The organism is Klebsiella sp. 28 (assembly GCF_018223905.1).
Lineage (GTDB): Bacteria > Pseudomonadota > Gammaproteobacteria > Enterobacterales > Enterobacteriaceae > Klebsiella > Klebsiella pneumoniae.
Genome location: NZ_JAGRQY010000105.1, coordinates 1 through 57671, shown reverse-complemented (window position 1 = coordinate 57671; position 57671 = coordinate 1). Strand labels below are relative to the sequence as shown.

At 56.6% G+C, this 57671-nt stretch carries 51 protein-coding genes (1 of these 51 running past the window's edge); 21 read left to right on the top strand and 30 right to left on the bottom strand.

Annotated features, from left to right (window positions below; genetic code table 11):
• A protein-coding gene (pdhR, locus tag KHQ28_RS18260) for a pyruvate dehydrogenase complex transcriptional repressor PdhR (RefSeq protein WP_002888699.1) crosses the window boundary here: on the bottom strand, positions 1-73 show its beginning. It extends 707 nt beyond the left edge of the window; only the first 73 of its 780 coding nucleotides appear in the window; the start codon lies at positions 71-73; its stop codon lies beyond the left edge, outside the window.
• A gap of 643 nt (positions 74-716) precedes the next feature.
• Here pdhR and aroP point away from each other — a divergent pair.
• From aroP to KHQ28_RS18245, 3 genes are all read left to right on the top strand, one after another.
• A complete protein-coding gene (gene aroP / locus KHQ28_RS18255; RefSeq protein ID WP_004147090.1) occupies positions 717-2087 on the top strand; it encodes an aromatic amino acid transporter AroP in 1371 nt (456 codons plus the stop codon).
• Positions 2088-2271: 184 nt separating this feature from the next.
• A complete protein-coding gene (locus tag KHQ28_RS18250) occupies positions 2272-3678 on the top strand; it encodes a glycoside-pentoside-hexuronide (GPH):cation symporter (protein WP_004145929.1) in 1407 nt (468 codons plus the stop codon).
• Complete coding sequence (locus tag KHQ28_RS18245) at positions 3678-4628, top strand: family 43 glycosylhydrolase (RefSeq protein WP_004183017.1); 951 nt, start codon at positions 3678-3680, stop codon at positions 4626-4628. The genes KHQ28_RS18250 and KHQ28_RS18245 overlap by 1 nt, the downstream gene beginning before the upstream one ends.
• 235 nt (positions 4629-4863) lie before the next feature.
• Here KHQ28_RS18245 and ampE read toward each other — a convergent pair whose 3' ends face one another.
• Complete coding sequence (ampE, locus tag KHQ28_RS18240) at positions 4864-5718, bottom strand: beta-lactamase regulator AmpE (protein ID WP_004177406.1); 855 nt, start codon at positions 5716-5718, stop codon at positions 4864-4866.
• Positions 5715-6278 (bottom strand): 1,6-anhydro-N-acetylmuramyl-L-alanine amidase AmpD, encoded by a 564-nt coding sequence (gene ampD / locus KHQ28_RS18235; protein WP_002888692.1) that lies wholly within the window; start codon positions 6276-6278, stop codon positions 5715-5717. Before ampD ends, ampE begins: the two co-directional genes overlap by 4 nt.
• A gap of 133 nt (positions 6279-6411) precedes the next feature.
• Here ampD and nadC point away from each other — a divergent pair, with 133 nt between their 5' ends.
• The 4 genes from nadC to hofC all read left to right on the top strand — a co-directional run bounded on the left by nadC (position 6412) and on the right by hofC (position 10509).
• Positions 6412-7305, top strand: a complete 894-nt coding sequence (gene nadC, locus KHQ28_RS18230) for a carboxylating nicotinate-nucleotide diphosphorylase (protein ID WP_002888684.1) — start codon at positions 6412-6414, stop codon at positions 7303-7305.
• 181 nt (positions 7306-7486) lie between these two features.
• A complete protein-coding gene (gene ppdD, locus KHQ28_RS18225) occupies positions 7487-7918 on the top strand; it encodes a prepilin peptidase-dependent pilin (RefSeq protein ID WP_002888683.1) in 432 nt (143 codons plus the stop codon).
• A gap of 10 nt (positions 7919-7928) precedes the next feature.
• Complete coding sequence (gspE, locus tag KHQ28_RS18220) at positions 7929-9314, top strand: type II secretion system protein GspE (protein ID WP_211777644.1); 1386 nt, start codon at positions 7929-7931, stop codon at positions 9312-9314.
• Positions 9304-10509, top strand: a complete 1206-nt coding sequence (hofC, locus tag KHQ28_RS18215) for a protein transport protein HofC (protein ID WP_023312663.1) — start codon at positions 9304-9306, stop codon at positions 10507-10509. Before gspE ends, hofC begins: the two co-directional genes overlap by 11 nt.
• A gap of 36 nt (positions 10510-10545) precedes the next feature.
• Here hofC and KHQ28_RS18210 read toward each other — a convergent pair whose 3' ends face one another.
• Positions 10546-11589 (bottom strand): GMP reductase, encoded by a 1044-nt coding sequence (locus KHQ28_RS18210; RefSeq protein WP_004145938.1) that lies wholly within the window; start codon positions 11587-11589, stop codon positions 10546-10548.
• A gap of 343 nt (positions 11590-11932) precedes the next feature.
• Between KHQ28_RS18210 and coaE the strand changes: the two genes are divergently transcribed.
• From coaE to yacG, 3 genes are read left to right on the top strand one after another with little or no spacing between them, the layout of a single operon-like run.
• Positions 11933-12553, top strand: coding sequence for a dephospho-CoA kinase (gene coaE, locus KHQ28_RS18205; protein WP_004145940.1), 621 nt, complete (start codon positions 11933-11935; stop codon positions 12551-12553).
• Entirely contained in the window at positions 12553-13296 is a 744-nt protein-coding gene (gene zapD, locus KHQ28_RS18200; RefSeq protein ID WP_002888645.1) for a cell division protein ZapD, read from the top strand. Before coaE ends, zapD begins: the two co-directional genes overlap by 1 nt.
• Before the next feature lie 9 nt (positions 13297-13305).
• Positions 13306-13500 (top strand): DNA gyrase inhibitor YacG, encoded by a 195-nt coding sequence (gene yacG, locus KHQ28_RS18195; RefSeq protein WP_002888644.1) that lies wholly within the window; start codon positions 13306-13308, stop codon positions 13498-13500.
• 52 nt (positions 13501-13552) lie between these two features.
• Here the strand turns inward: yacG and mutT are convergent, their stop codons facing one another.
• The 23 genes from mutT to leuO form a co-directional block, all read right to left on the bottom strand.
• Complete coding sequence (mutT, locus tag KHQ28_RS18190; RefSeq protein ID WP_004145942.1) at positions 13553-13945, bottom strand: 8-oxo-dGTP diphosphatase MutT; 393 nt, start codon at positions 13943-13945, stop codon at positions 13553-13555.
• Between the two features lie 58 nt (positions 13946-14003).
• Positions 14004-16709 carry a preprotein translocase subunit SecA gene (gene secA / locus KHQ28_RS18185; RefSeq protein ID WP_002888638.1) on the bottom strand — a complete coding sequence of 902 codons (2706 nt, stop codon included), beginning with the start codon at positions 16707-16709 and terminating at the stop codon, positions 14004-14006.
• 62 nt (positions 16710-16771) lie between these two features.
• Entirely contained in the window at positions 16772-17269 is a 498-nt protein-coding gene (gene secM, locus KHQ28_RS18180) for a secA translation cis-regulator SecM (protein WP_002888635.1), read from the bottom strand.
• A gap of 322 nt (positions 17270-17591) precedes the next feature.
• On the bottom strand, positions 17592-18509 hold the full coding sequence (lpxC, locus tag KHQ28_RS18175; RefSeq protein ID WP_002888632.1) for a UDP-3-O-acyl-N-acetylglucosamine deacetylase: 918 nt from the start codon (positions 18507-18509) through the stop codon (positions 17592-17594).
• 100 nt (positions 18510-18609) lie between these two features.
• Positions 18610-19761, bottom strand: coding sequence for a cell division protein FtsZ (ftsZ, locus tag KHQ28_RS18170; protein WP_002888628.1), 1152 nt, complete (start codon positions 19759-19761; stop codon positions 18610-18612).
• A gap of 62 nt (positions 19762-19823) precedes the next feature.
• Positions 19824-21086: a cell division protein FtsA gene (ftsA, locus tag KHQ28_RS18165; RefSeq protein ID WP_002888625.1), complete on the bottom strand. Its 1263-nt coding sequence runs from the start codon at positions 21084-21086 to the stop codon at positions 19824-19826.
• Positions 21083-21913: a cell division protein FtsQ gene (ftsQ, locus tag KHQ28_RS18160; protein WP_032419396.1), complete on the bottom strand. Its 831-nt coding sequence runs from the start codon at positions 21911-21913 to the stop codon at positions 21083-21085. Before ftsQ ends, ftsA begins: the two co-directional genes overlap by 4 nt.
• Before the next feature lies 1 nt (position 21914).
• Complete coding sequence (locus tag KHQ28_RS18155) at positions 21915-22835, bottom strand: D-alanine--D-alanine ligase (protein WP_002888623.1); 921 nt, start codon at positions 22833-22835, stop codon at positions 21915-21917.
• Positions 22828-24303, bottom strand: a complete 1476-nt coding sequence (gene murC, locus KHQ28_RS18150; protein WP_004145947.1) for a UDP-N-acetylmuramate--L-alanine ligase — start codon at positions 24301-24303, stop codon at positions 22828-22830. The genes KHQ28_RS18155 and murC overlap by 8 nt, the downstream gene beginning before the upstream one ends.
• Positions 24304-24350: 47 nt before the next feature.
• Positions 24351-25421, bottom strand: a complete 1071-nt coding sequence (gene murG, locus KHQ28_RS18145; RefSeq protein WP_002888566.1) for an undecaprenyldiphospho-muramoylpentapeptide beta-N-acetylglucosaminyltransferase — start codon at positions 25419-25421, stop codon at positions 24351-24353.
• Positions 25418-26692, bottom strand: coding sequence for a cell division protein FtsW (ftsW, locus tag KHQ28_RS18140; protein WP_002888565.1), 1275 nt, complete (start codon positions 26690-26692; stop codon positions 25418-25420). The genes murG and ftsW overlap by 4 nt, the downstream gene beginning before the upstream one ends.
• Positions 26692-28008, bottom strand: coding sequence for a UDP-N-acetylmuramoyl-L-alanine--D-glutamate ligase (gene murD, locus KHQ28_RS18135; RefSeq protein WP_032419397.1), 1317 nt, complete (start codon positions 28006-28008; stop codon positions 26692-26694). Before murD ends, ftsW begins: the two co-directional genes overlap by 1 nt.
• Positions 28009-28010: 2 nt before the next feature.
• Positions 28011-29093, bottom strand: a complete 1083-nt coding sequence (gene mraY / locus KHQ28_RS18130) for a phospho-N-acetylmuramoyl-pentapeptide-transferase (RefSeq protein WP_002888562.1) — start codon at positions 29091-29093, stop codon at positions 28011-28013.
• On the bottom strand, positions 29087-30445 hold the full coding sequence (gene murF / locus KHQ28_RS18125) for a UDP-N-acetylmuramoyl-tripeptide--D-alanyl-D-alanine ligase (protein ID WP_032419398.1): 1359 nt from the start codon (positions 30443-30445) through the stop codon (positions 29087-29089). The genes mraY and murF overlap by 7 nt, the downstream gene beginning before the upstream one ends.
• The gene (gene murE / locus KHQ28_RS18120) at positions 30442-31929 is read right to left on the bottom strand and encodes a UDP-N-acetylmuramoyl-L-alanyl-D-glutamate--2,6-diaminopimelate ligase (RefSeq protein ID WP_004182923.1); all 1488 of its coding nucleotides are present in this window, start codon (positions 31927-31929) and stop codon (positions 30442-30444) included. Before murE ends, murF begins: the two co-directional genes overlap by 4 nt.
• Positions 31916-33682, bottom strand: a complete 1767-nt coding sequence (locus KHQ28_RS18115) for a peptidoglycan glycosyltransferase FtsI (protein WP_002888559.1) — start codon at positions 33680-33682, stop codon at positions 31916-31918. The genes murE and KHQ28_RS18115 overlap by 14 nt, the downstream gene beginning before the upstream one ends.
• 15 nt (positions 33683-33697) lie before the next feature.
• Positions 33698-34063: a cell division protein FtsL gene (gene ftsL, locus KHQ28_RS18110; protein ID WP_002888550.1), complete on the bottom strand. Its 366-nt coding sequence runs from the start codon at positions 34061-34063 to the stop codon at positions 33698-33700.
• Positions 34060-35001 carry a 16S rRNA (cytosine(1402)-N(4))-methyltransferase RsmH gene (rsmH, locus tag KHQ28_RS18105; protein ID WP_002888547.1) on the bottom strand — a complete coding sequence of 314 codons (942 nt, stop codon included), beginning with the start codon at positions 34999-35001 and terminating at the stop codon, positions 34060-34062. The genes ftsL and rsmH overlap by 4 nt, the downstream gene beginning before the upstream one ends.
• A gap of 2 nt (positions 35002-35003) precedes the next feature.
• A complete protein-coding gene (mraZ, locus tag KHQ28_RS18100) occupies positions 35004-35462 on the bottom strand; it encodes a division/cell wall cluster transcriptional repressor MraZ (protein ID WP_002888541.1) in 459 nt (152 codons plus the stop codon).
• Positions 35463-36102: 640 nt separating this feature from the next.
• Positions 36103-37107: a catabolite repressor/activator gene (gene cra, locus KHQ28_RS18095; RefSeq protein ID WP_004145952.1), complete on the bottom strand. Its 1005-nt coding sequence runs from the start codon at positions 37105-37107 to the stop codon at positions 36103-36105.
• A 180-nt stretch (positions 37108-37287) separates the two neighbouring features.
• Positions 37288-37779: an acetolactate synthase small subunit gene (gene ilvN, locus KHQ28_RS18090; protein WP_002888536.1), complete on the bottom strand. Its 492-nt coding sequence runs from the start codon at positions 37777-37779 to the stop codon at positions 37288-37290.
• A gap of 2 nt (positions 37780-37781) precedes the next feature.
• Positions 37782-39506, bottom strand: a complete 1725-nt coding sequence (gene ilvI, locus KHQ28_RS18085) for an acetolactate synthase 3 large subunit (RefSeq protein WP_002888534.1) — start codon at positions 39504-39506, stop codon at positions 37782-37784.
• A 394-nt stretch (positions 39507-39900) separates the two neighbouring features.
• Positions 39901-40869, bottom strand: a complete 969-nt coding sequence (gene leuO / locus KHQ28_RS18080) for a transcriptional regulator LeuO (RefSeq protein ID WP_004192013.1) — start codon at positions 40867-40869, stop codon at positions 39901-39903.
• Between the two features lie 613 nt (positions 40870-41482).
• On the opposite strand from leuO, the gene leuL reads away from it, so the two are divergent.
• The 9 genes from leuL to aroD all read left to right on the top strand — a co-directional run bounded on the left by leuL (position 41483) and on the right by aroD (position 51670).
• Positions 41483-41569: a leu operon leader peptide gene (gene leuL, locus KHQ28_RS18075; protein ID WP_004222662.1), complete on the top strand. Its 87-nt coding sequence runs from the start codon at positions 41483-41485 to the stop codon at positions 41567-41569.
• Between the two features lie 95 nt (positions 41570-41664).
• A complete protein-coding gene (gene leuA / locus KHQ28_RS18070; protein ID WP_004178594.1) occupies positions 41665-43236 on the top strand; it encodes a 2-isopropylmalate synthase in 1572 nt (523 codons plus the stop codon).
• Positions 43236-44327, top strand: coding sequence for a 3-isopropylmalate dehydrogenase (gene leuB, locus KHQ28_RS18065; RefSeq protein ID WP_032419400.1), 1092 nt, complete (start codon positions 43236-43238; stop codon positions 44325-44327). The genes leuA and leuB overlap by 1 nt, the downstream gene beginning before the upstream one ends.
• A gap of 2 nt (positions 44328-44329) precedes the next feature.
• Complete coding sequence (gene leuC / locus KHQ28_RS18060) at positions 44330-45730, top strand: 3-isopropylmalate dehydratase large subunit (RefSeq protein ID WP_032419401.1); 1401 nt, start codon at positions 44330-44332, stop codon at positions 45728-45730.
• Positions 45731-45740: 10 nt separating this feature from the next.
• Positions 45741-46346 (top strand): 3-isopropylmalate dehydratase small subunit, encoded by a 606-nt coding sequence (gene leuD, locus KHQ28_RS18055; RefSeq protein WP_002888481.1) that lies wholly within the window; start codon positions 45741-45743, stop codon positions 46344-46346.
• 395 nt (positions 46347-46741) lie between these two features.
• Entirely contained in the window at positions 46742-48784 is a 2043-nt protein-coding gene (locus KHQ28_RS18050) for an FAD-dependent oxidoreductase (protein ID WP_211777643.1), read from the top strand.
• 11 nt (positions 48785-48795) lie between these two features.
• The gene (locus KHQ28_RS18045) at positions 48796-49659 is read left to right on the top strand and encodes a shikimate dehydrogenase (protein ID WP_032419402.1); all 864 of its coding nucleotides are present in this window, start codon (positions 48796-48798) and stop codon (positions 49657-49659) included.
• A 10-nt stretch (positions 49660-49669) separates the two neighbouring features.
• Positions 49670-50884 (top strand): MFS transporter, encoded by a 1215-nt coding sequence (locus KHQ28_RS18040; RefSeq protein ID WP_160904646.1) that lies wholly within the window; start codon positions 49670-49672, stop codon positions 50882-50884.
• A gap of 30 nt (positions 50885-50914) precedes the next feature.
• Complete coding sequence (gene aroD, locus KHQ28_RS18035; protein ID WP_032419403.1) at positions 50915-51670, top strand: type I 3-dehydroquinate dehydratase; 756 nt, start codon at positions 50915-50917, stop codon at positions 51668-51670.
• Positions 51671-51707: 37 nt separating this feature from the next.
• Here the strand turns inward: aroD and KHQ28_RS18030 are convergent, their stop codons facing one another.
• Positions 51708-52604, bottom strand: coding sequence for a LysR family transcriptional regulator (locus KHQ28_RS18030; protein WP_002888455.1), 897 nt, complete (start codon positions 52602-52604; stop codon positions 51708-51710).
• A 231-nt stretch (positions 52605-52835) separates the two neighbouring features.
• On the opposite strand from KHQ28_RS18030, the gene KHQ28_RS18025 reads away from it, so the two are divergent.
• Positions 52836-54146, top strand: coding sequence for an MFS transporter (locus tag KHQ28_RS18025; RefSeq protein WP_032419404.1), 1311 nt, complete (start codon positions 52836-52838; stop codon positions 54144-54146).
• 33 nt (positions 54147-54179) lie between these two features.
• Here KHQ28_RS18025 and KHQ28_RS18020 read toward each other — a convergent pair whose 3' ends face one another.
• Positions 54180-55364, bottom strand: coding sequence for a sugar efflux transporter (locus KHQ28_RS18020; protein WP_032419406.1), 1185 nt, complete (start codon positions 55362-55364; stop codon positions 54180-54182).
• A 267-nt stretch (positions 55365-55631) separates the two neighbouring features.
• Positions 55632-55784 carry a glucose uptake inhibitor SgrT gene (gene sgrT / locus KHQ28_RS18015; protein WP_002888448.1) on the bottom strand — a complete coding sequence of 51 codons (153 nt, stop codon included), beginning with the start codon at positions 55782-55784 and terminating at the stop codon, positions 55632-55634.
• Positions 55785-55871: 87 nt separating this feature from the next.
• On the opposite strand from sgrT, the gene sgrR reads away from it, so the two are divergent.
• Complete coding sequence (gene sgrR / locus KHQ28_RS18010; RefSeq protein WP_021441194.1) at positions 55872-57527, top strand: HTH-type transcriptional regulator SgrR; 1656 nt, start codon at positions 55872-55874, stop codon at positions 57525-57527.
• Positions 57528-57671: the final 144 nt, after the last annotated feature.

Below are 57671 nucleotides of genomic sequence, written 5' to 3'. Positions count from 1 at the left end.
CAAGAATCAGAAACTCCAGCTGCTGCTCTATCACATCGGATAATTTTGGTTGGCGGATTTTGCTGTAGGCCATATTCCCTGTCTCTGCCATTAGCCCGGAGTCAATTGGTCTTACCAATTTAAAGTTCGTAGCGCTAAAGTAACAAAGTATTCACCTTCTGTCCATATAGGTTTTGATTGAAATCAGTAAACCCGGGACATTTTAACAACCTTACAGAAATAACATTTCAGAAATGTAACCTTGCACAAATGTTACGTTTACTCACAAAGAGGTAGCCTTAACTTTATAGAAACGAAAAATTACGCTTTCTGAACCGATTCAACGCTGCAATAAATGAATACAGAGTCACTTAAAGTGAATAAATAATGACAAAGCAGCATGCATCAAAATACGACAGATTGTGACTATTGATGTCTTTTTAGACACATCGTCATCATCCCTTCATAAAGCAGGTGCATTCAAACGCGCTTACCACTATTCTGCCGGAGACGAAAGGCCTTTTTCGGAATTACCACACAGCCTTCCGTAAACAAAACAATACAGAAACGGAAGTTCCAAAATACACAAACACAACAATATGTGCGCGCCATCACTCAGGTAAAAAGTGGGCCACTTCGCCCAAATTTTCGCTGGCTATGCTTTCAGGCAGGGACAGCAGTGAAGCAGCAACCTGACGGATGACGTACACAAAAAATAACCACACACGAGGTTTCATATGGAAGGTCAACAGCACGGCGATCGGCTGAAGCGCGGCCTGAAAAACCGTCACATTCAGCTCATCGCGCTGGGCGGGGCTATCGGCACCGGCCTGTTTCTGGGGAGCGCGTCCGTCATTCAGTCCGCCGGCCCGGGTATCATTCTTGGTTACGCTATCGCCGGTTTTATCGCTTTCCTGATCATGCGTCAGCTGGGCGAAATGGTGGTGGAAGAGCCGGTGGCCGGCTCATTTAGCCACTTTGCTTACAAATACTGGGGCGGTTTTGCCGGCTTCGCCTCCGGCTGGAACTACTGGGTACTGTATGTCCTGGTGGCCATGGCGGAACTGACCGCCGTTGGCAAATATATCCAGTTCTGGTGGCCGGAAATCCCTACCTGGGCCTCGGCGGCGGTCTTCTTCATCGCCATCAACGCCATTAACCTGACCAATGTCAAAGTGTTCGGTGAAATGGAATTCTGGTTCGCGATTATCAAAGTGGTCGCCGTAGTGGCGATGATTTTGTTCGGCGGCTGGCTGCTGTTCAGCGGCAACGGCGGCCCGCAGGCGACGGTACGTAACCTGTGGGACCAGGGGGGCTTCCTGCCGCACGGCTTTTACGGGCTGGTGATGATGATGGCGATCATCATGTTCTCCTTTGGCGGCCTGGAGCTGGTGGGCATCACCGCCGCGGAAGCGGATAATCCGGAGCAAAGCATTCCTAAAGCCACCAATCAGGTTATTTACCGTATTCTGATCTTCTATGTTGGTTCGCTGGCGGTGCTGCTCTCCCTGCTGCCGTGGACCCGCGTCACCGCGGACACCAGTCCGTTCGTCCTGATCTTCCATGAACTTGGCGATACGCTGGTGGCAAACGCTCTGAACGTGGTGGTGCTGACGGCAGCACTGTCGGTTTATAACAGCTGCGTGTACTGCAACAGCCGTATGCTGTTCGGCCTTGCTCAGCAGGGCAACGCGCCAAAAGCGCTGCTCAGCGTCGACAAACGCGGCGTGCCGGTGAATACCATTCTCGTCTCGGCCCTGGTCACTGCGCTGTGCGTGCTGATCAACTACCTGGCGCCTGAATCTGCTTTCGGTCTGCTGATGGCGCTGGTGGTCTCAGCCCTGGTCATCAACTGGGCGATGATCAGCCTCGCGCATATGAAATTCCGTCGCGCCAAAAAGCAGCAGGGCGTGGTCACGCGTTTCCCGGCCCTCTTCTATCCGCTGGGCAACTGGCTGTGCCTGCTGTTTATGGCGGCGGTGCTGGTGATTATGCTGATGACCCCGGGGATGGCGATTTCCGTCTGGCTGATCCCGGTATGGATTGCGGTGCTGGGCGTGGGCTACCTGTTTAAAGAGAAAGCCGCCGCCACCATAAAAGCACAATAATACATCTCATCAATACTTCACTTTGCTCTGCGCCCTCCCCTGAATAATGGGTGCAGAGCATTGTTATCTGCTTCACACTTTCCCCTCCATAGCTTATTTATCCATATCGTCAACGAGTTCCTGCAACGTATTTCTGCCAACCGCAGCCAATAATTCTCTCCATACTGCAACGGAGAGACCGCACATGGCAGAGAACACGCTTTCAATAAGAGAAAAGATTGGTTACGGGATGGGTGATGCCGGATGCAATATTATCTTTGGCGCCATCATGCTGTTTGTGAACTATTTTTACACTGATATATTCGGGCTGGCGCCGGCGCTGGTCGGCGTACTTCTGCTCTCGGTGCGAGTCATCGATGCGGTAACCGACCCTATCATGGGCGCTCTTGCCGACCGCACCCGTAGTAAATATGGTCGCTTTCGTCCATGGCTGCTGTGGATCGCCTTCCCCTACGCCCTGTTCAGCGTCCTGATGTTCACCACTCCTGAGTGGACCTACAATAGCAAAGTCATCTATGCGTTTGTGACCTACTTTCTGCTGTCGATTACCTATACCGCGATTAATATTCCCTACTGCTCGCTGGGAACGGTGATGACCGCCGATCCGAAAGAGCGTGTTGCCTGCCAGTCTTATCGTTTCGTCATGGTGGGTATCGCCACGCTCCTGCTGTCATTGACGCTGCTGCCAATGGCCGACTGGTTCGGCGGCGCCGATAAAGCGAAGGGCTACCAGATGGCGATGACCGTGCTGGCCTTTATCGGTATGTGTATGTTCCTGTTCTGCTTCGCCACCGTGCGCGAACGTATCCGCCCGGCGGTGCAGACGAATGACGAACTGAAAAAAGATCTGAAAGACGTCTGGAAAAATGACCAGTGGGTGCGCATCCTGCTGCTCACGCTGTGCAACGTCTGTCCGGGCTTTATCCGCATGGCCGCCACCATGTACTACGTCACCTGGGTGATGGGACAAAGCACCCATTTTGCCACCCTGTTTATCAGCCTCGGCGTAGTTGGGATGATGATTGGCAGCATGCTGGCGAAAGTCCTGACCGACCGCTGGTGCAAACTGCAGGTTTTCTTCTGGACCAATATCGTGCTGGCCGTGTTCTCCTGCGCCTTCTATTTCTTTAATCCACACGCCACCACGCTGATTATGGTGCTCTACTTCCTGCTCAACATTCTGCATCAAATCCCTTCCCCGCTACACTGGTCGCTAATGTCCGACGTTGATGACTACGGCGAATGGAAAACCGGCAAGCGCATCACCGGTATCAGCTTCTCCGGTAATCTGTTCTTCCTGAAGGTCGGCCTGGCGGTCGCCGGGGCAATGGTCGGTTTCCTGCTGTCATGGTACGGCTACGACGCCGGCGCGAAAGCGCAAAGCGCCTCCGCGCTGAACGGTATCGTGCTGCTATTCTCAGTCATTCCCGGCGTCGGCTATCTGATCACCGCCGGCGTGGTGCGCCTGCTGAAGGTTGACCGTACCCTGATGCGCCAGATTCAGAGCGATCTGGAGAAGCGCCGCAGCAACTACAGCGAGCTGAACGAATACCAGGAACTGAAAACCAGTGAACACGTAAGGAAAGCCTGATGAACAACTGGCCAAACCCCTTTATTGAACAGCGTGCAGACCCCTTTATCCTGCGCCATCTTAGCCACTACTACTTTATTGCCTCGGTGCCGGAATACGACCGGCTGGAGATCCGGCGCGCGGTAACCCTTGAAGGATTACGCGATGCTGAGCCGGTCGTGGTTTGGCGCGCGCCGCAAAGCGGGCCGATGAGCCAGCTGATTTGGGCGCCGGAGCTGCATGAAATAGACGGTAAGTGGTATATCTATTTTGCCGCCACCCATACCCACAATCTGGATGCGCTGGGGATGTTCCAGCATCGCATGTTCGTTCTCGAGTGCGCTGACAGCGATCCGCTGACCGGCCGCTGGCAGGAAAAAGGCCAGGTGGTCACGCCTTTCGATACCTTCGCCCTCGATGCCACCACTTTTACCCATCAGGGGAAACGCTGGTATCTATGGGCGCAAAAATCCCCGCATATCGAAGGCAACTCAAACCTGTATCTCGCCGAAATGGCTAACCCGTGGACGTTAAAAGGCGAGCCGGTCATGCTGAGCAAGCCGGAGTTCGACTGGGAGTGCCGGGGATTTAAGGTCAACGAAGGGCCTGCGGTACTGATGCATGGCGATAAGCTATTTATCAGCTATTCCGCCAGCGCCACCGATGAAAACTACTGCATGGGGTTGTTATGGATCGACCGGCAGGCCGATCCGCTACAGCCGGCAAACTGGCATAAAGCTCCGCAGCCGGTGTTCCGCACCAGCTATGAAAACCGCCAGTATGGCCCAGGTCATAATAGTTTTACCCAAACGCCGGAAGGGGAAGATGTGCTGGTGTATCACGCGCGGAATTACACCGAGATAGAAGGCGACCCGCTGTATGATCCCAATCGCCATACGCGGTTAAAGCTGGTCAGCTGGCGGGAAGACGGGATGCCCGACTTCGGTATTCCACCGGCGGATACGCTGTAGCGGTTCGGAATGTTACCCGCTGGCGCGGGTTCTCCAGGCCGGGTCAGGCGAAGCCGCCACCCGGCAACATGACCAGTACGGCGTCTGATATATCGCCCGGCGGCGCTGTTGCTTGCCGGGCCTACGTGACGTGAGCCTGCGGGTGACTCGCCAGGCCGGATAAGCGCAGCGCCATCAGGCAACAAAAGCCCCGCAGGTACGTACATCGTGGCAGGCAGCGCGCGGGCTCAGGCCGTTAAACCAGGGTACCGTAAATCGTCAGCAGCGCCATAATCACCACTACCACCAGCGAAGTCTTCTTAGCCATCGATACCGCAGCCTTCGGCGTCGCTACTTTATCCACGTGCGGCTCACGGGCCAGGGAATACTGCGCCAGGCGGGTCAACACCTGATACTGCGACGAATGGCGGTCGCCCAGCGAAGCAAACCACGCCGGGAGCGCTTTTTCACCATGGCCCACCAGGGCATAGACCACCCCCACCAGACGCACCGGCAGCCAGTCCACAATATGCAGGATACCATCGATCCCGGACTGCAACCGGTGGTGCGGCGTCTGGTAGCGCGCCAGCCATGTCTGCCAGGCGCGCAGTACGCTGTAGGCGATAAGCGTCAGCGGGCCCCAGGCGCCCCCCACGACAAACCAGAAAAGCGGCGCCAGATAGTATCGATAGTTAATCCACAGCAGCGCATTTTGCAGTTCGCTAAGGTACTCACGCTCATCACAGCCCGGCGGCACGCCGTGAATAAGCGTCAGCTCGCTGGCCATGGCATCGCAGGCGCGACTGTCATTGCGCGACGCCGCTTTCAGATAGGCATGGTAGTGCAGCCGAACTTTGCCGGCGCCAATGCATAGCAGGCCCAGTAAAATCCAGAACACCAGCAGCGGTATGTTAAACAGCTGCCCCTGCAGCAGACGCTGAATGATATACACGACCGCGACGGCCACCAGCGTCATCAGCAGCGTGCCCGGTAACGAGAAATGTTTTATCCGGCGAAACGCCACCTCCAGCCGATGATCAAGCTGCCAGTGTTCGCCCAGCTTAAACAGCCGTTCGGCGATAAGCACCAACAGCGTCGTAAACAGCGTCATGAGGTCTCCTTTTCTGACGGGGCGCTGAGCAGCGCACGGTATTTTATCCAGTCAAAGGCCGGTCCTGGATCGGTTTTCCGCACGGGCGCGATATCGCTGTGGCCCGCAATGTTTTCGGCGATAGCCGGATAAAGCGCGATCAGCAGATCCGTCACCGCCGCCAGCTGCCGGTACTGCGCGTCGGTATACGCCAGAGTATCGGTGCCTTCCAGCTCTATGCCGATGGAAAAGTCATTGCAGCGTTCGCGTCCCTGATAACAGGAGACGCCCGCATGCCACGCCCGCTTATCGAAAGGCACATACTGCACGATTTCGCCATCACGGCGAATCAGACAATGCGCCGAAACGCGCAGATGAGCAATCTCGGCAAAGAAAGGATGCGCGTGCGGATCCAGGGTACCAGTGAACAGCGCATCAATCCACGGACCACCAAATTCCCCCGGTGGCAGGCTAATGTTATGCACCACCAGTAAGGAAGGGGTCTCTTCATCCGGACGGCAGTCATGGTGCGGCGAGGGAACCCGACGCGCGCCGACCAACCACCCCTCGTTCAACTGCATGCGGGATCTCCTTTCGCGAACTCATGCTTCCGGGCCACACGCCGGCCCAAAGGATGAAGTGTGTATGGTACTGAAACGTCGTTCAGGTTAGCATGTTTCCCACTTCTGAATCTTATCTATCTGGAGCTTTATCATGTCGCCTCGTCGTTACAACCCCGACCGCCGCCGTGACGTGCTGCTGGAACGTATTAATCTCGATATTACCGATGCTGTCGCACACTCCCTGCGGGAAGATCTGGGCGGCGAAGTCGACGCCAACAACGATATTAGCGCGCAATTATTGCCGCAGGATGCACGCTCCCATGCGGTGGTCATTACTCGTGAAGATGGCGTCTTCTGTGGCAAACGCTGGGTGGAAGAGGTCTTTATTCAGCTCGCCGGTGACGACGTGAATATCACCTGGCACGTGGCCGACGGCGATGCGGTCAAAGCCGACCAGCCGCTGTTCGAATTGGAAGGCCCGTCGCGTATTCTGCTCACCGGCGAACGCACGGCGCTGAACTTTGTGCAAACCCTCTCCGGCGTCGCCAGCGTCGTCCGTCGCTATGTCGACCTGCTCGCCGGCACCAAAACCCAACTGCTGGATACGCGCAAAACGCTGCCAGGGCTGCGTACCGCGCTGAAATACGCGGTACTCTGCGGCGGCGGCGCCAACCATCGACTAGGCCTGTTCGACGCGTTCCTGATTAAAGAAAACCACATTATCGCCTCCGGATCGATCCGTCAGGCAGTGGAAAAGGCGTTCTGGCTGCATCCTGATGTGCCGGTGGAAGTGGAAGTGGAAACCCTGGATGAACTGGAGCAGGCGTTAAAAGCCGGGGCTGATATCATTATGCTCGATAACTTCACCACCGATCTGATGCGCGAGGCGGTGAAAATTACCGCAGGCCAGGCGGCGCTGGAGGTCTCCGGCAACGTTACCTTTGACACCATCCGCGAATTCGCCGATACCGGCGTCGACTATATTTCCGTCGGCGCCCTGACCAAACATGTGCAGGCGCTCGACCTGTCGATGCGCTTCCGCTGAGCAACAGGCCTTCACGCTTCCGGGCGTGAAGGCCTGAATTTGCGGCCCGCCTCGCACTCGCCCGTGCTCACCATGAAATCCAGATAAAAACCCTGGAACCCGCTTTCCCGGATCGTTTTCGCCCCCTCGCCTGCGCCCCTCAATCCCTTCACAGTGCTCCTGTCACAACAAGGAGCGACTTATGGATAAACAACGAGGTTTTACCCTGATTGAACTGATGGTGGTTATCGGAATCATCGCCATTCTTAGCGCCATCGGCATCCCGGCCTACCAGAACTACCTGCGTAAAGCCGCCCTCACCGACCTGCTGCAGACCTTTGTCCCTTACCGGACAGCCATCGAACTTTGCGCGCTCGATCATGGCGGCCTAACGCCATGCGACGGCGGCAGCAACGGCATTCCCTCGCCGACAACCACGCGCTACCTTTCCGCCATGAGCGTGGCCAAAGGGGTCGTCACCCTCACCGGTCAGGAGAGTCTGAACGGACTGGGGGTCACCCTGACGCCGACCTGGGACAATGCCGAGGGCGTCACCGGCTGGCAGCGCGTCTGCACCATCACCGGCAATAGCGCGCTTCAGCAGGCCTGCGAAGACGTTTTCCGGGTGAAGTGAGGGCGAATGCATGAAAACAGAACAGCTGATCCCCCTCTGCCGTCGCTACCACGCCATGCTGCTGCATAGCGATGAACAGACAATCTCTATTGCGGTGGTTAATACCCCGCCGGCGGAGTTGATGGAGGCGCTACGCTTCGCGACGCAAAAGCGGATCGACATTGAATGCAGGAGCCAGGAGCAGATGGATAAGCGTCTGCAGGCCCAGGAAAAGCAGGCGCAACTGGCGCAGAACGACGGGCCGGAAAATATCGCCGAACGGGTCAACCAGATCCTCGAACAGGCCCTGCGTCAGCGGGCGTCTGATATCCATATCGAGCCCACGGAAACGCACTTACGCATCCGCCTGCGGGTCGATGGCGTCCTTCACGCCCTACCGTTGCTGGCTCCCGAACTGGCCGCACCGGTTATCGCGCGACTCAAGGTCCTGGCCAGTCTCGATATCGCCGAGCACCGTTTACCGCAGGATGGCCAGTTCGCGCTGAATCTTGCGGGACGACCGCTCTCTTTTCGCATCGCCACTCTGCCCTGCCGCTATGGCGAAAAGATTGTCCTGCGCCTTCTGCATCAGGTTGACCAGGCGCTGGATCTGGAAGCACTCGGACTCTCATCCTCCCAGCTGGCGGCCTTTCGCCAGGCGCTGAACCAGCCGCAGGGTCTGCTGCTGGTCACCGGCCCAACCGGAAGCGGGAAAACGGTGACCCTCTACAGCGCCCTGCAGGCCAGAAACCGTGAGCAAGTGAATATCTGTAGCGTGGAGGATCCACTGGAGATCCCCATCGCCGGGATGAACCAGACGCAAATCAATCCCCGCGCCGGACTCACTTTTCACAGTGTGCTGCGCGCCCTGTTACGCCAGGATCCGGATATTGTCATGGTGGGCGAGATCCGCGATGCCGAGACCGCTGAAATCGCGCTCAAAGCCGCCCAGACCGGTCATCTGGTGCTCTCCACCCTGCACACCAACTCCACCAGCGAAACCCTGACCCGCCTGCAGCAAATGGGCATCGCCCGCTGGATGATTTCCTCTGCGCTCTCGCTGGTCATCGCCCAGCGTCTGGTCCGCAAGCTGTGTCCCCACTGTCGGCGTAATGCCGGTAGCGCCGCCGACCTGCCGCACAGCCTGTGGCCCCGCCCGCTGCCACGCTGGCAGGCAGCGGGCTGCGAACATTGTTACCACGGATATTACGGCCGGCTGGCGCTGTTCGAAGTGCTGCCTGTTACCCCCGGGCTACGCCAGGGGATAGTCCAGGGACTTAACGCCATTGAGATTGAATCTCTGGCGCGAGCCGCAGGGATGATGACGCTTTTTGAAAGCGGCTGTCAGGCTATCGAACAGGGATTGACCAGCCTCGAAGAGGTGGTGCGGGTGCTGGGGATCCCCCATGGCGACTAAGCGTCTCTGGCGCTGGCGCGGTATTGATGTGCAGGGCGCCCCCTGTCAGGGGATGCTATGGCAAACCAAGCGTCTGGAGGTCCTGCAGCACCTCCAACAGCAGCGAGTCATACCGCTGGCCGTACGCCGCTGTGCGGTGAAGCAGAGCCTCTGGCACCCGCGCTACAGTTGCGAAACGATCCGCCAGCTGGCGACCCTGCTGCAGGCCGGCCTGCCGCTGGCGGAAGGGTTATCGCTGCTGGCGCAGCAGCAGTCGCATGCCCAGTGGCAGGCGCTGCTTGAGGCGCTAGGCCGCGAGCTGGCCCAGGGCGTGGCGTTCTCTGCCGCGCTGGCGCAGTGGCCCCAGGCTTTTCCGCCACTATATCTGGCGATGATTAGCACCGGCGAACTGACGGGCAAGCTCGATATCTGCTGCCTGCAGTTGGCGAATCAGCAGCAGGAGCAGCAGCGGCTCGCCAGCAAAGTTAAAAAAGCGCTGCGCTACCCGCTGATCGTGCTCTCTCTGGCGCTGTTGGTGGTGCTGGGGATGCTCTATTTTGTCCTGCCCGAGTTCACCGCCATCTACCAGACGTTCAGTACGCCGTTACCGCTGTTGACGCGGATGGTCGTTGCGGCAGGCGACATGCTAAGTCGCGGCTGGCCGCTGCTGCTGGCCTTGCTGCTGAGCCCGCTGCTGCTCAACCAGCTGATCCGGCGGCGCAGCGACTGGTTGCTGCGCCGCCAGCGGTTGCTTAACGCGCTTCCTCTCATTGGCTCCCTGATCGGCGGACAACAGCTGAGCCTGATCTTCACCATCCTGGCGTTAACCCAAAGCGCCGGTATTAGCTTTCTGCAGGGGCTGCAAAGCGTTGAAGAGTCCCTGTCGTGCCCGCTATGGCGCCAGCGTCTGGCGCAGGCCCGCGCGCTGATCGTTCAGGGGGAGCCGATTTGGCAGGCGTTAAGCCGCTGCGGCGGTTTTACACCGCTGTGCCTGCAGCTCATCCGCACGGGGGAAAGCGCGGGAGCGCTGGATCAGATGCTGGAAAACCTGGCGCATCACCATCGCGAGCAAACCTATCAGCGAGCCGATAGTCTGGCTGCGCATCTTGAACCCATGATGCTGGTGATAACCGGCTCGCTGGTCGGGATTCTGGTGGTGGCAATGTATTTGCCCGTTTTTCACCTGGGCGATGCCATTGGCGGGGCGGGAGGATGAGAAACACTGGCGCCGCGCAGGCGCCAGTGCAGCCGATTACAGGCTATTGAATACCCGGTTCTCTTGTTCCTGAACGCGGATAAAGGTCGTACGCTTGGTCAGCTCTTTCAGACGCGAGGCGCCAACGTAGGTGCAGGCAGAACGCAGGCCGCCGAGAATATCACGTGCGGTATTCTCCACCGGTCCACGCAAAGGCAGCTTAACGGTTTTGCCTTCCGCCGCGCGGTATTTCGCGACACCGCCCACATGGCGGGTCATCGCCGACTCGGAGCTCATGCCGTAGAACAGCATGAATTTCTCTCCGTTCTCTTCAACGATGGTTCCGCCGCTCTCTTCATGGCCCGCCAGCATGCCGCCAAGCATCACGAAATCAGCGCCGCCGCCGAAGGCTTTCGCCACATCGCCCGGCATGGTGCAACCGCCGTCGCTGATGATCTGGCCGCCAAGGCCGTGCGCCGCATCGGCACACTCAATCACGGCGGAGAGCTGCGGATAGCCGACCCCGGTCTTAACGCGGGTGGTGCAGACGGATCCCGGGCCGATGCCAACTTTGACGATATCGGCGCCGGAGAGGATCAGCTCTTCGCACATTTCACCGGTGACCACGTTCCCGGCGATGATAGTTTTTTGCGGCCAGGCTTCGCGCGCCTTCGCCACGAACTGTACAAAGTGCTCGGAGTAGCCGTTGGCGACGTCGATACACACAAAATTCAGCTGTGGGTTCTGAGAGAGGATCTGCTGGGTTTTTTCGAAATCCGCATCGGACGTGCCGGTGGAAACCATCACATGCTTGAGTACGTCTGCGGATGCGCCCTGGGTAAACGCCAGCCATTCTTCAGCGGTGTAGTGCTTATGTACCGCGGTCAGAATACCAAAAGTGGCCAGCGCTTTAGCCATGCTGAAGGTGCCGACGGTATCCATGTTAGCCGCAATAATCGGCACGCCGGACCAGGTCAGGCCTGAATGTTTAAAGGTGAATTCACGTTCCAGCTCAACATCAGAACGGCTTTTGAGGGTAGAGCGTTTCGGGCGGATAAGAACGTCTTTGAAACCAAGCTTCAGATCTTCTTCAATACGCATGTGCGAATTCCTGGGGTTAATGGCATGAATGTGAGAGCACAACTCCAGTGACGTTATCATACGCGCGAATCAGGCCCGCGCAAGACTGCGATTTTCACTTTTTTTACGCTACAATCGTATAAATTTACCTGGTGAATGGAGAAAAAGGCGCCTATGCCTTCCCCTGCCGGAGTATTGTTTTTAACCATTTGATTTGCTTGATTAAAACAAACAGTATAGCGGACGGCGATCCCGGTTGGCGCGGGGCCCTCACGACATGCTCACTGTCGCCTCCCCGGCGCGCTGCCAGTCATCGCTGTCTGCCTGCAAAAAATACGAGCAATCCGTTTCAGGGTCAGAAGATATGGGGTACACAGTCGCGTTAACAGGCGGGATCGGCAGCGGTAAAAGTACGGTCGCCGACGCCTTCGCGCAGCTTGGGGTTAAGGTTATCGATGCCGATGTTATCGCCCGTCAGGTGGTCGAGCCCGGTACCCCGGCGCTCCAGGCCATTGTCGGCCACTTCGGACCACAGATGATTGCCCCCGACGGCACGCTGAACCGCCGCCTGCTGCGGGAAAAAATTTTTGCTCACGTGGAGGAAAAAGCCTGGCTCAATGCGCTGTTGCACCCGCTGATTCAGCAGGAAACGCGCCGCCAGATGCAGGCCGCCACCTCCCCTTATCTCCTCTGGGTCGTACCTTTGCTGGTCGAAAACCGCCTGTCCAGTCTGGCCGATCGCGTACTGGTCGTCGATGTGCCGAAAGAGACGCAAATCGAACGCACCATGCTGCGCGATAAGGTCAGCCGCGAACATGCTGAACATATTCTTGCCGCCCAGGCCACGCGCCAGCAGCGCCTGGCCGTCGCGGACGATGTTATTGAAAACACTGGCACGCCGGATGCAGTGGCATCGGATGTTGCCCGCCTGCACGAAAAGTATTTAACGCTGGCATCGCAGGCCGCCTCGCAGGAAAACTCGTAATGCATACCCCCGTTCTGTTTGAACATCCTCTTAATGAGAAAATGCGCACCTGGCTGCGCATCGAATTTCTGATCCAGCAGATGGCTTTCCATCCGCAGATTGCCAGCCATGCCGATGCGCTCCATTTTTTCCGTAACGCCGGCGATCTGCTGGATGTCCTGGAGCGCGGCGAGGTGCGCACTGACCTGGTTAAAGAGCTGGAACGCCAGCAGCGTAAGCTCCAGTCATGGGCAGAAGTGCCGGGCGTCGATCAGGAGCGCATAAACGAGCTGCGCCACCAGTTGAAGCAGTCCTCCAGCACCCTGATGGCCGCGCCGCGCATTGGTCAGTTTCTGCGTGAAGATCGCCTGATTGCGCTGGTGCGTCAGCGCCTGAGTATTCCTGGCGGCTGCTGCAGCTTCGATTTACCGACCCTGCATATCTGGCTCCATATGCCACAGGCGCATCGCGACGAGCAGGTGGCCAGCTGGCTTGCCAGCCTCGATCCGCTGGTCCAGTCCCTGAGCCTGATCCTCGATCTTATCCGCAACTCCGCGCTGTTCCGCAAACAGACCAGCCTCAACGGCTTTTATCAGGATAATGGCGAAGATGCCGATCTGCTGCGCCTGCGTCTCGATCTGGCTCACCAGCTTTATCCGCAAATTTCCGGCCATAAGAGCCGTTTCGCCATCCGTTTCCTGGCGCTGGACAGTGAATATGGGATCGTGCCGGAGCGCTTTGATTTTGAACTGGCCTGCTGTTAAGGAGATAACATGTCAGAAGAGACTATCGTCAACTGCCCGACCTGCGGCAAAACTGTGGTGTGGGGCGAGCAGAGTCCGTTTCGTCCGTTCTGTAGCAAGCGCTGCCAACTGATCGATCTGGGAGAATGGGCTGCGGAAGAGAAGCGCATCCCCAGCGCGGGGGATCTCTCCGATAGCGATGACTGGAGCGAGCAGCAACCCTGATTTGATGGCAAGCTAACCCGGCGCCTGGCGGGTTAGCCTCGCGCCCCGGGGCTCAGCCCTGGGCGATAAGTTTGCTGATAACCGGTTCATTCGCCGGAGGAAACGCCGCCGGATCCAACGTTGGCCCCGCCATCCACCGACCCGGCTGCCCTTCTTTACCCCACGGCTCGCCTTGCCAACTTTCCACGAGGAAAAACCACAGCGTAATATGGCGATCGGGGAACTGATACTCCAGCTTATCAAAGAGCGAAGAGGTGGTGACCGTAATCCCAACCTCCTCCTGCAGTTCGCGGATTAGCGCCTGCTCAGGCGTCTCATCAGATTCAATCTTCCCGCCCGGGAACTCCAGCTTATTCGCCATATGGGCATCGGCGGCGCGCTGGGTAATAAAGATTTCGCCTTGCGGATTGCGAATTATCCCGACGGCGATTTGCAGTTTTTTCATTGAATGCGCTCCATAAAAAAGGCGCAGAACTCTGCGCCTTTGTTTGTTTTATCAGACCTTAGCTCAGACGGCCGTGGCACTGTTTGTACTTTTTGCCGGAGCCGCACGGGCACGGATCGTTACGGCCCACTTTACGTTCGCCGGTTTGCGCCGCCAGATCCTGGGCTGCGGCTTCATCATCGCTCTGATGGCTGAGCTGCTGCATCTGCGCCAGGCGCTCGGCCTCTTCACGACGCTGCTGTTCCATCGCCTCGACTTCTTCCGGCATCCGCACCTGGACTTTGCTCAGGGTGCTGATCACTTCATACTTCAGTGACTCCAGCATCGCGGCAAACATTGAGAACGATTCGCGCTTGTACTCCTGCTTCGGATCTTTCTGCGCATAGCCGCGCAGGTGGATACCCTGGCGCAGGTAATCCATCGCCGCGAGGTGCTCTTTCCACAGCGAATCCAGAGTCTGCAGCATCACGCCTTTCTCGAAGTGGCGCATCATCTCGGCGCCGACCACTTCTTCTTTACGCTGGTAGGTTTCTACCGCGCTCTGCAGAATACGTTCGCGCAGGGTCTCTTCATGCAGCTCCGGCTCTTTATCCAGCCACTCTTTGATTGGCAGGTCGAGGTCGAAGTCGTTTTTCAGACGCTCCTGCAGACCTTCGATATCCCACATCTCCTCCAGCGACTGCGGCGGAATATGGGCATCGATCGTCGCCTTAAAGACGTCTTCGCGGATGCTGTTGATGGTTTCGCTGACGTCAGACACGTCCAGCAGCTCGTTACGCTGGGTGTAGATCGCCCGGCGCTGGTCGTTGGCCACATCATCATATTCCAGCAGCTGCTTACGGATATCGAAGTTACGGCTTTCCACTTTACGCTGGGCGTTGGCGATCGCCTTGGTGACCCACGGGTGCTCAATCGCCTCACCTGGTTTCATTCCCAGTTTACGCATCATGCCAGACACGCGATCGGAGGCGAAGATACGCATCAGGGCATCTTCCATTGACAGGTAGAAGCGGGAAGAACCGGCATCCCCCTGACGACCAGCACGGCCGCGCAGCTGGTTATCGATACGGCGAGATTCATGACGCTCGGTACCGATGATGTGCAGACCGCCTGCGGCCAGTACCGCATCGTGGCGTACCTGCCAGTCGGCTTTGATTTTCTCAATCTGCTCTGGCGTTGGGTTTTCCAGCGCAGCGACTTCCGCCTGCCAGCTACCGCCGAGCATAATATCGGTACCACGACCCGCCATGTTGGTGGCGATGGTCACCGCGGAAGGGTAGCCCGCCTGGGCGACGATATCCGCCTCGCTGGCGTGGAATTTGGCGTTCAGGACGTTGTGCTTGATGCCGGCTTTAGTCAGTTCGCGGGAAACCACTTCAGATTTTTCGATCGAGATAGTCCCCACCAGCACCGGCTGACCGGCAGCGGTACGAGTTTTGATATCTTCGATAATTGCCTGAATTTTTTCCGCTTCGGTCATATAGACCAGATCCGCCATATCTTTACGGATCATCGGACGGTTGGTCGGTACAACCACGGTATCCAGCTTATAGATAGAGCTGAATTCAAAGGCTTCGGTATCGGCTGTACCGGTCATCCCCGCCAGCTTCTCGTACAGACGGAAGTAGTTCTGGAAGGTGATAGAGGCCAGAGTCTGGTTCTCGTTTTGGATCTCCACGCCCTCTTTGGCCTCAACGGCCTGGTGCAGACCATCGGACCAGCGGCGGCCCTGCATCGTGCGGCCAGTGTGCTCATCGACGATGATAACTTCGCCATCTTTGACAATGTAGTCAACGTCGCGGGTGAACAGCGCATGGGCGCGCAGCGCGGCGGTAACGTGGTGCATCAGCATAATGTTGGTTGGAGAGTACAGGGACTCACCTTCATCCATAATGCCTTCCTGTACCAGCAGCTCTTCAATCAGCACCAGACCACGTTCGGTCAGGTTAACCTGACGCGCTTTTTCATCCACCGAGAAGTGGCCTTCGCCAGTGAAAGTATCCGAATCCTCTTTTTCCTGGCGGATCAGATGCGGGATGATTTTGTTTACCTTGCGGTACATTTCAGAGCTGTCTTCCGCCGGGCCGGAAATGATCAGCGGCGTACGCGCCTCATCGATCAGGATGGAGTCCACCTCATCCACCAGCGCATAGTGCAGTTTACGCTGAACGCGCTCTTCCGGGCTGAAGGCCATGTTGTCGCGCAGGTAGTCGAAGCCGTATTCGTTGTTGGTGCCATAGGTGATATCGGCAGCGTAAGCTTCACGCTTCGCCGGCGCCGGCAGGCCGGACATGTTGATGCCAACTGTCATGCCCAGGAATTCAAACAGCGGGCGGTTATTTTCGGCGTCACGCTGGGCCAGATAGTCGTTGACGGTCACTACGTGAACGCCTTTGCCGGTTAGCGCGTTGAGGTACGCCGGCAGGGTCGCGGTCAGGGTTTTACCTTCACCGGTACGCATCTCGGCGATGCAGCGATCGTTAAGCACCATACCGCCCAGCAGCTGGACGTCGAAGTGGCGCATGCCGAATACGCGCTTACTGGCTTCGCGAACGACGGCGAAAGCTTCAGGGATCAGGCTTTCCAGCGTTTCGCCTTTTTCCAGGCGCGCGCGGAATTCAGCGGTTTTCGCTTTCAGCTCGTCATCAGAGAGTTTTTCCATCGCCGGTTCCATGCCGTTGATGATATTGACGACTTTGCGCATACGACGCAGCGTACGGTCGTTACGGCTGCCGAAAACCTTGGTTAACATTTTGATAAGCATAATAAAATCTCAAACGCCCCGCGGTGCGGAGTCACAAAAAATAGGATGGTCCGTGGTTATTTTCAGCTGAGACGTTGAGGCCCTGCGCGGATCCCCGCCACCTGGCTTATCCAGGCGCTGACGCGGAAGGCAGAATATGAAGAAGGGATGTAACCCGCCTGGCGGATCACCACCGGCGGCGTGCTGTCCTGCGTCAGCAGCGCGCTGAGGGTGTCGAGCAGCGCCAGATGCTGAGCCTGCAGCGGGGAAGTTTCTTCCGCCACCGGCAGCGCCTGCGGCGCCATGGCGAAGGAGAGATGACGAATAACGGTGCGAATGGCGTGCTGATGCCAGTAGTCGACGGTAAAGCTGGGCCGGCGATTCGTCTCCAGCAGCGCCAGCTGAGAGAAATTAACCTTGCTCGGATTGTGATTGCTGGCGGTCGCCTTCGCTGGCGCCGCGGTCTCGTGACCGTTGCTTAGCGCAGGCAGGCCGAGGCTGGCCGCGACCATCCCCAACAGGAGATGCGGCCAAAAATACCGTCTGCCAAACTGTCGCCAGCGCGTCAGCAATCCACTCACGTTCATTACCTTTCTTTGCTAGACCCGTCGTCGTTCAGGCTGTCTCTTTATTGATGTTTTTCGCAGGACAACCTGATGTCCACGGGGTAAAGCAACCCTGAGAAATAATTTTGCGCTCAAATACTAACATTAATACCGGCCTGAGGCAGCATGAATGAAGGCGATTGCCCGGCGAAAACGCTTAATAAAGCAGCGAACGCACGCTAATTATTATCCAGGGATCGCAGCGAAAATAACTGGAGGGTGCTATAAAAGAAAAACGACTGGCTCCCTGGTCGGAGAGAGTACCAGGTTACCAGTCGAATTTACTGAATGGTCAGGCTTACGCCAGAACCATCGACGGTGCGCGGAACGCCATTGGCAGTTTTGCGTCGTCTTCGAATGTCACATACTCCCAGGCTTCCTGTTTTGCCAGAACCGCCTGCAGCAGTTTGTTGTTCAACGCGTGACCCGATTTGTACGCCGTGAATGCGCCGATAATGTTGTGACCACACATAAACAGGTCACCGATCGCATCCAGCATTTTGTGGCGAACAAATTCGTCTTCAAAGCGCAGACCGTCTTCGTTCAGTACGCGATAATCGTCAACAACGATGGCACAATCGAAGCTGCCGCCCAGGCACAGGCCGCGGGACTGCAGATATTCGATATCGCGCATAAAACCGAAGGTACGCGCACGGCTAATCTGACGCATGAACGCATCGGCCGAGAAGTTCAGCGTATAGCGCTGGGTGCTGGCATCAATCGCTGGATGGTTAAAATCGATGGTGAAGTCCAGCGAAAAACCATTGTACGGTTTGAATTCAGCCCATTTGTCGCCATCTTCAACGCGAACCGTCTCTTTGATACGTACAAATTTCTTGGCGCAGTTCAGTTCATCAATGCCGGCGTCCAGCAACAGATAAACGAACGGAGCCGCACTGCCGTCCATAATCGGGATTTCCGGCGCATCGACTTCAACAATAATGTTGTCGATACCCAGGCCAGCCAATGCGGCGTTCAGGTGTTCAACCGTAGAAATCCGCACGTCATGCTCATTAACCAGGCAAGTACAGAGCATGGTATCACGCACAGATTTGGCATCAGCCGGAAAATCTACCGGTGGATTCAAGTCGGTGCGACGATAGATGACCCCGGTATTTGCCGGCGCAGGGCGTAACGTCAGAGTGACTTTCTTGCCGGTATGCAAACCGACGCCAGTCGCCTGAACGATACGTTTAAGAGTCCTTTGTTTGATCATCGTATAATCTCGCCAATTTACCTATCCAACCGAAGTGTACACCACTATCGGGAGGCCAGTTTAGCACAAAGAGCGCAGATGCCCAACTTCCAGTCGATTCTTAATCGGCTTGCTTACGCAGGAAGGCTGGGATATCCAGATAATCCGGCTCTTTCGCGGTTTGCGGCGTATTGTCGTTCACCACTTTGGCTGCCGGCTTCTGCTCTTGCGTCAGCGGCGACATACCATGCTGCTGGTAACGATCCATCACCGGCTGCTGAACCTGCTTGTTGGTTACCAGGGTGATTTCCGGACGCTTATCCATGCCAATACCGGTCGCCACTACGGTCACGCGCAGCTCGTCGTTCATATCCGGGTCCAGAGAGGTACCGATAACCACGGTCGCATTATCCGAGGCAAAAGCACGGATGGTGTTACCCACAGTTTCGAACTCGTCCAGACGCAGGTCGAAGCCCGCAGTAATGTTGACCAGCACGCCGCGCGCGCCTGACAGGTCGATATCTTCCAGCAGCGGAGAAGAGATAGCCATTTCAGCCGCTTCTTCCGCACGGTCTTCACCGCTCGCCACCCCGGAGCCCATCATCGCGTAGCCCATTTCAGACATCACGGTACGGACGTCCGCGAAGTCGACGTTCATCAGACCCGGACGGGTGATCAGTTCGGCGATACCCTGCACCGCGCCTTTCAGGACGTCGTTTGCCGCGCCGAATGCGTCGAGCAGGGAAATTCCACGACCCAGGACCTTCAGCAGCTTGTCGTTCGGGATGGTGATCAGTGAGTCAACGTGCTTGGACAGCTCGGTGATCCCCTGCTCAGCGAACGCCATGCGCTTCTTACCTTCAAAATTAAACGGCTTAGTGACCACCGCAACGGTGAGGATCCCCAGATCCTTCGCCACTTCCGCGACTACGGGCGCCGCGCCGGTACCGGTACCGCCGCCCATGCCTGCCGCGATGAACACCATGTCTGCGCCATCAAGGGCTGCGCGCAGCGCTTCACGGTCTTCATCAGCCGCGTTACGGCCGACTTCCGGGTTCGCGCCCGCGCCCAGACCTTTGGTAATACCGCTACCGATCTGGATAGTCTGGCCAACTGCCGTCTTACGCAGCGCCTGCGCATCGGTGTTTACCGCGAAGAATTCAACACCCTCAATGCGCTCGCGCACCATGTGTTCAACGGCGTTACCGCCGCCGCCACCGACGCCGATGACTTTAATCACCGCGTCGTTGGTCAGTTCCATAGGTTCAAACATAGTTTCTCTCCGTCTTGTGCCTGTCGCCTGAGAACGCTAATTGTCTGCGTTCTCTTAAAAAATTAAAACTCTTTTCGCAGCCAGCTGTTGAGTCGCTTAATCCACGAGCCCACTGAGGCCGTCACGCGTTTTTCTACTTCCGCTTCACCACTGAGATGTGACTCTTTTCCGTAGTGCAGCAGCCCCACCGCCGTTGAATAATACGGCTCCTGGGCATAGTCGGTTAAACCGGTGATGTTCAGCGGCGCGCCAATGCGCACCTGAGTATGGAACACGCGCTGCGCACAGGCCGCCAGACCTTCAATTTGCGCCGCGCCGCCGGTTAACACAATCCCCGCCGCCAGATGATGTTTAACACCCTGCTGGCGGAGCTGTTCCTGCAGCTGCAGGATCTCTTCATTGACCAGGTTAAGCAGCTCGGTATAGCGCGGTTCAATCACCTCTGCCAACGTCTGACGCTGCAGGCTACGCGGAGGACGTCCACCGACGCTCGGTACTTCGACGTTTTCGTCTTTACCGACGATGGAACCCAATGCGCATCCGTGACGAACCTTAATCGCTTCGGCATCGCTCGGCGGCGTACCGAAGGCATAGGCGATATCGCTGGTCACCACGTTACCGGCATACGGGATCACTTTGGTGTGACGCAATGCGCCGCCGGTGTAGACGGCGATATCCATTGTACCACCGCCGATATCCACAACGCAGACGCCCAGCTCACGTTCGTCTTCTGTTAATACCGAATAACTGGCCGCTAACCCGGCGAAAATAAGTTGGTCAACTTTCAGACCACAACGTTCCACTGCTTTAACAATGTTTTTTGCCATATCGTTATGGCAGGTGATCAGATGCACCTTCGCCTGCATACGCACGCCGGACAGCCCTACCGGGTTTTTAATCCCTTCCTGGTAGTCGATAGCATATTCCTGCGGAATCACGTGCAGGACACGATGTTCATCGCGAACGCGAACCGACTTCGCGGTGTGGACCACGTTCTCGACGTCGTCCTGCGTCACTTCTTCTTCCGAAATCGGTACCATCCCGATTTCATTCTGACAGCTTATATGTTTACCCGAAAGTGCCAAATAAACTGATGAAATCTGGCAATCCGCCATCAGTTCGGCCTGGTCGATGGCGCGCTGTACGCATTTCACCACCGACTCGAGGTCGTTCACACCGCCTTTATCCATACCACGCGATGGGCAACTGCCCACGCCGATGATATTGATCATGCCGTCGGGCAGAACTTCCCCTACTAAAGCGGCCACCTTGGCGGTGCCAATCTCCAGTCCAACTACCAGTTTTCTGTCCGTCGCCTTGATCATTGTTGTTCTGCCTGTGCCTGATTCTGTTGTTGATTAGTATCCTCTGCGGGAGCAGGTACCCAGCCCACTGCCGCACCCGAGTCATAACGCAAATCAACGTAGCTAATCCGTTTGCCGTCGGTCTGCGCCTGCTGCTGAAGAACCGGGTAGAGTTCCATAAAGCGCTGAAGCCGTTTCATGGTATCGCCACGGCCAAGGTTGAGCTTGATGTCATTATTAAGCGTCAACTGCCAGGAGCGACGGGCGGTCATCGCCGCCACTTTCAACGTGAATTTATCCTTTGCCAGCACCTGCCCCATGTCACGATATCCCTGCAGCACTTCGTTCTCGCTGCCTTCGGGACCGTATAACATCGGTAAATTCTGTTTGCTGGTGCGATCCGCCGGCACGCTGAAGGCATTTCCTTCTGCATCCACCATATGTTGATCATTCCAGCGCGCAATCGGCACATATTCAACCAGATGAATCTTCAATTCATCGGGCCACTGCTTTCGGACGCTCGCCTGCTTAATCCACGGCAGACGTTCAATCTGGCTCTGGATGATGTTCACATCCTGAGTCATAAAGGTACCCGGCGAACCCAGCGCCAGGATCGCCTGACGGATGTCATCATTGCGCGTATAGTGACGCTCGCCGGTCACCACCATCTTCGACAGCGGTAAGCGCTGCGCATCTTCCATCCAGCCAAGAACCATCCACCCGCTGACCAGCACGGTAAACAGCACCGCCAGCAGGAAAACGATCCCTGCCAGCCGCGTTCCATTACTCCGACGCGAAGAAGAAGCCTCTTCTTCATGGTTCCGCGTATTCAGCGCAGCCTGCGACATATCACCCCGCCAGGTCCAGAATTCGTACAACAAGCTGGGAGAAGCTCATTCCTGCCTGACGCGCCGCCATTGGCACAAGGCTATGGCTGGTCATGCCCGGGGAAGTATTCGCTTCCAGCAGATAAAACTGGCCATCGCTGTCCAGCATCACGTCAATACGGCCCCAGCCTTTGCAACCCAGAACATTCCAGGCTTTAAGCACCAGGTTCTGAATAGCTGACTCACGCGCGGGATCTTCAAATCCTGGGCAGAAATATTGCGTCTCATCAGAGAGATACTTCGCCTCATAATCATAGAAGGTTCCCGCGGCCTGGATACGTATTGACGGTAAAATTTCTTCACCGACTATGGCGACGGTAAATTCCGGTCCACTGAGCCATTTTTCGACCAAAACTTCATCATCATGCTGAAAAGCCAACGCCAATGCACTTGCTAAATCACAACTTTCGCTGACTTTCGACATCCCGACGCTGGAGCCTTCACGGCTCGGCTTGATGATGACCGGCAGACCCAGCGCCGCAATTTGCTGTTCGACGTCAGTAGACAGCCCGGCGGCAAACTGGGCGCGGGTCAGCGCCACCCACGGCGCGACCGGTAATCCGGCGCCCTGCCACAGCCACTTGCTGCGCAGTTTATCCATTGAAATCGCCGAAGCCATCACGCCGCTGCCGGTATAAGGCAGCTGGATTAACTCCAGCAGCCCCTGCAGAGTGCCATCTTCCCCGCCGCGGCCGTGGAGGGCAATAAACGCTTTCTTAAAGCCCTGCTTTTTTAGCTGGGTAATATCAACATCGCGCGGGTCGACCGGATGGGCGTCCACCCCGCCTTCACGCAGCCCGGCCAGCACCGCCGCGCCTGAATTCAGCGACACTTCACGTTCAGCGGAGGTTCCACCGAAAAGCACCGCGATTTTATCAGCCATGGCGCTCCTCCTCCGTTTTTTGCGGGATCAGTTTGATTTCAGCCAGGTGGCGGGCGATTTTACCGATGTTACCGGCGCCCTGCACCAGTACTAAATCGTTGCCGGTCAGGACTGACGCCAGCATCTCCGCGGCCTGGGCCGAATCGGGCACCAGGATCGGATCCACTTTCCCGCGACCGCGAATGGTGCGGCACAGCGAGCGGCTGTCGGCGCCCGGGATCGGCGCTTCGCCCGCCGGATAAACATCCAGCATCAGCAGGGCATCCACCTGGGTCAGCACGTTGGCAAAATCATCATACAGATCGCGGGTACGGGTATAACGGTGCGGCTGGAATACCATCACCAGGTTTTTATCCGGCCAGCCGGCGCGCGCTGCTTTAATGGTGGCGTCCACTTCCGTCGGGTGGTGACCGTAATCATCGATCAGCATCGCGCTGCCCGGTTTGCCGTTGACTTCGGCCAGCGGAAACTCGCCAAGAAAATCAAAGCGGCGTCCTGTTCCCTGGAAGCTCTCCAGTGCGCGCAGAATAGCCCGATCGTCAATCCCCTCTTCCGTCGCCACGGCGACGGCCGCCGCCGCGTTCAGCGCGTTATGGCGTCCCGGGGCATTGAGCGTCACCTGCAGGATCGCTTTATCCTGGCGCACCAGGCGGAAATGCCCCTGCGCCCCAACCTGACGATAGTCCTCGACGCGCACGTCGGCGTCGTCGCTAAAACCGTAGGTGGTGATCTGCCGGCCAACGCGCGGCAGCAATTCCCGGATCACCGGATCGTCCACGCACATCACCGCGCGTCCGTAGAACGGCAGGTTGTGCAGGAAGTTGATAAAGGTCTGCTTCAGATTCTCAAAGTCGCCATGGTAGGTATCCATGTGATCGGCTTCGATGTTGGTGACAATGGCCACCATCGGCTGCAGATGCAGAAACGACGCGTCGCTCTCATCCGCTTCCGCGATCAGGTAACGGCTATGGCCAAGACGGGCATGTACGCCCGCCGCTTTTACCAGTCCGCCGTTGACGAAGGTCGGGTCCAGCCCGGCCTCGGCGTAAATGCTGGATACCATCGCGGTGGTGGTGGTTTTGCCGTGGGTCCCGGCAATGGCGATCCCGTGGCGAAAGCGCATAAGTTCCGCCAGCATTTCGGCACGACGGATCACCGGGATACGCGCCTCATGCGCGGCAACGATTTCCGGGTTATCTGCCGAAATCGCGCTGGAAACGACAACCACGCTGGCATCACGCACGTTTTCCGGGCGATGGTTGAAATAAATGGTGGCGCCAAGCTGCGACAGCTGCTGGGTCACCGGATTCGGCGCCAGGTCGGAGCCGCTGATCTGGTAACCTTCGTTAGCCAACACTTCGGCAATACCGCCCATACCGGCACCGCCGATGCCGACAAAGTGAATGTGCCGAACGCGACGCATCTCGGGCACTATGGAACGCAGTTTTGCCAAATCTTGTGTATTCATTCTTTACGCCATCAACTTCTGTATTCGGGCGGTGAAAATCACCGCAATTAGCGCGCCAAAGCTACGGCGCTGACCTCTTCTGCTACCCGCTCGGTAGCGTCCGGAATCGAAGCGCCACGCGCTCGTTCCGCCATATCCAGCAAGGTTTCCCGATCCCAGCTCGCCAGGGTAGAGGCAACCGCCTCTACCGTGAACTCAGGCTGTTCAAGAATTTTCGCCGCGCCGGCTTTCTCCAGCGGCAGCGCATTCCAGTACTGCTGACGATCTTTGTGCTGAAACGGGACAAACAGCGCTGGTAAACCTGCGGCCGCGATTTCGCTAACCGTCAGCGCGCCGGAACGGCAAACCACAACATCTGCCCAGGCATACGCCGCGGCCATGTCATCAATAAATTCCGTCACTTTATGCTGCGGCTGTCCGGCGGCGGCATAGGCCTGCTGCACGGTTTGCTGGCCGCCTTTGCCGCTTTGATGCCAGATGGTCACCGTAGCGCCGAGCTTCGCCGCCACCTGCGGCATCGTCTGGTTCAGGACGCGCGCGCCCTGAGAGCCACCGACCACCAGCACGCGAATCGGTCCCTGACGGCCAACCAGACGCTGACCTGGCAGCGGTAGCGCCAGTACATCTGTGCGCACCGGGTTCCCAACGACGTCCGCATGCGGGAACGCGCCGGGAAACGCCTGCATCACTTTCTTCGCAATCTTCGCCAGCCACTTGTTAGTCAGGCCGGCAATGCCGTTTTGCTCGTGGAGGACCACCGGGATCCCCAGCGACCACGCCGCCAGACCGCCAGGCCCGGAAACATAGCCGCCCATACCCAGCACCACGTCCGGCTGGAAACGCTTCATGATCGCCCGCGCCTGACGCCAGGCGTTAAAGATACGCACCGGCGCCAGTAGCTGCGCTTTGATACCTTTGCCACGCAGGCCGGAGATGCGGATAAAATCAATTTCGATGCCGTTTTTCGGCACTAAATCCGCTTCCATACGATCGGCGGTACCCAGCCAGCGAACCTGCCAGCCCTGGTCCATTAAATGGTGCGCGACCGCCAGTCCCGGGAACACATGCCCGCCGGTACCGCCCGCCATCACCATCAACCGCTTTTCCTGACCGCTCATCGCACACCCCGTGTAAACGCCTGGGCTTTTTCCAGACGCGTTTCATAATCAATTCGCAACAACAACATAATGGCCGTCGACATAATCAACAGACTGGAACCACCATAACTGATCAGCGGCAGCGTCAGACCTTTCGTCGGCAGCATCCCCGCCGCCGCGCCGACGTTAACTAACGCCTGGAAGCTAAACCAGATACCAATCGCACAGGCGAGGAAGCCGGAAAAGCGATGATCGATCTCCAGCGCTTTACGGCCAATCGACATGGCGCGGAAAGCGACGAAGAATACCATTAAAAGCGCCAGTACCACACCGATATAACCGAGTTCTTCGCCGATAATGGCGAAGATAAAGTCAGTGTGCGCTTCCGGTAAATACTCCAGTTTTTGCACCGAGTTGCCGAGGCCCTGTCCCCACATCTCGCCTCGGCCGAAAGCCATCAGCGACTGGGTCAGCTGGTAGCCGCTGCCGAACGGGTCTTCCCACGGGTTCCAGAAGGAGGTCACGCGGCGAATACGGTATGGTTCGGCGAGGATCAGCAGGACCACCGCCGAAATACCCATGCCGATAATGGCGATGAACTGCCACAGCTTCGCGCCGGCGAGAAACAGCATCGCCAGCGTGGTGACGAACAGGACCACCACGGTACCGAGGTCAGGCTGCGCCAGCAGCAGGATGGCCAGTACGAAAATCACGCCCATCGGTTTTAAGAAGCCGCGCAGGTTGTTACGCACTTCGTCGGCTTTACGCACCAGATAGTTGGCGATGTAGCAAAACAGCGACAGCTTGGTGAACTCCGCCGGCTGAATACGCAGCGGACCAAGGGCTATCCAGCGCGATGCGCCGTTTACCGAGCTGCCTACTACCAGTACGATCAGCAGCATGACGATCGAGGCGATCAGCATCGCGGTACTGTGGCGCTGCCAGAAATCCATCGGCAGACGTAGCGTAATCATCGCCAGCGCGAAGGCCAGCACAATGTACAGGCCGTCACGCTTGGCGAAGAGGAAAGGATCGTTCGCCAGGCGCTGTCCGACCGGCATCGACGCCGAGGTCACCATAATAAAGCCGATCGCCGCCAGGCCGAAGGTCAGCCATAGCAGCATCCGGTCATACATCACCAGACTGTCGTTATCTTTCGGGCGCGAGCCCATCACCCAGCCTTTCAGCGCAGCGAATAGCCAGGCGAAAATAAACATCCCCGGCAATCGCGGCAGTCTCAGCCGAGGCAGGCTCAGCTGCGGCATTCTCAGGCGTGGGAGAGAGAAACGCATCAACCTAACTCCTTCGCCAGACGGGCAAACATCTCGCCCCGTTGTTCAAAGTTCTTAAACTGATCCAGGCTAGCGCAGGCCGGCGACAGGAGCACCATGTCCCCCGCTTTCACCAGGGGAGCAATCTGACGCATCGCCTGTTCCATAGTCTCAGTTTGTACCGCCACCTCAGGACGCAGCTCAGCGAGCTCGGCGCCATCGCGACCAAAGCAGTACAGGCGAATACGATCGCCGCCGAGGTAGCGCTTCAGCGGGGTAAAATCAGCGGACTTGCCGTCGCCGCCCAGCAGCAGATAGAGCGTGCCGTCCAGCTGCAGGCCGTTCAGCGCCGCCTCGGTGCTGCCGACGTTGGTCGCCTTCGAGTCGTTAATCCAGCGTACGCCGTTGTGATCCAGCACCAGCTGGAAACGGTGCGCCAGACCGGTAAAGGTGGTCAGCGCCTTCAGGCTGCTGGCCCGCGGCAGACCCGCGGCATCGGCCAGCGCCAGCGCCGCCAGGGCGTTGCTGTAGTTATGCTGACCGGTGAGAGGCATCTCTTTCACATTGAGGACTTTCTCACCTTTAACGCGCAGCCAGGTTTCGCCCTGCTGGCGGTTAAGGTGGTAGTCACCGACATCGACGCCAAAGCTAATGCAGCGTTCGTCCGCCCCGCGTACCGGCATGGTGAGCGCATCGTCCGCGTTCACCACGCAGGTCTTCGCATTCTCGTAAATCCGCAGCTTCGCCGCGCGATACTGCTGCAGTCCCAGCGGGTAGCGGTCCATATGGTCCTCAGTCACGTTGAGGATGGTTGCCGCCACCGCCTGCAGGCTGGAGGTGGTTTCCAGCTGGAAGCTGGAGAGCTCCAGCACATACAGCTCTCGATCGGTGTCCAGCAACATCAGCGCCGGCAGGCCGATATTGCCGCCCACGCCGACGTTAACTCCAGCGGCTTTCGCCATCTCGCCCACCAGGGTAGTAACAGTGCTTTTGCCGTTAGAACCGGTAATGGCGATAATCGGCGCCTGCGCTTCGCGGCAGAACAGTTCGATATCGCCAACGATCTCTACGCCAGCGTCGGCCGCTGCGCTGAGCGAAGGATGGGCCAGCGCAATCCCCGGACTGGCGACAATCAGGTCCGCCGCCAGCAGCCAGTTATCATTGAGTCCGCCGACATGGCATTCGACCGATTCGGGTAATTTATCCAGCCCCGGAGGCGCGACGCGGGTGTCCATCACGCGCGGGGTTACGCCGCGCGCCATGAAAAAGTCCACGCATGACAGGCCGGTCATACCCAGCCCAATAATGACGACTTTTTTACCCTGATAATCTGCCATGATTAACGTACCTTCAGCGTCGCCAGGCCAATCAGCACCAGCATCAGCGAAATAATCCAGAAGCGCACGATAACGCGCGGCTCCGGCCAGCCTTTCAGTTCATAGTGGTGGTGGATCGGCGCCATGCGGAAGATACGCTGACCGCGCAGCTTAAAGGAGCCGACCTGCAGAATAACCGACAGCGTTTCCACCACGAAAACCCCGCCCATGATCACCAGCAGGAACTCCTGACGCAGCAGCACGGCGATAATGCCCAACGCGCCGCCGAGCGCCAGTGAACCGACGTCGCCCATAAAGACTTGCGCCGGGTAGGTGTTGAACCACAGGAAGCCCAGCCCCGCCCCGACAATCGCCGTACAGACGATCACCAGCTCGCCGGCGTGGCGCAGATACGGGATATGCAGGTAGTTGGCGAAATTCATGTTGCCGGTGGCCCATGCCACCAGCGCAAAGCCTGCCGCGACGAAAACGGTCGGCATAATCGCCAGGCCGTCGAGGCCGTCGGTCAGGTTGACGGCGTTGCCGGTACCGACGATAACGAAGTAGGCCAGCAAGATATAGAACAGCCCCAGCTGCGGCATTACGTCTTTAAAGAACGGCACCACCAGCTCGGTTGCCGGGGTATCTTTCCCCGCCAGATACAGCGCGAAGGCCACGCCCAGGGCGATCACCGACATCCAGAAATACTTCCAGCGGGCGATCAGGCCTTTGGTATCTTTGCGCACGACTTTACGGTAATCATCAACGAAACCGATGATGCCGTAGCCGATTAATACCGTCAGTACGCACCAGACGTACGGGTTAGATGGATAGGCCCACAGCAGAACGGAAACGGTGATCGCGGTGAGGATCATGATCCCGCCCATGGTCGGAGTACCGCGTTTACTGAAATGAGACTCCGGGCCGTCGTTACGTACGACCTGGCCAAAGGCGAGTTTTTGCAGACGGGCGATCATGCGCGGGCCCATCCACAACGAGATGAACAGCGCGGTCAGCAGGCTGACGATGGCGCGAAACGTCAGATAAGAAAAGACGTTAAAGCCGGAATAATATTTGACCAAGTGTTCGGCCAGCCATACTAACATGTCCCAGTCTCCTGTAATGCGCGTACTACCTCTTCCATGGCGGCACTACGTGAACCCTTCACTAAAATGGTCATTATTTTGTGCTCCGCCAGCAGCTCGCGCAGGCGAGCCACCACGGCGGCTTTATCGTTAAAATGTTCGCCCACGCCGCTGGCGCGGCTGATATCCGCGCTCAAGGCGCCGACGCTGAGGACGCAATCCAGACCCGCCGCTTTCGCCGCTTCGCCGACTTCGCGATGGCAGGCCGCGCTCTCCGCGCCAAGCTCTGCCATATCGCCGACCACCATCGTGCGAAAGCCGGGCATCTCTGACAGCACCTGCACCGCCGCGGTCATCGAACCAACGTTAGCGTTATAGGAATCATCCAGCAGCAGCTGGCTCTCGGTCAGCCGGATCGGGAACAGACGTCCCGGAACGGCCTGCAGCTGCGCCAGTCCGGCTTTCACCGCCGCCAAATCGGCGCCTACCGCCATCGCCAGCGAAGTGGCGGCCAGCGCATTAGCGATGTTGTGGCGTCCCGGCAGCGGCAGCAGTACGTCAACGTTGCCGGTTGGGGTCTGCAGCGTAAATTCGGTGCCGTGGCTGGTGATCTGCACGTTGGTCGCCGTGAAATCGCTGTTCGCCGCGTTCGGCGAGAAGCGCCACACTTTGCGATCGCCAATCACCGCCTGCCAGTTCAGCCAGTCGTTATTGTCGGCATTGAGGATGGCGATGCCATTTTCCGGCAGACCGGTATAGATTTCGCCCTTCGCCTTCGCCACGCCCGCCAGCGAACCGAAACCTTCCAGGTGCGCCGCAGCAAGGTTGTTGACCAGCGCCGCTTCCGGACGCGTCAGGCTGACGGTCCAGGCGATTTCGCCCTGGTGGTTGGCGCCGAGTTCGATCACCGCGTACTGATGCTCTTTGGTCAGCCGCAGCAGCGTCATCGGGACGCCGATATCGTTGTTCAGGTTGCCGGCGGTATACAGCGTGTTGCCGCACTGGCTGAGGATCGCCGCGGTCATCTCTTTAACCGAGGTTTTACCGGACGAGCCGGTCAGGGCGACGACGCGAGTCGGCACCTGCTGACGCACCCAGGCGGCTAACTCACCGAAAGCCTGCCGGGTATCGTTCACAATCACCTGCGGGAGATTGCAGGCCAGCGGACGACTCACCAGCAGCGCGCCGGCGCCCGCCGCTTTCGCCTGTTCGGCAAAATCATGGGCGTCGAAACGCTCCCCTTTCAGCGCCACAAACAGGCAGCCCGCCGTCACTTTACGGGTATCGGTGGTCACCTCGTCGATAGCGACATCGCTACCCTGCCGTTCGCCATGGGCGATCGCGGCAAGTTGACTTAACGTAAAGCGAATCATGCTACCGCTCCCAGCAGACGCGCGACGGTCACGCGGTCGGAATAATCCAGACGGCGGTTGCCGACGATCTGGTAATCTTCATGGCCTTTACCCGCCACCAGCACCACGTCGTTCTCTTTCGCCTGCATCACGGCGTTGGTCACCGCTTCCGCGCGGCCTTCCATCACCTTCGCCTGACCTGCATCGAGCATGCCGGCCAGAATATCGTTGATAATCGCCCGCGGCTCTTCGGTGCGCGGGTTATCGTCAGTAACGACCACGATGTCGGCAAATTCTTCCGCGATAGCGCCCATCAACGGACGTTTACCTTTGTCGCGGTCGCCGCCGCAGCCGAAGACGCACCACAGCTTGCCGCTGCAGTGCAGGCGTGCCGCCTGCAGCGCTTTTTCCAGCGCGTCAGGCGTATGGGCATAATCTACCACCACGGCAGGTTTACCCGGCGCGCTGAACACTTCCATACGGCCGCACACCGGCTGTAAACGCGCTGCGGTCTTCAGCAGATCGGCCAGCGGATAGCCCAGCGCCAGCAGCGTGGCCAGCGCCAGCAGCAGGTTGCTGACGTTAAATGCGCCCATCAGGCGGCTTTCGATTTCGCCCTTGCCCCAGCTGGAGTCAAACTGGATGGTCGCCCCGCTGTCGTGATAGTTCACCGCGGTGGCCTTTAGCCAGCGGCCGTGGCAATTCGGGTTGATATGATCTTCCATCGATACCGCCACCGCGTCCGGCAGTTTTGCCAGCCAGCGACGACCGACTTCATCGTCAGCATTGACGATGGCCTGACCGCAATGATGGGTGGAGTACAGCAGCCATTTCGCCGCTTCGTAGTGCTCCATGTCGCCATGGTAGTCGAGATGATCGCGGCTGAGATTGGTAAACACCGAGGCGGCAAACTGCAGGGCCGCTACGCGGTGCTGTACCAGACCGTGGGAGGAGACTTCCATCGCGCCGAAGGTAGCCCCCTGCCCGACCAGACTGGAGAGCACATGTTGAACGTCCACCGCGGAACCGGTGGTGTTTTCAGTTGGAACGACTTTATCCAGCAGACCGTTACCGACGGTCCCCATCACCGCGCTGGTTTCGCCGAGCAGCTTTGCCCACTGCGCCAGCAGCTGAGTGGTGGTGGTTTTCCCGTTGGTGCCGGTGACGCCCACCAGACGCAGCTGCTGCGACGGCTGATGATAAAAACGCCCGGCCAGCGCCGATAAGCGTTCGTTAAGCTGGCTCAGGTAGATAACCGGCACGCCGTGCATTTCACGGATCTCACCGTCTTTAGCTTCGCCCTGCGCTTCAGCAATAATGGCAGCCACACCTTGCGCTATCGCCTGCGGGATATAACGACGCCCGTCCGCCTGATGACCCTGTACCGCGATAAAGAGATCGCCGGAAGCAGCCACCCGGCTGTCCAGCGTCATCTCTCGCAGAATGCGCTCCGGTGCGTTTGGCACCCATGGAGCGAGTAGGTCGCGCAAATTACGATCTGCCACCTGTTCCCTCGCCTTGATTAATTACAAATTCACTTTTTTCGCCCGTTGCCAGCGCATCCGGCTCGATGTTCATGGTGCGCAATACGCCGCCCATGATGGCACCGAAGACCGGCGCGGAAACGGCGCCACCGTAGTATTTACCTGCCTGCGGGTCGTTGATCACCACCACCAGCGCGAAGCGCGGATGGCTGGCGGGCGCAACGCCTGCGGTGTAAGCAATATATTTGTTGATATAGCGGCCATCCGGCCCCACTTTTTTCGCCGTACCGGTTTTAATCGCGATGCGATAGCCTTTGATCGCCGCTTTCACACCGCCGCCGCCGGGCAGCGCCACGCTTTCCATCATATGAACGACGGTACGAACGAGTGATTCCGGGAAGACGCGCTCGCCCGGAACCGGAGGATCAACCTTGGTAATCGACAACGGGCGATAGATGCCATAGCTGCCAATCGTTGCGTAGACACGCGCTAACTGTAACGGGGTTACCATTAGCCCATAGCCGAAAGAAAAGGTGGCCCTCTCTATGTCAGACCACCGTTGTTTTTGAGGATATAAGCCACTGCGTTCTCCGACCAACCCCAAATTGGTCGCCTTTCCAAGCCCAAAACGTGAGTAAGTATCTACTAACGCTGAGGACGGCATCGCTAACGCCAGCTTAGAAACACCGACGTTACTCGACTTCTGTAGCACCCCGGTCAGGGTCAATTCGCTGTAGCGCGCCACATCTTTGATTTCGTGGCCGTTAATTCGATAAGGCACGGTATTGAGCACGGTATTTTCGTTGACGATACCGCGCTGCAGCGCCGTCATGACCACCATCGGTTTCACCGTCGAACCCGGCTCAAACACGTCGGTAATCGCACGGTTACGCATGGTGTCTTTTGCCGTACCGGCGAAGTTGTTCGGGTTATAGGATGGGCTGTTGGCCATCGCCAGCACTTCACCGGTGTTAACATCCACTAACACGGCGCTGCCCGACTCGGCTTTGTTAAAGGCCACGGCGTTGTTCAGCTCGCGATAGACCAGCGCCTGCAGGCGTTCGTCGATACTCAGCGCCAGGTTGTGCGCTGCCTGGCTATCGGTAGAAGAGATGTCTTCAATTACCCGGCCATAGCGGTCTTTACGTACGATACGCTCGCCCGGCTGGCCGGTAAGCCATTTATCAAAGCTTTTCTCAACCCCTTCAATCCCCTGGCTATCGACGTTGGTAAAGCCGATGAGGTGAGCGGTTACTTCCCCGGAAGGGTAGTACCGACGGGATTCTTCGCGCAGATGAATGCCCGGCAGCTTCAGCTTCTTGATGTAATCGGCCATGTCAGGGTTAACCTGACGCGCCAGATAGATAAACCGCATCCGCGGATTGGTATTGATGCGCGTCGCCAGCTGATCCAGCGGCATATTGAGGGCATCCGCCAGCGCCTTCCAGCGCGTATCCAGGGTAACCCCGCCGGCGTCATGGAGCTCTTTCGGGTCGGCCCAGATAGCCTTCACCGGCACGCTGACCGCCAGCGGACGTCCGGAGCGATCGGTAATCATCCCGCGCGCGGTGGACACTTCCTGTACGCGCAGAGAACGCATATCGCCCTGGCGCACCAGCATATCGGGGCTGATCACCTGTAGCCAGGCGACGCGACCCAGCAGAAAAGCCAGCGCCAGCAGAATACAGCCGCACAGCAACGCAAAACGCCAACTGATAAAGTTGGCCTGTTCTTCCTGACGTTTTGCTTTAGGCGTTTTTGGCGCTGCTTTCATCCGTCGCAATAATCCTTATTTCTGTACAACGATATTTTCTTGTGATGGATCGACGTGTTGCATCTGTAACTTCTCGGTCGCGATCCGCTCAACCCGACTGTGATCGCCGAGCGCGTTCTCTTCGAGGATCAGGTTGCGCCACTCAATATCCAGGGCGTCGCGCTCCAGAACCAGCTGTTCACGCTGCGCGGTCAACAGGCGCGTGTGATGCGCAGTGGTGACCACGGTAATCGCCGTAATAATGATGCAAATGAACAGGCAGAGTGGCAGTTTCCCAAACCGCAGAAGGTCGTCCCCGATCACGCCAGGCAAAGCATGGCGCTCGTTGCTTCCAATCGACCCTTTAACCTTGCTTAAGGCCTCTGTCACTCTGCCGATCATGCGTTCGTCCTCTCTGCGATACGCAGCACTGAACTACGGGCGCGTGGATTCTCTGCCACCTCTTCTTCGCCCGGCATCAACTTGCCTAGTGCTCGCAACTCACGGCCGCCCAGTTTTTTGAGCTGCGCTTCGGTCATCGGTATTCCTGCCGGAACCTGCGGACCGCGGCTTTGCTCACGCATAAAGCGCTTCACAATGCGGTCTTCCAGCGAATGAAAACTAATGATCGACAGCCGCCCGCCCGGGGCCAGCACGCTGAGCGAGCTTTTTAGCGCCTGCTCTATCTCCTCCAGTTCACTGTTTACCCATATGCGCACCGCCTGGAAGGTACGGGTCGCGGGATGTTTGTGCTTATCTTTTACCGGCATCGCCGCGGCGATGACTTCCGCCAGCTCTTTGGTGCGGGTCATCGGCTGAATGCGATTACGTTCGACGATCGCGCGGGCGATACGTTTGCCGAAACGCTCTTCGCCAAAGGTTTTAATCACCCAGGCGATATCGTCTTCTTCAGCCGTCTGCAGCCATTCGGCCGCGGACTGACCGCGCGTCGGATCCATGCGCATATCCAGCGGCCCGTCACGCATAAAGGAAAAGCCGCGTTCCGCATCGTCAAGCTGCGGGGAAGAGACGCCGAGATCGAGCAGAATGCCGTCGATCTTACCGGTAAGATTGCGCTCGCCGACGTACTCAGCGAGTTGTGAAAAGGGACCATGTACGATGGAAAAGCGGGGGTCATCGATGGTTTGCGCGACGGCAATCGCCTGCGGGTCGCGATCGATGGCCAGCAAGCGTCCTTCCGCACCCAGCCGGGAGAGGATCAGGCGCGAGTGACCACCGCGGCCAAAAGTACCATCAATATAGATACCGTCTGGACGAATATTGAGGCCGTTGACGGCTTCATCCAGAAGTACCGTAGTATGTTTATAATTTTCCATCATTTTTATAAGGACAAATCCTGCAGGCGCTCCGACAGTTCACCGGTCGCGGACTGCTCAGCGTCGATATCTTCCTTGACCCGTTGATACCAGGTCGTTTCATCCCACAGTTCAAATTTATTAAACTGCCCGACCAGCATCACTTCTTTTGTCAGCCCGGCATGCTGCCGTAACACCGGCGCAATCAGCAAGCGGCCGGCATTATCCATCTGACATTCGCTGGCATGACCCAAAAGCAAACGCTGTACGCGCCGCTCAACGGGATTCATGCTCGATAAACGCGACAATTTCTGCTCGATGACTTCCCATTCAGGCAATGGATAAAGCAGCAGGCACGGGTGATGGATGTCAATGGTGCATACCAATTGACCGGCAGCGTCCTCGATCAGCCCTTCACGATAGCGCGTTGGCACGGCCAGACGGCCTTTGCTGTCGAGATTGACTAACGTTGCTCCACGGAACATGCCAGCCTCACCCCTTTTCGCCACTTTACCCCACAAATTCCCACCAGAAGGAGTTTACGGAGCGGAGGAAAAGCTTGTCAAGCCAGCACGGATGCCAACGGAGCTCAAAAACCCATTATTTACAGCCGACATTAGCCCTGATGAAAAAATCATCAACAGGCGAGGCAAATTAACGTTATGAATACGTGTAAGAAAATAACCAACAAACTCGTAACAGTTATAAACAACAGAATATCTTCGGCGGGAAAATATAAAGTGTCAGTTTGCGACGCGAGCGGCATTTTAGGCCATTATGCCGGCCGTTAACAGTACCTGTTGCTGGCAGAGGGACTGGCCAGGCGCGGGATATGACGGGGAAGAAAGCGTGGCGCGTACAAAATGAGTGTTAATTCAGCAATTAACCTGATGAATGTAACAAAATAATACAATTAAAGTCCGCGCAGTCATTTTTTGTACCCCATTTGGAGTCACAAAACGATGGTCAGTGAATAAAATAAAATAACGAGTAAAGAAGTTTAGGGATTTGTCTGAAATATATTCAGTTTTGCATTTTGCACGTCAATTGCCTGATTTATCGCCAGCGGCCTGCTTACGGTCAGGCCTGCCAGGTTTATACCTGGGCGCTGGCGATATGGCGCCCTTAGCGGCGATTCAGGCTACCGCGACGATAGAGATTACGGCGAATACGGCTAAGACCCGGCTTCGGCTTGCGAGGTTCGTCGAGGCTGGCGAGGACGATCTCCAGCACCCGCTCAGCGACATCGCGATGACGCTGGGCCACGGCCAGTACCGGACACTGCAGAAAATCGAGCAGCTCATTATCACCGAAGGTGGCGATCGCCAGCTCGGAGGGCAGTTTACCCTCGCGACGCAAGGTCACATCCATTACGCCCTGCAGCAGCGGGAAAGAGGTGGTAAACAGCGCCTGTGGCATCGGATGGGTTTCAAGCCATTTCTCAAACAGCTGGGCCGCCGCTTCGCGCTCATAGCTGTTGGCATAGAGATAATGCACCTCACGCGGATCGTCCTGCCAGGCTTTACGGAAGCCCTGTTCGCGCAGGAAGCTCACCGACAGCTCCGGCAGCGCGCCGAGATAGAGCACCGTTTCGCCAGGAAACGTCCGCAGCTCAGCTGCGAGCATCTCGGCGTCATCCTGGTCAGCGCCAACCACGCTGGTGAAGTGCTCGCGATCGAGGGCGCGGTCGAGGGCGACAATCGGAAACGGGTCGTTAGCCCAGCGCTGATAAAAAGGATGCTCCGGCGGCAGCGAAGTAGAGACAATGATAGCGTCCACCTGGCGCTGCAGCAGATGCTCGATGCAGCGCATCTCGTTATCGGGCTGATCCTCTGAGCAGGCAATCAGCAGCTGATAGCCGCGCTGACGCGCCTGACGTTCGAGATAATTTGCAATCCGGGTATAGCTGGTGTTTTCCAGATCCGGGATCACCAGACCGATAGAACGTGTGCGTCCTGCACGCAGGCCAGCAGCGACCGCATTTGGGTGATAGTTGTGCTCTCGCACCACAGCCATCACTTTTTCGACCGTTTTATCGCTTACGCGGTACTGCTTCGCTTTGCCATTAATCACATAGCTCGCGGTGGTTCTTGAAACACCGGCCAGCCGGGCGATTTCATCCAGTTTCACAATTGCCCCTTGGGTAAGAAGTGCCAAACATAACCATTATTCAGGTATGGAATCCTTTTTATAACATCTAAGCGCAGAATAGTTAGCGCAGCAACCGCTTTCGCTTACAGTTCCTACTGATTTCGCAAAAAAAAAGCCCGACAGTCTCTGCCGGGCTATTTTTACAGCAGTTCCCGATCCTTAGCGCATGATTTTATCACCGCGAGACAGGCCGACCACGCCGGAGCGAGCCACTTCCACAATCCGAGCGACATCGCGCAGCGAGGCCAGAAATGCATCCAGCTTATCGCTGGTGCCGGCGAGCTGGACGGTATAGATAGAAGGCGTCACGTCGATAATCTGTCCGCGGAAGATTTCGGTGTTGCGCTTCACTTCTTCACGGCCATAGCCGCTAGCCTGAACCTTCACCAGCATAATTTCGCGTTCAACATGAGCCCCCTGCCCCAGCTCGCTGACCCGCAGGACATCCACCAGCTTGTGCAGTTGCTTTTCAATCTGCTCAATCGCTTTTTCATCGCCCACGGTCTGAATGGTCATTCTGGAGAGAGTGGGATCGTCCGTCGGCGCGACAGTCAGGCTTTCTATATTATAGCCACGCTGGGAAAAGAGGCCGATAACGCGGGACAATGCGCCCGATTCGTTTTCCAGTAATACCGATAATATCCGGCGCATAATCAGGTCCTCTCCGTTTTGCTCAACCACATTTCATCCATGCCGCCGCCGCGGATCTGCATGGGGTACACATGCTCACTGCCGTCGACGGTCACATCGACAAACACCAGCCGACGCTGGCGCACCTGCTCCAGAGCTTCAGCAAGCTTCGTCTCCAGCTCCTGCGGCTCGCTGATGCGGATCCCGACGTGGCCATAGGCTTCCGCCAGACGGACAAAGTCCGGTAGCGATTCCATATAGGACTGCGAGTGACGCCCGGAATAGAGCATATCCTGCCACTGCTTCACCATCCCGAGATAGCGGTTGTTGAGGTTAAGCACCAGGACCGGCAGCTCATACTGCAGCGCAGTGGAGAGTTCCTGAATGTTCATCTGGATACTGCCGTCACCGGTCACGCAGACCACCATTTCGTCCGGCAGAGCCATTTTGACCCCCAGCGCAGCCGGTAGGCCAAAGCCCATGGTGCCGAGACCACCGGAGTTAATCCAGCGCCGCGGTTTATCGAAGGGGTAATACAGGGCGGCGAACATCTGATGCTGACCCACATCGGAAGTGACGTAGGCATCGCCCTGGGTCAGCCGCCAGATAGTTTCAATTACCGCCTGCGGTTTGATTTTATCGCTCTGGTCGTCGTAGCGCAGACAATGACGGGCACGCCACTGCTCGATCTGTTGCCACCAGTCGCGAATGTCGTCCAGCGGCTGCTGCGCTTCCTCCTGCTCCAGCAGCTCCAGCATCTGCTCCAGCACCAGCCGGGCATCGCCGACGATCGGCACATCTGCCGGCACGGTTTTCGAGATTGAAGTCGGATCGATATCAATATGCAGTACCGTCGCGTTCGGACAATACTTGGCCAGGTTATTGGTGGTCCGGTCGTCAAAGCGAACGCCGACGGCAAAAATCACGTCCGAGTGGTGCATGGTCATGTTGGCTTCATAGGTGCCGTGCATCCCCAGCATCCCCAGCGCCTGCGAGTGTGTCGCCGGGAAAGCGCCAAGTCCCATCAAGGATGAGGCCACCGGCAGCTTCAGTTTTTCCACCAGCTCGCGCAGCTGAGGTTCGCAATGCGCATTGATCGCCCCGCCGCCGACGTAGACGACCGGCTTACTTGCGGCCACCAGAGTCTGTAGCGCGCGTTTAATCTGCCCTTTATGGCCACTGGTGGTTGGGTTATACGAGCGCATGCTCACTGCGTCCGGCCAGACGTAAGGCAGCTTCTTCGCCGGATTGAGAATATCCTTCGGCAGATCGACCACTACCGGACCGGGGCGACCGCTGGCCGCCAGCCAGAAGGCTTTCTTCAGCACGCCGGGAATATCTTCGGTCTGCTTCACCAGGAAACTGTGCTTCACCACCGGACGGGAAATCCCCACCATGTCGCACTCCTGGAAGGCATCGTAGCCGATAAGCGAGGTGGCTACCTGCCCCGAGAGGATCACCAACGGAATAGAGTCCATATAGGCTGTCGCAATGCCAGTGATGGCGTTCGTCGCCCCAGGCCCAGAGGTCACCAGCACCACGCCGACCTCCCCGGTCGCCCGCGCCAGGCCATCCGCCATATGCACCGCCGCCTGCTCGTGACGAACCAGCACATGATCGATACCGCCAAGGGTATGTAACGCATCATAGATATCGAGGACTGCGCCTCCGGGATAGCCGAATACTTGCTTGACGCCCTGATCGACAAGCGATTGGACGACCATCTCGGCTCCTGACAACATCTCCATGGTTTGCCTCCAGGCTTATTGTTTTACGACAGCGGAACTCAATTTCCGCGCGCTCGCACGATGCGAAGGAGTGGTCCTCCGCATTGAGGTGAATGTACTGCATGCCACTACCATAACTGCTCGCTAGCAGGCAGGCAATTCGCCGCAGCTGAGGCCTTATTTCTTGAATAAGAAGAAAAGAAAGCGGTGAGGGGAAAATATGGTGAATTGCTTCAGAGATAAGAAAAGAGAATGTTAAATACTCGGCGAAAAAGGGTGATAACAGGAATAGATCCATTTTTCACGAACACAACGAACTCCTCGCGCAAGGTAAACAGAATAAAATTCTGCTTTATTTGATTTATGTCATATAAAAAAAGGAGCCGAAGCTCCTTTGCTATCTATCGTCGTCGGGTCAGCGCTTGCAAATGTCCACCAGCAGCTCTTCCATCCACTGGTGGCCTTTATCACGACCAGCGGCTTCGTGCCAGGAGAGATAGCAGGTCCGACTGTTGACCTTCAACGGCAAAGGTAATATTTGCAGGGCAAGCTTGTCAGCAAATTCATCTGCCAGCCAGCGCGGGGCAATGGCCACCATCTGGGTTTGCGATACTACGTTTAATACGCTGACCATCGCATTACCCTGATAGGCGATACGCGCTTGTTTATCGGCCGTGTCATACCACGGCAAACTAAATGAGGCATACCGGTCGAGAGCAACGGCGGCATGCTCCTCGCGATAAATATCCGCCTCCATCATCGGCCCGGAAATACGCGGATGGTTGCGACTGGCGACCAGGACCATTTCGTCTTTAAATAACGGAACGCAGGCAAACTCAGGGCGACGGAACTCTTCATAACCGATTACGAATTCTGTTTCCTGATAACGTAGCTGATGTTCCGTATTTTGATTCAGCGCAGACTTAAAGACTAAATGAATATTGGGTGCTATCTCTGCAACTTTATTAAAAATAACCGACGTCAGGATGTTATCCAGCGGGCTGCAGACGCACAGATGGAACACGCGCTCACTGCTCAGTGGTTCAAAACCGGAGCCTGGCAATTCGTTTTGGACCAGCTGCAGCGCCTGGCGTACCGAGCCAAACAGCTGATAGGCGCGCGCCGTCGGCTGAATACCGCGGCCATAGCGCACAAAAAGCTCATCATTAAACATCACTTTCAGTCGTGAAACCGCATTGCTCACCGCGGGTTGTGACATGCCGAGCGTATGGGCGGCACGAGTAATATTCTGCTCTTGCATAACCGCATCAAAAACGGTAAGCAGATTGAGATCAACCATCCGTAGTTGAGGTTTAACGACTTCCTGTCCGGGGGCTGATTTATATTCTGGAGTTTCAATTAACATATCTAATTCCGCCGTCACGATGAATTCCCTTCACTAAACCGCTATAATTAGCGCCGAAAATATCATTTACCATGCAAATGACATTTACAAAATAGCAAAAGAAATTTTTAGGAATATATCAAGGCTATGAGTGGCAGTGAAGAAACGGTCCTGATCAAAAAATTGAGCCGCTCAAACCATACTGATTACTTAATGATGATAAGTGTAACCATAATCCATAAAAATAAAAACAGCACCACGAGTTAACTGTAACTTAAGCAATAATAAAGTATTTTATTTTTCCCTCCATAAAATTAACAAACCTTTATCATTGAAAAATAATCCGCTAGCGTTCGAATACATTCACAGGAAAAATAAATTTAATATTTTCATCCAGATACCGTTTTTTGTCCCTTCATTGGCGACACCTCTTCGACGATGCCTTGAATGCAAAGCACTTTTTCAAATGAAACAAATGGGGATAAACCGCCTTCGGTCCAAAATAGGATCTTCGGCAAAATGGGGCTTACATCAGCACATTTTGCTAATTCATTTAGTCAGCCCAAAACGCTTTTTCCATGCCAGGGGTTGACTTTAAAACGGCTATCCAGTAACTCTAAAAGCATAACGATTTCATCTGGAGTTTGACGCAATGATTCGCACCGCTCGTATCACCAGCCTACTACTACTAAACGCATGCCATTTGCGCGGTAGGCTGTTGGGCGACGTTCAGCGTTAAGTCATCTTCCAGCAAGACTATAAAACCCGCGCCTTGGCGCGGGTTTTTTTATGCTCGTCAACAAGGCGCCAGGACACAGACTAAGGATCCAAACCATGAGCCAGCAAGTCATTATTTTCGATACGACCTTACGTGATGGCGAACAAGCGTTACAGGCAAGCCTGAGTGTCAAAGAGAAGCTGCAGATCGCACTGGCCCTTGAGCGAATGGGGGTCGACGTAATGGAAGTCGGTTTCCCGGTATCCTCGCCGGGCGATTTTGAATCGGTGCAAACCATCGCGCGCACCATTAAAAACAGCCGCGTGTGCGCCCTGGCGCGCTGCGTTGAGAAAGATATCGACGTGGCGGCGGAATCGTTAAAAGTGGCCGAGGCTTTCCGTATTCATACCTTTATTGCCACCTCGCCGATGCATATCGCCACCAAACTGCGCAGTACGCTGGATGAGGTTATTGAGCGCGCGATCTATATGGTGAAGCGGGCACGCAACTACACTGACGACGTTGAGTTCTCCTGTGAAGACGCCGGCCGTACGCCGATTGCCGATCTGGCTCGCGTCGTGGAAGCGGCGATCAACGCCGGCGCCACCACCATTAATATCCCGGATACCGTCGGCTATACCATGCCGTTCGAATATGCCAACATCATCAGCGGCCTGTATGATCGCGTGCCGAATATCGACAAAGCAATTATTTCCGTCCACACCCATGATGATCTGGGCATCGCTGTCGGTAACGCCCTCGCCGCGGTCCACGCCGGTGCGCGCCAGGTAGAAGGTGCGATGAACGGTATCGGCGAACGCGCCGGCAACTGCGCGCTGGAAGAAGTGATCATGGCGATCAAAGTGCGCAAAGACATCATGAACGTGCACACCAACATTAATCATCATGAAATCTGGCGCACCAGCCAGACCGTCAGCCAGATCTGCAATATGCCGATCCCGGCGAACAAGGCCATCGTCGGCACCGGCGCCTTCGCCCACTCCTCCGGCATTCACCAGGACGGCGTGCTGAAGAACCGCGAAAACTACGAGATCATGACCCCGGAATCTATCGGCCTGAACCAGGTGCAACTGAACCTGACTTCCCGCTCCGGCCGCGCGGCGGTGAAACACCGGATGGAAGAGATGGGCTACCAGGAGAGCGATTACAACCTGGATCATCTGTACGACGCATTCCTGAAGCTGGCGGACAAAAAAGGCCAGGTCTTCGATTACGATCTGGAAGCGCTGGCCTTTATCAACAAGCAGCAGGAAGAGCCAGAGCATTTCCGCCTGGATTACTTCAACGTCCAATCCGGATCCAGCGATATCGCCACCGCCTCGATCAAACTGGTCTGCGGGGATGAGATCAAAACCGAAGCCGCCAACGGCAACGGTCCGGTCGATGCTATCTACCAGGCGATTAATCGCGTCACCGACTACAACATTGAATTAGTGAAGTATGGCTTAAGCGCGAAAGGCCACGGCAAAGACGCCCTGGGCCAGGTGGATATCGTCGTTGACTACAATGGCCGCCGCTTCCATGGCGTTGGTCTGGCAACGGATATCGTAGAGTCGTCAGCTAAAGCGATGGTTCACGTGCTGAACAACATCTGGCGCGCCGCCGAAGTCGAAAAAGAATTGCAACGCAAAGCTCAGAATAAAGAGAACAATAAGGAAACCGTGTAATGTCGAAGAATTACCATATTGCCGTTTTGCCGGGTGATGGCATTGGCCCGGAAGTGATGAACCAGGCGATGAAAGTACTGGAAGCCGTGCGCCAACGTTTTGCCATGCACATTACCACCAGCCAGTATGACGTTGGCGGGGCGGCCATCGACCGTCAGGGAACTCCCCTGCCGCAGGCGACCGTCGCCGGATGCGAGCAGGCGGATGCGATCCTGTTCGGCTCCGTCGGCGGTCCGAAATGGGAGCACCTGCCGCCGGTGGAACAACCAGAGCGTGGCGCGCTGCTGCCGCTGCGTAAACACTTTAAACTGTTCAGCAACCTGCGCCCGGCCAAACTGTATCAGGGGCTGGAAGAGTTCTGCCCGCTGCGCGCCGATATCGCTGCTAACGGCTTCGACATTCTCTGCGTACGCGAACTGACCGGCGGCATCTACTTCGGCCAGCCGAAAGGCCGCGAAGGCAGCGGTCAGCATGAGAAAGCCTTTGATACCGAGGTGTATCACCGCTTTGAGATCGAGCGTATCGCGCGCATCGCTTTTGAATCCGCCCGCAAGCGTCGTCACAAAGTGACTTCCATCGATAAGGCCAACGTTCTGCAGTCCTCCATCCTGTGGCGCGAAATCGTCAGCGAGATCGGCAAGGAGTATCCGGACGTTGAGCTGGCGCATATGTATATCGATAACGCCACCATGCAGCTGATTAAAGATCCGTCCCAGTTCGACGTGCTGCTGTGCTCCAACCTGTTTGGCGACATCCTCTCCGACGAGTGCGCGATGATCACCGGCTCGATGGGTATGCTGCCGTCCGCCAGCCTCAATGAACAAGGTTTTGGCCTGTACGAGCCGGCGGGCGGTTCCGCACCGGATATCGCCGGCAAAAATATCGCCAACCCGATCGCGCAGATCCTCTCCCTGGCTCTGCTGCTGCGCTACAGCCTCGATGCTGACGAAGCGGCGACCGCCATTGAAAACGCGATCAACCGCGCCTTAGAAGAAGGGGTTCGAACCGGCGACTTAGCGCGCGGCACGGCGGCGGTCAGCACTGATGAAATGGGCGATATTATTGCCCGCTATGTCGCAGAAGGGGTGTAATCATGGCGAAGACGTTATACGAAAAATTATTTGATGCGCACGTAGTGTATGAGGCGCAGAACGAAACCCCGCTGCTGTATATCGACCGCCATCTGGTGCACGAAGTCACCTCTCCGCAGGCGTTTGACGGTCTGCGCGCCCATGGCCGCCAGGTGCGCCAGCCGGGTAAAACCTTCGCTACCATGGATCATAACGTCTCGACGCAGACCAAAGACATTAACGCGTCCGGTGAGATGGCCCGCATTCAGATGCAGGAGCTGATTAAGAACTGTAAAGAGTTCGGCGTTGAACTGTACGACCTGAACCACCCGTATCAGGGCATCGTCCACGTCATGGGCCCGGAACAAGGGGTTACCCTGCCGGGGATGACGATCGTGTGCGGTGACTCCCATACCGCCACCCACGGCGCGTTCGGTGCGCTGGCGTTCGGTATCGGCACCTCCGAAGTGGAGCATGTGCTGGCGACCCAGACCCTGAAACAGGGCCGCGCGAAGACCATGAAAATCGAAGTCCAGGGCAAAGCGGCGCCGGGCATTACCGCCAAAGATATCGTGCTGGCCATCATTGGTAAAACCGGTAGCGCCGGCGGCACCGGCCATGTGGTTGAGTTCTGCGGCGAAGCGATCCGCGATCTGAGCATGGAAGGGCGTATGACCCTGTGCAACATGGCGATCGAGATGGGCGCCAAAGCGGGCCTGGTCGCGCCGGACGAAACCACCTTCAATTACGTACGCGGCCGTCTGCATGCGCCGAAAGGCAAAGATTTTGACGATGCCGTAGCGTACTGGAAAACCCTGAAAACCGACGACGGCGCGACGTTTGATACCGTGGTAACGCTGCAGGCGGCGGAAATTGCCCCGCAGGTGACCTGGGGCACCAACCCGGGCCAGGTGATCTCGGTGACGGATAACATCCCCGATCCAGCGTCGTTCAGCGATCCGGTGGAACGCGCCAGCGCCGAAAAAGCGCTGGACTATATGGGGCTGAAATCCGGGATCCCGCTGACGGAAGTCGCTATCGATAAAGTGTTTATCGGCTCCTGCACCAACTCGCGCATCGAAGATTTACGCGCCGCGGCGGAAATTGCTAAAGGGCGTAAAGTGGCGCCGGGCGTCCAGGCGCTGGTGGTGCCGGGTTCTGGTCCGGTGAAAGCGCAGGCGGAAGCGGAAGGTCTGGATAAGATCTTTATCGAAGCCGGCTTTGAGTGGCGCTTACCTGGTTGCTCTATGTGTCTGGCAATGAATAATGACCGCCTGAATCCGGGCGAACGCTGTGCCTCAACCAGCAACCGTAACTTTGAAGGCCGTCAGGGCCGCGGCGGACGCACGCACCTGGTGAGCCCGGCAATGGCCGCGGCGGCAGCCGTTACCGGCCATTTCGCCGATATCCGTAATCTGAAGTAAGGAGACCATCATGGCAGAGAAATTTACCCAACATACCGGCCTGGTGGTTCCGCTGGATGCTGCAAACGTCGATACCGACGCGATCATCCCTAAGCAATTTTTGCAGAAGGTCACCCGCACCGGCTTTGGCGCGCACCTGTTTAACGACTGGCGCTTTCTCGACGATAAAGGTCAACAGCCGAACCCGGAGTTCGTGCTGAATTTTCCTGAGTACCAGGGGGCATCGATACTGCTGGCGCGGGAAAACTTCGGCTGCGGCTCTTCGCGCGAGCACGCGCCGTGGGCGCTGACCGATTACGGCTTTAAGGTCGTTATCGCCCCGAGCTTTGCCGATATCTTTTACGGCAACAGCTTCAATAACCAGCTGCTGCCGGTGACCCTGAGCGACGAGCAGGTCGACGAGCTGTTCAAGCTGGTGCAGGCCAACCCGGGCATTACGTTTGAAGTGGATCTGGAAGCGCAAGTGGTTAAAGCCGGGGATAAAACCTACAGCTTTAAGATCGACGATTTCCGCCGCCACTGCATGCTCAACGGCCTGGATAGCATCGGCCTGACGCTGCAGCATGAAGCGGCGATCTCCGACTATGAACGCAAGCTGCCGGCGTTTATGAATTAACCTTTGGGCCCGGTCATTTGATCGGGCTTTTTAGTTTATTGCGGAGAAAATTGCGATCTCACGCACAAAAACCAATTTTAATTTGCTGATTGTCAGACCTTACCGCCACCCTGCCCTACCGCCTAAAGAAGAATTATTTCGCTTTCCTCCCCTTCTCCAGCACTGTTTATGTATTTTCCCTGCACTGCAAGTAAAAATAAGGCACGAGTATTTAATATAAAAATATAAGAATGTGAAGAAAGCGTTAATCTCATAGAGAACCCCTATGGCTATGCACAAAAAAAAGCATTATTTTTCGATTTTTCCCCTCGTTATCTTTTGCCACAGAGAAATATTAACTAAGGACACGCCTGGGCCCCGCATATCGGCCTCCCGGCCTCCTGTGGAGAGAAGAGATGAGCCACTATCCGCACCTTTTCAGTCCGTTGACCATCAACGGTATGACGTTAAAAAACCGCATTATTATGCCCCCTATGGGCACCAATATGGCCACGCTCAATGGCGAGGTGTCGCAGGAACAGCTGGAATACTACGAACTGCGGGCCAAAGGCGGCACCGGGCTTATCACCATCGAAAATATTTGTATTGATTTCCCCTTCGCCTCCAACGGCACCACCCAACTGCGCATCGATAACGATCAATATATTCCACGGCTGTTTAAATTAACCGAGACCCTGCATAAACATGGCGCCTGCGTATCCATTCAGTTAAATCATGCCGGCGCTTCCGCTTATGCCTACCGACTGGAAGGCCAGACGCCGCTCTCCTCTTCTACAACGCCGTCGAAGAAGCACGGTAATATTCCGCGTCCGATGACCCATGAGGAAATATATCATGCGGTAGAAAAATTTGGTGACGCCGCGGAGCGCGTTCGGCGCGCAGGTTTTGACTGCGTCGAAATTCATGCCGGTCACTCCTATTTAATTAGCCAGTTTTTATCGCCGCTGTTTAATAAGCGCACTGATGAATTTGGCGGCAGCGTCGAAAATCGCACTCGGATACTGAGTCTGATTGTCGATAAGGTTCGCGCCTGCGTGGGGCCGCGTTTTCCGGTCAGCCTGCGCATCAGCGCCGACGACTTCCTCAAAGGCGGCAATACCCTCGAAGATTCCCTGCGTATTCTTGAGCTCTGCCAGGAGAAGGTCGATATCATCAACGTCTCTGCGGCGCAGAACGATAACCTGAATCTGCAAATCGATCAGATGTCGCTGGAGGATGGCTGGAAGCGCTATCTCTCCCGCGCGGTGCGCGATAAATTCCATAAACCCACGGTCATCGCCGGCAATATTCGCACTCCACAGGTAGCCGAAGATATCCTCGCCAGCGGCGATGCCGATCTTATCGCCATTGGCCGCGGTCTGATTGCCGAGCCGGAGTGGGTGCAGAAAGTGCAAGGCGGAAAAGAGCGTCTGATGCGCAAATGTATCTCCTGCAACATCGGCTGCGCCGACCATCGCATCGCCCGCTCGCGCCCGCTGCGCTGTTCGATTAACCCGGATATTATTCACGGTGACGCCTATAAAATGCGGCGCGTGAATCGCGACACTAACGTGGTGGTCATCGGCGCCGGCACCGCCGGGATGGAAGCCGCCTGCACCGCGGCNNCCGCGGCGGAAGTTGGTTGCCATACCTGGCTGCTGGAAGCGAAAAACCACGTCGGCGGCCTCGCCAGCGAAATCTCCCGCCTGCCGGAGAAAAAACGCATCGCTGATTTCCCGCAGTTTATGAAAAATCGTATCGCCTCGCTGGACAACCTGATGCTGCAGATCGGCAAGCGGGCCGACGTGGCTTCAGTTTCCGCCCTGCGTCCGCATCTGATTGTCAACGCCACCGGCTCAACGCCGCTGCTGCCGCCCATTGAAGGCTTGCGGGAAAACATTGACGTCGAGAACGGCAAGATCTTTTCCATTACCGGCATGATCGACAATCTGGCGAAATTTACCGATATCAAGGGCAAACGCATCGCCGTAGTCGGCGCCGGCGCCGTTGGCCTTGACGTTATCGAATACTTTACCGCTCGCGGCGCACAGGCGGTGCTAATCGAGATGCAGGACGCCGCCGGTCGCGATCTCGACATCATTACCAAAAATGCCATGTTGACCATGCTCGACGAGCACCAGGTCGAACAGCACATGAATACCCAACTGATGGCGGTCGCTGCCGACCATTTCCAGGTGAAAAATACACAGCAAACCTTCGATATTCCCTTCGACTACGGCTTTGTCTGTCTGGGGATGCGCGCCAACCGGACGGGTCTCGACGAGATCGAGCGCTGGGCCAATGCCAATAACGTCAAAATCATGAACATCGGCGACAGCGTGATGGCGCGACGCATTATCGATGGCGTCCGCGAAGGCCGCAACGTACTGGATGCACTGGAAGACATGGGTGCGCTGGGCAGCCGCGAAGCACAACGAATTCCCTTTCTAACTTATTGAGGATTTTTGTCATGGCAGAACGTATTACTGGACACACTGAGCTGATTGGCCTGATCGCCACCCCGATTCGTCACAGCATGTCGCCCACCATGCACAACGAGGCTTTCGCCCATCTCGGGCTGGACTACGTCTATCTCGCTTTTGAAGTCGGTAACCAGGAGCTAAAAGACGTGGTGCAGGGCTTCCGGGCGATGAAGCTGCGCGGCTTTAACGTCTCTATGCCGAACAAAACCGAGATTTGCCAGTATCTCGATAAACTGTCGCCGGCGGCACAGCTGGTCGGGGCGGTCAATACCGTGGTCAACGACGACGGCGTACTGACCGGACATATCACCGATGGCACCGGCTACATGCGCGCCCTTAGCGAAGCCGGTATCGATATCATCGGCAAGAAGATGACCGTACTCGGCGCCGGCGGCGCGGCAACGGCGCTCTGCGTCCAGGCAGCACTGGATGGCGTGAAGGCGATCTCCATCTTTAACCGTCGCGATAAATTCTTCGCTAACGCAGAAGAAACCGTGGCCAAGATCCGCCACAACACCGACTGCGAGATCCATCTGTTCGATCTCGACGATCATGACAAGCTGCGCGCCGAAATTGACAGCAGCGTGATCCTGACCAATGCCACCGGGGTCGGCATGAAGCCGTTCGAAGGCCAGATGCTGCTACCTGACGACAGCTTCCTGCGTCCGGACCTGATCGTCTCCGACGTCGTCTACAACCCGTGCAAAACCCACCTGCTGGAAGTGGCCGAGAAAAAAGGCTGCCGCACGCTGAACGGCCTGGGGATGATGCTGTGGCAAGGCGCGCGCGCGTTCGAAATCTGGACGGGCAAACAGATGCCGGTTGATTACATCAAGAGCATTCTGTTCTAAGAGGCGAATGATGAAAAATAAATACATCCCTACTGCGGCAGGGCTGTATCTCAACTACCTGATCCACGGTATGGGGGTGCTGTTAATCACCCTCAACATGGCCCATCTTCAGGAACAGTGGGGAACAGACAAAGCCGGCGTATCGATCGTTATATCTTCGTTAGGTATTGGTAAGTTAGCGACCATCGTGACCGGATTTCTCTCGGATCGCTTCGGTCGCAAGCCCTTTATCTATCTTGGGATCCTGAGCTACCTGATCTTTTTCGTCGGCATCCTGCTGACCAAAAATATCTATCTGGCTTACGTGTTCGGCATTATGGCGGGCCTGGCGAACAGCTTCCTCGACTCCGGTACCTATCCGGCGCTGATGGAATCTTTCCCGCACTCTGCCAGCCGGGCCAACGTGCTGATCAAAGCCTTCGTCTCTGCAGGGCAGTTCCTGTTGCCGTTCATTATCAGCTTCCTGATATGGGCAAATCTGTGGTTCGGCTGGTCGTTCGTGATTGCGGCAGCGCTCTTTGTACTGAGCGGGATTTACCTGCTCAAAATGCCGTTCCCTGACAGCCAGGCGGCGAAAAAAGAGGAAGCCCCTACGGCACAGGCGGAAACAGCCGTCCGGCCACAGGCTAATAAGCTGGATATGGTGATCTTCACCCTGTACGGTTATATCGGCATGGCGACCTTCTATCTGGTCAGCCAATGGCTGGCGCAGTACGGCCAGTTCGTCGTCGGCCTGCCCTATGCCTCGGCGATTAAACTGCTTAGCATCTATACCGTCGGCTCGCTGGTCTGCGTCTTTGTAACTGCCGCCTTCGTCAAAGAGGTGTTTAGCTCGGCCATTGCGATGATTATTTATACTGGCCTGTCGATGATTTCGCTGCTGTTGGTGTGCCTGTTCCCGACGCCGATGATGGTGACCGGCTTTGCTTTTGTCATCGGCTTTGCCGCCGCTGGCGGAGTGCTGCAGCTGGGTGCGACAATCATGGCGATGAGCTTCCCGAATGGAAAAGGCAAAGCAACCGGCATCTTCTACACTGCCGGCAGTATCGCCAGCTTCACGATCCCGTTGATCACCGCAAAGCTTTCGCAGATCAGTATTGCCAGCATTATGTGGTTTGATTTTCTGATCGCCGTTATCGGCTTTGTGATCGCCCTGTACATCGGCTATCGTCAACTGCAGGCTCGGGCGGCGCAAAAAATGTCACGCACCGCAGTCACCGCCTGAAGTACAACGCGAAAAATAATGGATACCTACATGACAAATGCAGTAACCGTAAAGAACATCACCTTTCAGGAAGGGGAAACCCTCATTTGTGTACCGCTGATCGGTAAAACCCTGGATGAAATACTGGGTAACGCCCACGGCCTGGTCGATGCCGGCGCTGATATTATCGAATGGCGCGTTGACCACTTTACCCAGGTCAGAGAGATGGCCCAAGTGATGGCCGCGCTGGCGGAAATCCGTGGCGCGCTGAAAGCGCTTCCGCTGCTATTTACCTTCCGCAGTAAGAAAGAAGGTGGCGAAACCGAGCTCAGCGACGAAGCCTATTTTGCGCTCAACCGCGAGGCCGCACGCAGTGGACTGGTTGATGTTATCGATATCGAACTGTTCAATGATGAAGCGCAGATCCGCGCGCTGGTTGACGATGCGCATGCCGCGGGCGTCAAGGTGATCATGAGTAATCATGATTTCCATAAGACCCCCGCTCAGGAAGATATTATCTATCGCCTGCGCCGCATGCAGGATCTGGGGGCCGATCTGCCGAAGATCGCGGTGATGCCGCAGTCGCCGCAGGACGTACTCACCTTGCTCGCCGCCACGCTGACCATGAAAGAGAAGTATGCGACGCGTCCGCTGATCACCATGTCGATGGGCAAATCCGGTGGCGTTAGCCGGGTCACCGGGCGCTTGTTCGGTTCGGCGATGACCTTCGGTACCGTTGGTCAGGCCTCCGCGCCTGGGCAGATCGCCATCGCTAAGCTGCGTGAAGTGATGGATATTCTCTCCTGATATCCGGATGGCCCGGAGGTCACATCCGGGCCATCCGTTAACAGATCTTCTGGCTATCGTGGATAACCACATTTTTAAATGACTCCAGCGCCGGAGAGAGCCCCTTGTCTTTCATGGTCGCCAGATAGATATAGCGGGGGGGGATGGTGTTTTTAATCTTCAGGATATGGACGTTGTAATAGGAGAGCGCGGTGATGCGCGGCATAATCGCGATCCCGTAGTCAATACTCACCAGCCCGGCCATCGCCGTATCCTCATCCACATAGCAGGCGATCTCCGGCACCAGCTTTTGCTGCATAAATACATTATCGATAAACGGACGTAAGCCGCTATTTTCTGAAAAATAGATATACGGATAATGAATCGTCTCCACCAGATCGACTTCATGTTCATATAGCCGGGCCAGCGGATGATCCTTTGCCGTGACCACCACCAGTTCCTGCTGGATCACCGGAATAAAATCGATATCGGGTTCATCGGCAATATAAGAGCAGATCGCCAGATCGACTTTTCCGGCCTTCAGCTCCTGCAACAGCGTCAGCGATGTCCCTTGAGTAAAAGAAAAAGTCACATTGTGACATTCAGGTGAAAGAGAATATTTATTAATTAACTGTGGAACAACATACTCCCCCATCGTGTAAATAAAGGCGATGCGAATATTCTCTTTATTCTCAGCGCCATTTTTTTGCAATATCATGCGTCCGTTCTCCAGCGAGGCCAGCGCATCTTCAACATACGGCAAAAAACGCTTGCCGTTTTGGGTAATTTTTACGTTCCGCCCCTGTCTGGCGAATAGCGCGACCCCTAACTCCTTCTCCAGCTCCGATATCGCGTGGCTTAGCGAGGGCTGGGTGATGCACAGACTGGAGGCGGCTTCGGTGTAATGCTCAGTTTCAGACAGACGTTTAAAATAATAAAGTTGCTTTAGGTTCATTATTTTTACCCGTATAATATAAGAATAAATGCACTGACGCTAATATACCATGCAAGCCACCAATAATGCGCATGAACGGGTAAATATCGGCGTTACATCAAATATTATTTGACGAAGGGCATGAATGTGCCACAAGGCATTGCCATTCATAGATACTACCTATAGCTCCTGGAGATATTTTTGCATATTAGAATATATGCAAAAATATTTTAAACTTTAAAGGAACTCGCTATGAGTATGTCAAACTCTCAGGAAGTCCTCACTTCCACATCGGGGGCGAAAAAAAGAAGCCGCGTACGGATAGTTATTCTGCTGCTACTTTCCGTCGGAACGATGATCAATTATCTCGACCGTACCATCCTGGGTATTGTAGCGCCACAGTTAAGCAAAGAAATCCATATCGATCCGGCGATGATGGGTATCATCTTCTCCGCCTTCGCCTGGACTTATGCGCTGGCGCAGATCCCCGGCGGGATGTTTTTAGACCGCTTTGGCAACAAACTGACCTATGCCCTGTCAGTTTTCTTCTGGTCGCTGTTTACCCTGCTGCAAAGTTTCACCCTCGGCCTAAAATCCCTGCTGCTTCTGCGCCTGGGACTCGGCGTCAGCGAAGCGCCCTGCTTTCCGGCCAACAGCCGCATCGTCAGCACCTGGTTCCCTCAGCATGAGCGCGCGCGGGCAACGGCAACATATACAGTTGGTGAATATATAGGGCTGGCCGCTTTCTCGCCGCTGTTATTTTTAATTCTCGAACATCATGGCTGGAGAACGCTTTTTTTCCTCACCGGCGGATTAGGTATTTTATTTACTTTAGTGTGGTGGCGTTTTTATCATGAACCGCATGAATCGCGCACGGCTAATCAAGCGGAGCTGGAGTATATCGGCGCAAACAGCATTAACAATAAAATCCAGAACGTTCCATTTAACTGGCGTGACGCCAGACGCCTGCTGGGCTGTCGCCAGATCCTCGGCGCCAGCCTGGGTCAGTTCGCTGGCAACACCACACTGGTCTTTTTCCTGACGTGGTTTCCCAGCTACCTCGCCAACGAGCGCCATCTTCCATGGCTGCACGTCGGCTTCTTCGCCACCTGGCCCTTCCTTGCCGCCGCGATTGGCATCCTCTTCGGCGGCTGGATCTCCGACCGGTTGTTGAAACGAACCGGCTCCGTCAACATCAGTCGAAAGTTACCAATAATTTCCGGTTTATTGCTGTCCAGCTGTATTATCTCGGCGAATTGGGTAAGCGCCAATAGCACCGTAATTATTATCATGTCGGTGGCGTTTTTTGGCCAGGGGATGGTCGGTCTGGGCTGGACCTTAATTTCTGATATTGCCCCGGAAAATATGGCAGGCCTCACCGGCGGCATATTTAATTTCTGTGCCAATATGGCCTCGATTATCGCACCACTGATAATTGGTGTGATTATTTCCGCCACGGGTAATTTCTTTTACGCGCTGATCTACGTCGGCCTGACGGCGCTGATTGGGGTGATTGCCTACATTTTTATCATTGGCGACATTAAGCGTATCGAACTCAAGTAGGCCTGGTCGCCCCGGCGATGCCGGGGCGAGTAGTCAGATATCCTTCACCTTGCTGGTCAAAAACAGCGTCACCAGCGAAATGGCCGCGATCGTCCAGTAGACGCTGGAGTGACCATAGCTCTGGGACAGCGCCCCCTGCATCACGCCGGCAAGGATCACGCCGGTGGAAATACTGTTGGTGAACAGGGTGGTCGCCGCTCCCGCCCGTCCCGGCATTAAATCCTGGAACCACAGCATGCCTATCCCGGCGATAATGCCGATAAAGATGGCATTGAACAGCTGCAGAGCCAGCAGCGCCGTGCGACCATGAAACAGGATCAGTCCGGCATAAAACAGCACGCCGGCGGCCACCGCCGCCACCATCATTTTACGTTTGCCAAAGCGCTTTACGTAGTAGCCGGCGAGGATCATCGCCGGTATCTCCAGCCCGGCGGCAGTGCCCATCAGGATCCCGGCCAGGCTGTCGGGAAGCCCGAGATCGCTGCTGATCCACAGCGGCATATCAATGATGTACATGGTGTTGCAGGTCCACATCAGGGTGGAGGCGATAAACAGCATACGCACGTTCTTGTCCTGCCAGCCGCCGGCCTGCGCTAGCGCCGCCGCCTCCTCCGAGGGCTGTTCCACACGCGGAACCGAAGGCAGTTTGATGGCAATCAGAGCGAGGCTAATGACAAAAATGCCCGCCGCAATGGAGAACATGGTGGTGAAGCCATAGTTGAGCGCCAGCATAAAGGCCAGCGGCGGGCCAATCACCCAAGCCAGCGACAGCTGGGCGCGCATGACCGAGCTGAACATCACCACTTCCCGCGCCGAGCTGTCGGCGTACTCCCGCGCCAGCGCGAAGAGCTGCGGCATGGCCGCGTTGGCAATGGATGCCAGCATCACGCCGCAGGTGATCAGCGTCAGATAGTGGCGGTTGAAGGCAAACAGCAGCGCATTACCCACCGCCATCAGACAGCAGAACATAATCAACCGCCGCCGGTCGCCGCGGCTATCGGAGCGCTTGGCCAGCCACAGGCTAACCAGGATCCCGGCGATGGCGTTTACGGTATAGAACAGGCCCACCCAGAACGGTTGCGCCCCCACTTCGCGGCTGAGAAACAAACTCAACGTCGGCGCCTGCAACGCGCCCGCCACGCCCATCATAAAAGCAACCAGCATAAAGGCGGCATAGACGCCGTTAAGCCGTCGTCCCATCGTCATCAACCACAGCATGGAATGTCCTTAACACACGCGAAGAAAACGAAAAAAGCCAGCAGAGGCTTTCTGCTGGCGGGTGATTCTATACTCTATGGATTTCATGCTGCAGGACAAAACGGTTAACCATTTTGCGCCGCGCTCGCGCTGGCCCTGAAAAGGTGAGTCCCGTAGAGGCGAATCACGCAGCCCGAACATACGGCCCAGGAAGCATCGACAGCGCACCTGCAGTTTGAAAAACGACGAGTATAACACCAATACTCAGTCACACATGATGTCTGCAAGTCAATGATCAGAGGTCGTTGACGTCACTCCCCACTGCATCAGTTCCCCCAGAATTTCCTGCTGTCGTCCTGCCATCAGGCGGGCCAGCCAGGACGCTTCCTGCGTCGCAGAAAAGTAGCGTTGGTAGAACGATTTTGCGGTAGACCTCATCATATTCACCTCCTCGCTTCATCGGGATTCATTATTGGCTTAATATAGGAAGTAATAAATTGCTGAGTTTTGCGCAGGAGTTCCCCTTTTATGTCTTCCGGCCGTCTGCAACAACAGTTCATTCGCCTATGGCAGTGCTGCGACGGCAAGTCGCAGGAGACCACCCTTAACGAGCTGGCGGAAATGCTGAGCTGCTCGCGCCGCCATATGCGCACCCTGCTCAATATGATGGAGTCCCGCGGCTGGCTGACCTGGGAAGCGGAGGCAGGCCGCGGCAAGCGTTCGCGGCTAACCTTTCTCTATACCGGCCTCGCCCTGCAGCAGCAACGTGCCGAAGATCTCCTTGAGCAGGATCGCATCGATCAGCTGGTGCAGTTGGTCGGCGATAAGGCTGCCGTCCGCCAGATGCTGGTCTCGCATCTAGGCCGCAGCTTCCGCCAGGGGCGGCACATCCTGCGCGTGCTCTACTATCGTCCGATGAAGAATTTGCTGCCCGGTAGCGCGCTGCGGCGTTCGGAAACGCATATTGCCCGGCAAATATTCAGCGCCCTGACGCGGGTAAATGAGGAAAATGGGGAACTGGAAGCCGATATTGCCCACCACTGGCAGCAGCTGACCCCCACCCACTGGCGCTTTTTCCTCCGTCCCGGCATCCATTTTCACCATGGCCGTGAGCTGGAGATGGCGGATGTGATCGCCTCTCTGCAGCGCAGCAATGCCCTGCCGCTCTATTCACATATCGAACGCATCGAATCGCCCACCGCCTGGACCCTGGATATTCATCTGCGCCAGCCCGACCGCTGGCTGCCCTGGCTGCTGGGGCAGGTACCGGCGATGGTGCTGCCGCAGGAGTGGCAGACCATGAACCACTTTTCCTCCATGCCGGTCGGCACCGGCCCCTATGCCGTGGTGCGTAACAACCAGAATCAGCTCAAGATCCATGCCTTTGAGGACTATTTTGGCTACCGGGCGCTGATCGATGAGGTGAACGTCTGGGTGCTGCCGGAGATTAGCGAAGAGCCCAACGGCGGCCTGACGCTGCAGGGCAATACCGAAAGCGAAAAAGCGGTAGAGAGTCGCCTGGAAGAGGGCTGCTATTACCTGCTGTTCGACTCGCGAAGCCCGCTGGGGGCCAACGACGCGGTGCGCCGCTGGCTAAGCTATCTGTTTCAGCCCGCCAACCTGCTCTACCATGCGGGCGAACACTACCAGGGCAACTGGTTTCCCGCCTACGGCCTGCTGCCGCGCTGGCATCACGCCAGCAACCACGCCTGCGAGAAGCCGGCGGGGCTGGAGACAGTCACCCTTACCTACTACCGCGATCACGTCGAACATCGGGTGATCGGCGGGATCATGCGCGACCTGCTGACGGCGCATCAGGTAAAGCTGGAGATCCAGGAGCTGGAGTACGATGCCTGGCATCGCGGCGAGGTGGTCAGCGATATCTGGCTCAACAGCGTGAACTTCACCTTACCGATCGAATTTTCGCTCTTCGCCTATCTGTACGAAGTCCCGCTGATTCAGCGCTGCATTCCCATTGACTGGCAGGCAGACGCCTGCCGCTGGCGAGCAGGAGAGTTTAATCCGGCCACCTGGAGCCAGCGGCTGCTGGCCGGGCAACATATCGTGCCGCTGATCCACCACTGGCTGATGATTCAGGGTCAGCGCAGTATGCGCGGCGTGAGGATGAATACCCTCGGCTGGTTCGATTTTAAATCCGCATGGTTTGCGCCGCCGGAGCCGTAAGCGCTTTCCGTCATCTGACAAAATCATTACACTAAGGCCGTTCTCAACGGGGTGCTAATAAACATACGCAATATCATTCAAGTTGCATCAAGGCAGCAAGCGGGTGAATCCCCTGGAGCATAGATAACTATGTGACTGGGGTGA

Coding starts and splice junctions, on each gene's coding strand:
- aroP (WP_004147090.1), top strand. CDS start 717: ATGGAAGGTCAACAGCACGGCGATCGGCTGAAGCGCGGCCTGAAAAAC.
- KHQ28_RS18250 (WP_004145929.1), top strand. CDS start 2,272: ATGGCAGAGAACACGCTTTCAATAAGAGAAAAGATTGGTTACGGGATG.
- KHQ28_RS18245 (WP_004183017.1), top strand. CDS start 3,678: ATGAACAACTGGCCAAACCCCTTTATTGAACAGCGTGCAGACCCCTTT.
- ampE (WP_004177406.1), bottom strand. CDS start 5,718: ATGACGCTGTTTACGACGCTGTTGGTGCTTATCGCCGAACGGCTGTTT.
- ampD (WP_002888692.1), bottom strand. CDS start 6,278: ATGCAGTTGAACGAGGGGTGGTTGGTCGGCGCGCGTCGGGTTCCCTCG.
- nadC (WP_002888684.1), top strand. CDS start 6,412: ATGTCGCCTCGTCGTTACAACCCCGACCGCCGCCGTGACGTGCTGCTG.
- ppdD (WP_002888683.1), top strand. CDS start 7,487: ATGGATAAACAACGAGGTTTTACCCTGATTGAACTGATGGTGGTTATC.
- gspE (WP_211777644.1), top strand. CDS start 7,929: ATGAAAACAGAACAGCTGATCCCCCTCTGCCGTCGCTACCACGCCATG.
- hofC (WP_023312663.1), top strand. CDS start 9,304: ATGGCGACTAAGCGTCTCTGGCGCTGGCGCGGTATTGATGTGCAGGGC.
- KHQ28_RS18210 (WP_004145938.1), bottom strand. CDS start 11,589: ATGCGTATTGAAGAAGATCTGAAGCTTGGTTTCAAAGACGTTCTTATC.
- coaE (WP_004145940.1), top strand. CDS start 11,933: ATGGGGTACACAGTCGCGTTAACAGGCGGGATCGGCAGCGGTAAAAGT.
- zapD (WP_002888645.1), top strand. CDS start 12,553: ATGCATACCCCCGTTCTGTTTGAACATCCTCTTAATGAGAAAATGCGC.
- yacG (WP_002888644.1), top strand. CDS start 13,306: ATGTCAGAAGAGACTATCGTCAACTGCCCGACCTGCGGCAAAACTGTG.
- mutT (WP_004145942.1), bottom strand. CDS start 13,945: ATGAAAAAACTGCAAATCGCCGTCGGGATAATTCGCAATCCGCAAGGC.
- secA (WP_002888638.1), bottom strand. CDS start 16,709: ATGCTTATCAAAATGTTAACCAAGGTTTTCGGCAGCCGTAACGACCGT.
- lpxC (WP_002888632.1), bottom strand. CDS start 18,509: ATGATCAAACAAAGGACTCTTAAACGTATCGTTCAGGCGACTGGCGTC.
- ftsZ (WP_002888628.1), bottom strand. CDS start 19,761: ATGTTTGAACCTATGGAACTGACCAACGACGCGGTGATTAAAGTCATC.
- ftsA (WP_002888625.1), bottom strand. CDS start 21,086: ATGATCAAGGCGACGGACAGAAAACTGGTAGTTGGACTGGAGATTGGC.
- ftsQ (WP_032419396.1), bottom strand. CDS start 21,913: ATGTCGCAGGCTGCGCTGAATACGCGGAACCATGAAGAAGAGGCTTCT.
- KHQ28_RS18155 (WP_002888623.1), bottom strand. CDS start 22,835: ATGGCTGATAAAATCGCGGTGCTTTTCGGTGGAACCTCCGCTGAACGT.
- murC (WP_004145947.1), bottom strand. CDS start 24,303: ATGAATACACAAGATTTGGCAAAACTGCGTTCCATAGTGCCCGAGATG.
- murG (WP_002888566.1), bottom strand. CDS start 25,421: ATGAGCGGTCAGGAAAAGCGGTTGATGGTGATGGCGGGCGGTACCGGC.
- ftsW (WP_002888565.1), bottom strand. CDS start 26,692: ATGCGTTTCTCTCTCCCACGCCTGAGAATGCCGCAGCTGAGCCTGCCT.
- murD (WP_032419397.1), bottom strand. CDS start 28,008: ATGGCAGATTATCAGGGTAAAAAAGTCGTCATTATTGGGCTGGGTATG.
- mraY (WP_002888562.1), bottom strand. CDS start 29,093: ATGTTAGTATGGCTGGCCGAACACTTGGTCAAATATTATTCCGGCTTT.
- murF (WP_032419398.1), bottom strand. CDS start 30,445: ATGATTCGCTTTACGTTAAGTCAACTTGCCGCGATCGCCCATGGCGAA.
- KHQ28_RS18115 (WP_002888559.1), bottom strand. CDS start 33,682: ATGAAAGCAGCGCCAAAAACGCCTAAAGCAAAACGTCAGGAAGAACAG.
- ftsL (WP_002888550.1), bottom strand. CDS start 34,063: ATGATCGGCAGAGTGACAGAGGCCTTAAGCAAGGTTAAAGGGTCGATT.
- rsmH (WP_002888547.1), bottom strand. CDS start 35,001: ATGATGGAAAATTATAAACATACTACGGTACTTCTGGATGAAGCCGTC.
- mraZ (WP_002888541.1), bottom strand. CDS start 35,462: ATGTTCCGTGGAGCAACGTTAGTCAATCTCGACAGCAAAGGCCGTCTG.
- ilvN (WP_002888536.1), bottom strand. CDS start 37,779: ATGCGCCGGATATTATCGGTATTACTGGAAAACGAATCGGGCGCATTG.
- ilvI (WP_002888534.1), bottom strand. CDS start 39,506: ATGGAGATGTTGTCAGGAGCCGAGATGGTCGTCCAATCGCTTGTCGAT.
- leuL (WP_004222662.1), top strand. CDS start 41,483: ATGATTCGCACCGCTCGTATCACCAGCCTACTACTACTAAACGCATGC.
- leuA (WP_004178594.1), top strand. CDS start 41,665: ATGAGCCAGCAAGTCATTATTTTCGATACGACCTTACGTGATGGCGAA.
- leuB (WP_032419400.1), top strand. CDS start 43,236: ATGTCGAAGAATTACCATATTGCCGTTTTGCCGGGTGATGGCATTGGC.
- leuC (WP_032419401.1), top strand. CDS start 44,330: ATGGCGAAGACGTTATACGAAAAATTATTTGATGCGCACGTAGTGTAT.
- leuD (WP_002888481.1), top strand. CDS start 45,741: ATGGCAGAGAAATTTACCCAACATACCGGCCTGGTGGTTCCGCTGGAT.
- KHQ28_RS18045 (WP_032419402.1), top strand. CDS start 48,796: ATGGCAGAACGTATTACTGGACACACTGAGCTGATTGGCCTGATCGCC.
- KHQ28_RS18040 (WP_160904646.1), top strand. CDS start 49,670: ATGAAAAATAAATACATCCCTACTGCGGCAGGGCTGTATCTCAACTAC.
- aroD (WP_032419403.1), top strand. CDS start 50,915: ATGACAAATGCAGTAACCGTAAAGAACATCACCTTTCAGGAAGGGGAA.
- KHQ28_RS18030 (WP_002888455.1), bottom strand. CDS start 52,604: ATGAACCTAAAGCAACTTTATTATTTTAAACGTCTGTCTGAAACTGAG.
- KHQ28_RS18025 (WP_032419404.1), top strand. CDS start 52,836: ATGAGTATGTCAAACTCTCAGGAAGTCCTCACTTCCACATCGGGGGCG.
- KHQ28_RS18020 (WP_032419406.1), bottom strand. CDS start 55,364: ATGCTGTGGTTGATGACGATGGGACGACGGCTTAACGGCGTCTATGCC.
- sgrT (WP_002888448.1), bottom strand. CDS start 55,784: ATGATGAGGTCTACCGCAAAATCGTTCTACCAACGCTACTTTTCTGCG.
- sgrR (WP_021441194.1), top strand. CDS start 55,872: ATGTCTTCCGGCCGTCTGCAACAACAGTTCATTCGCCTATGGCAGTGC.